This is a genomic window from Mycoplasma sp. 4423 (assembly GCF_054353855.1).
In genome coordinates, this window is record NZ_JBTHHJ010000003.1 from 1 (window position 1) to 57,671 (window position 57,671).

46 protein-coding genes (1 of these 46 running past the window's edge) are annotated in these 57,671 nt (G+C 28.5%); 24 read left to right on the forward strand and 22 right to left on the reverse strand.

Annotated elements, in window-relative coordinates:
* Positions 1–249: 249 nt before the first annotated feature.
* The 6 genes from ACXYRN_RS00760 to ACXYRN_RS00785 all read right to left on the reverse strand — a co-directional run bounded on the left by ACXYRN_RS00760 (position 250) and on the right by ACXYRN_RS00785 (position 16,172).
* Complete coding sequence (locus ACXYRN_RS00760) at positions 250–9,429, reverse strand: beta-N-acetylglucosaminidase domain-containing protein (RefSeq protein WP_458607310.1); 9,180 nt, start codon at positions 9,427–9,429, stop codon at positions 250–252.
* 218 nt (positions 9,430–9,647) lie between these two features.
* Positions 9,648–12,593, reverse strand: a complete 2,946-nt coding sequence (locus ACXYRN_RS00765) for an AAA family ATPase (RefSeq protein ID WP_458607311.1) — start codon at positions 12,591–12,593, stop codon at positions 9,648–9,650.
* A complete protein-coding gene (gene rnc / locus ACXYRN_RS00770; RefSeq protein WP_435129096.1) occupies positions 12,580–13,290 on the reverse strand; it encodes a ribonuclease III in 711 nt (236 codons plus the stop codon). The genes ACXYRN_RS00765 and rnc overlap by 14 nt, the downstream gene beginning before the upstream one ends.
* Complete coding sequence (gene plsX, locus ACXYRN_RS00775) at positions 13,283–14,251, reverse strand: phosphate acyltransferase PlsX (protein ID WP_458607312.1); 969 nt, start codon at positions 14,249–14,251, stop codon at positions 13,283–13,285. The genes rnc and plsX overlap by 8 nt, the downstream gene beginning before the upstream one ends.
* Positions 14,251–15,876, reverse strand: coding sequence for a DAK2 domain-containing protein (locus tag ACXYRN_RS00780; protein WP_458607313.1), 1,626 nt, complete (start codon positions 15,874–15,876; stop codon positions 14,251–14,253). Before ACXYRN_RS00780 ends, plsX begins: the two co-directional genes overlap by 1 nt.
* Positions 15,876–16,172: a hypothetical protein gene (locus ACXYRN_RS00785; protein WP_458597549.1), complete on the reverse strand. Its 297-nt coding sequence runs from the start codon at positions 16,170–16,172 to the stop codon at positions 15,876–15,878. Before ACXYRN_RS00785 ends, ACXYRN_RS00780 begins: the two co-directional genes overlap by 1 nt.
* 96 nt (positions 16,173–16,268) lie before the next feature.
* Between ACXYRN_RS00785 and recO the strand changes: the two genes are divergently transcribed.
* The 9 genes from recO to ACXYRN_RS00830 all read left to right on the forward strand — a co-directional run bounded on the left by recO (position 16,269) and on the right by ACXYRN_RS00830 (position 29,683).
* Complete coding sequence (gene recO, locus ACXYRN_RS00790) at positions 16,269–16,940, forward strand: DNA repair protein RecO (protein ID WP_458607314.1); 672 nt, start codon at positions 16,269–16,271, stop codon at positions 16,938–16,940.
* A gap of 102 nt (positions 16,941–17,042) precedes the next feature.
* The gene (locus ACXYRN_RS00795) at positions 17,043–18,698 is read left to right on the forward strand and encodes a hypothetical protein (RefSeq protein ID WP_458607315.1); all 1,656 of its coding nucleotides are present in this window, start codon (positions 17,043–17,045) and stop codon (positions 18,696–18,698) included.
* 1 nt (position 18,699) lies between these two features.
* Positions 18,700–21,090, forward strand: coding sequence for a S8 family serine peptidase (locus tag ACXYRN_RS00800; protein ID WP_458607316.1), 2,391 nt, complete (start codon positions 18,700–18,702; stop codon positions 21,088–21,090).
* Between the two features lie 18 nt (positions 21,091–21,108).
* A complete protein-coding gene (locus ACXYRN_RS00805; RefSeq protein ID WP_458607317.1) occupies positions 21,109–22,401 on the forward strand; it encodes a hypothetical protein in 1,293 nt (430 codons plus the stop codon).
* Positions 22,402–22,642: 241 nt separating this feature from the next.
* Entirely contained in the window at positions 22,643–23,056 is a 414-nt protein-coding gene (rpsL, locus tag ACXYRN_RS00810) for a 30S ribosomal protein S12 (RefSeq protein ID WP_435129073.1), read from the forward strand.
* 34 nt (positions 23,057–23,090) lie between these two features.
* Positions 23,091–23,561, forward strand: coding sequence for a 30S ribosomal protein S7 (gene rpsG, locus ACXYRN_RS00815; protein WP_458607318.1), 471 nt, complete (start codon positions 23,091–23,093; stop codon positions 23,559–23,561).
* A gap of 18 nt (positions 23,562–23,579) precedes the next feature.
* Entirely contained in the window at positions 23,580–25,670 is a 2,091-nt protein-coding gene (gene fusA, locus ACXYRN_RS00820) for an elongation factor G (protein ID WP_458607319.1), read from the forward strand.
* Between the two features lie 289 nt (positions 25,671–25,959).
* The gene (gene lepA / locus ACXYRN_RS00825) at positions 25,960–27,774 is read left to right on the forward strand and encodes a translation elongation factor 4 (RefSeq protein WP_458597556.1); all 1,815 of its coding nucleotides are present in this window, start codon (positions 25,960–25,962) and stop codon (positions 27,772–27,774) included.
* 7 nt (positions 27,775–27,781) lie between these two features.
* Positions 27,782–29,683 (forward strand): M13 family metallopeptidase, encoded by a 1,902-nt coding sequence (locus ACXYRN_RS00830; RefSeq protein WP_458607320.1) that lies wholly within the window; start codon positions 27,782–27,784, stop codon positions 29,681–29,683.
* Positions 29,684–29,775: 92 nt separating this feature from the next.
* Here the strand turns inward: ACXYRN_RS00830 and rplQ are convergent, their stop codons facing one another.
* The 9 genes from rplQ to secY all read right to left on the reverse strand — a co-directional run bounded on the left by rplQ (position 29,776) and on the right by secY (position 35,188).
* Positions 29,776–30,138: a 50S ribosomal protein L17 gene (rplQ, locus tag ACXYRN_RS00835; RefSeq protein ID WP_435129055.1), complete on the reverse strand. Its 363-nt coding sequence runs from the start codon at positions 30,136–30,138 to the stop codon at positions 29,776–29,778.
* A gap of 1 nt (position 30,139) precedes the next feature.
* Positions 30,140–31,150 carry a DNA-directed RNA polymerase subunit alpha gene (locus tag ACXYRN_RS00840; protein WP_458607321.1) on the reverse strand — a complete coding sequence of 337 codons (1,011 nt, stop codon included), beginning with the start codon at positions 31,148–31,150 and terminating at the stop codon, positions 30,140–30,142.
* Between the two features lie 31 nt (positions 31,151–31,181).
* On the reverse strand, positions 31,182–31,571 hold the full coding sequence (gene rpsK / locus ACXYRN_RS00845) for a 30S ribosomal protein S11 (RefSeq protein ID WP_435129049.1): 390 nt from the start codon (positions 31,569–31,571) through the stop codon (positions 31,182–31,184).
* On the reverse strand, positions 31,571–31,939 hold the full coding sequence (rpsM, locus tag ACXYRN_RS00850) for a 30S ribosomal protein S13 (protein WP_435129046.1): 369 nt from the start codon (positions 31,937–31,939) through the stop codon (positions 31,571–31,573). Before rpsM ends, rpsK begins: the two co-directional genes overlap by 1 nt.
* A 17-nt stretch (positions 31,940–31,956) precedes the next feature.
* Positions 31,957–32,070: a 50S ribosomal protein L36 gene (gene rpmJ, locus ACXYRN_RS00855; RefSeq protein ID WP_435129043.1), complete on the reverse strand. Its 114-nt coding sequence runs from the start codon at positions 32,068–32,070 to the stop codon at positions 31,957–31,959.
* 11 nt (positions 32,071–32,081) lie between these two features.
* A complete protein-coding gene (infA, locus tag ACXYRN_RS00860) occupies positions 32,082–32,300 on the reverse strand; it encodes a translation initiation factor IF-1 (RefSeq protein WP_435129040.1) in 219 nt (72 codons plus the stop codon).
* 1 nt (position 32,301) lies between these two features.
* Complete coding sequence (map, locus tag ACXYRN_RS00865; protein WP_458607322.1) at positions 32,302–33,048, reverse strand: type I methionyl aminopeptidase; 747 nt, start codon at positions 33,046–33,048, stop codon at positions 32,302–32,304.
* A gap of 62 nt (positions 33,049–33,110) precedes the next feature.
* Complete coding sequence (locus tag ACXYRN_RS00870; RefSeq protein ID WP_458597561.1) at positions 33,111–33,770, reverse strand: adenylate kinase family protein; 660 nt, start codon at positions 33,768–33,770, stop codon at positions 33,111–33,113.
* A complete protein-coding gene (secY, locus tag ACXYRN_RS00875; RefSeq protein ID WP_458597562.1) occupies positions 33,764–35,188 on the reverse strand; it encodes a preprotein translocase subunit SecY in 1,425 nt (474 codons plus the stop codon). The genes ACXYRN_RS00870 and secY overlap by 7 nt, the downstream gene beginning before the upstream one ends.
* 268 nt (positions 35,189–35,456) lie before the next feature.
* Here secY and ACXYRN_RS00880 point away from each other — a divergent pair, with 268 nt between their 5' ends.
* Positions 35,457–37,397: a DNA gyrase/topoisomerase IV subunit B gene (locus ACXYRN_RS00880; protein ID WP_458607323.1), complete on the forward strand. Its 1,941-nt coding sequence runs from the start codon at positions 35,457–35,459 to the stop codon at positions 37,395–37,397.
* Positions 37,398–37,824: 427 nt separating this feature from the next.
* Here the strand turns inward: ACXYRN_RS00880 and rsmG are convergent, their stop codons facing one another.
* Entirely contained in the window at positions 37,825–38,517 is a 693-nt protein-coding gene (gene rsmG, locus ACXYRN_RS00885) for a 16S rRNA (guanine(527)-N(7))-methyltransferase RsmG (RefSeq protein WP_458607324.1), read from the reverse strand.
* Between the two features lie 96 nt (positions 38,518–38,613).
* Between rsmG and ACXYRN_RS00890 the strand changes: the two genes are divergently transcribed.
* The 14 genes from ACXYRN_RS00890 to ACXYRN_RS00955 all read left to right on the forward strand — a co-directional run bounded on the left by ACXYRN_RS00890 (position 38,614) and on the right by ACXYRN_RS00955 (position 52,713).
* Positions 38,614–40,329, forward strand: a complete 1,716-nt coding sequence (locus ACXYRN_RS00890; RefSeq protein WP_458597565.1) for a Na/Pi cotransporter family protein — start codon at positions 38,614–38,616, stop codon at positions 40,327–40,329.
* Positions 40,330–40,415: 86 nt separating this feature from the next.
* Positions 40,416–41,291 (forward strand): hypothetical protein, encoded by an 876-nt coding sequence (locus ACXYRN_RS00895; RefSeq protein WP_458597566.1) that lies wholly within the window; start codon positions 40,416–40,418, stop codon positions 41,289–41,291.
* Between the two features lie 91 nt (positions 41,292–41,382).
* The gene (locus tag ACXYRN_RS00900; RefSeq protein ID WP_458597567.1) at positions 41,383–41,841 is read left to right on the forward strand and encodes a hypothetical protein; all 459 of its coding nucleotides are present in this window, start codon (positions 41,383–41,385) and stop codon (positions 41,839–41,841) included.
* Between the two features lie 439 nt (positions 41,842–42,280).
* Complete coding sequence (locus tag ACXYRN_RS00905; RefSeq protein ID WP_458607325.1) at positions 42,281–42,556, forward strand: hypothetical protein; 276 nt, start codon at positions 42,281–42,283, stop codon at positions 42,554–42,556.
* Positions 42,556–43,269: a hypothetical protein gene (locus tag ACXYRN_RS00910; RefSeq protein WP_458607326.1), complete on the forward strand. Its 714-nt coding sequence runs from the start codon at positions 42,556–42,558 to the stop codon at positions 43,267–43,269. The genes ACXYRN_RS00905 and ACXYRN_RS00910 overlap by 1 nt, the downstream gene beginning before the upstream one ends.
* Before the next feature lie 81 nt (positions 43,270–43,350).
* Positions 43,351–44,754 (forward strand): hypothetical protein, encoded by a 1,404-nt coding sequence (locus tag ACXYRN_RS00915; protein ID WP_435128998.1) that lies wholly within the window; start codon positions 43,351–43,353, stop codon positions 44,752–44,754.
* Between the two features lie 290 nt (positions 44,755–45,044).
* A complete protein-coding gene (locus ACXYRN_RS00920) occupies positions 45,045–45,461 on the forward strand; it encodes a hypothetical protein (RefSeq protein WP_458607327.1) in 417 nt (138 codons plus the stop codon).
* A gap of 10 nt (positions 45,462–45,471) precedes the next feature.
* Entirely contained in the window at positions 45,472–46,272 is an 801-nt protein-coding gene (locus ACXYRN_RS00925; RefSeq protein WP_458607328.1) for a hypothetical protein, read from the forward strand.
* Positions 46,273–46,315: 43 nt separating this feature from the next.
* Entirely contained in the window at positions 46,316–47,314 is a 999-nt protein-coding gene (locus ACXYRN_RS00930) for a heat-inducible transcriptional repressor HrcA (RefSeq protein WP_458607329.1), read from the forward strand.
* A 1-nt stretch (position 47,315) separates the two neighbouring features.
* A complete protein-coding gene (gene grpE, locus ACXYRN_RS00935) occupies positions 47,316–48,164 on the forward strand; it encodes a nucleotide exchange factor GrpE (RefSeq protein ID WP_458607330.1) in 849 nt (282 codons plus the stop codon).
* Positions 48,165–48,240: 76 nt separating this feature from the next.
* Positions 48,241–50,034 carry a molecular chaperone DnaK gene (gene dnaK, locus ACXYRN_RS00940; RefSeq protein ID WP_458607331.1) on the forward strand — a complete coding sequence of 598 codons (1,794 nt, stop codon included), beginning with the start codon at positions 48,241–48,243 and terminating at the stop codon, positions 50,032–50,034.
* Between the two features lie 137 nt (positions 50,035–50,171).
* Positions 50,172–50,960, forward strand: a complete 789-nt coding sequence (gene nadE / locus ACXYRN_RS00945; protein ID WP_458607332.1) for an NAD(+) synthase — start codon at positions 50,172–50,174, stop codon at positions 50,958–50,960.
* A gap of 8 nt (positions 50,961–50,968) precedes the next feature.
* Complete coding sequence (locus tag ACXYRN_RS00950) at positions 50,969–51,694, forward strand: YebC/PmpR family DNA-binding transcriptional regulator (RefSeq protein WP_458597574.1); 726 nt, start codon at positions 50,969–50,971, stop codon at positions 51,692–51,694.
* Positions 51,694–52,713: a ZIP family metal transporter gene (locus ACXYRN_RS00955; protein WP_458597575.1), complete on the forward strand. Its 1,020-nt coding sequence runs from the start codon at positions 51,694–51,696 to the stop codon at positions 52,711–52,713. Before ACXYRN_RS00950 ends, ACXYRN_RS00955 begins: the two co-directional genes overlap by 1 nt.
* A 31-nt stretch (positions 52,714–52,744) precedes the next feature.
* Here ACXYRN_RS00955 and hpt read toward each other — a convergent pair whose 3' ends face one another.
* The 6 genes in view from hpt to mnmA are tightly spaced (at most 53 nt apart) and all read right to left on the reverse strand, a layout consistent with a single transcriptional unit that may run on beyond the window.
* Positions 52,745–53,287, reverse strand: coding sequence for a hypoxanthine phosphoribosyltransferase (gene hpt, locus ACXYRN_RS00960; RefSeq protein ID WP_458597576.1), 543 nt, complete (start codon positions 53,285–53,287; stop codon positions 52,745–52,747).
* Positions 53,288–53,340: 53 nt separating this feature from the next.
* Positions 53,341–53,823 (reverse strand): transcription elongation factor GreA, encoded by a 483-nt coding sequence (gene greA, locus ACXYRN_RS00965; RefSeq protein ID WP_458607333.1) that lies wholly within the window; start codon positions 53,821–53,823, stop codon positions 53,341–53,343.
* Entirely contained in the window at positions 53,813–54,517 is a 705-nt protein-coding gene (locus ACXYRN_RS00970; protein ID WP_458607334.1) for a BC85_0335 family putative methyltransferase, read from the reverse strand. The genes greA and ACXYRN_RS00970 overlap by 11 nt, the downstream gene beginning before the upstream one ends.
* Positions 54,493–54,948 carry a Holliday junction resolvase RuvX gene (gene ruvX / locus ACXYRN_RS00975; protein WP_458607335.1) on the reverse strand — a complete coding sequence of 152 codons (456 nt, stop codon included), beginning with the start codon at positions 54,946–54,948 and terminating at the stop codon, positions 54,493–54,495. The genes ACXYRN_RS00970 and ruvX overlap by 25 nt, the downstream gene beginning before the upstream one ends.
* Positions 54,930–57,557, reverse strand: coding sequence for an alanine--tRNA ligase (gene alaS, locus ACXYRN_RS00980; RefSeq protein ID WP_458607336.1), 2,628 nt, complete (start codon positions 57,555–57,557; stop codon positions 54,930–54,932). Before alaS ends, ruvX begins: the two co-directional genes overlap by 19 nt.
* An 8-nt stretch (positions 57,558–57,565) precedes the next feature.
* Positions 57,566–57,671 carry the 3' end of a tRNA 2-thiouridine(34) synthase MnmA gene (mnmA, locus tag ACXYRN_RS00985; protein WP_458607337.1) on the reverse strand. Its footprint extends 1,007 nt past the window's final position, so 106 of the gene's 1,113 nt are visible here — the last part of the coding sequence; the start codon falls outside the window, past its right edge — the gene reads right to left on this strand; the stop codon is at positions 57,566–57,568.

Below are 57,671 nucleotides of genomic sequence, written 5' to 3' on the forward strand. Positions count from 1 at the left end.
TGAGCCAGGATCAAACTCTCGAAAAAATTGACTGTCATGTTTTATATCTAGTTTTCAAAGAACTTTAAAAGCATCTAAATGCTTCGTTATTTATTATATCACAATATTTCATATTTCAAAATATTTTTTTTGATAATGTAATTTAGATAAAATTTGCAATACTTAATTTATCTTATCATAATATTTATTAATTACTAATAATTTTTGATATTTTAATAAAAAAATCGCTTTTATAAGCGATTTTTATGTTTATTTTTTGTTCTTGCGACGTTTAAGATGGAAGATTAATCCTAAAATTGCTGCTAATGATGCTAACACAGCGATAACAACTCCTGCAATTACTCCACCATTGCTCTTAGGTTGAGGTTTTGTTTGCTCTGGTTTTACATTTTGCTGTCTAGAAACTTCAGTTTCAACTTCTTTTTTAAGTGTTTCAAGGTTAGCAATTTTTTCTAAACTATATGAACCTGATTTTAATGTATTAAGTCTGTTTTGGTAGTCTGCTTTTTTGTTATCTGTATCAGGAAGTTTGTTAATTTCTTCTTGTGCTTGACTAACAGCATTATTCAATGCTTCTGTCATTTTTCCTTGAGCAACACTACTATTATCTAATTCATCATTTAAATCTGATTCTAATACATTGTAATCTTTACTTGATACCTTAGCGAGTTGGGCTTGATATTTACTTCTTTGCACATCTGAAATACTTGGATCAGATAATCAGGTTGCTAATGTTTGTTCTTGTTTTTTAATCTTATCAAGTTGTTGTTCTTGTGCCTTTTGCTCTGAAAGCTTAGTTTCGGCTTGAGGATCTACCTTCAATACATCTGCTTTAACATCAGTGTAAACTAATAATTTTGCATCGTTATCAAGATTATCTAATTCGGATTTGGCTGCAATTTTATCATCACCTTTTAATGCATTTACTCATGATGTAAGTTTATTCAAGGTTGCTTGATATTGGTCTTTAGCTTGTTGTTGGTCTACAGAAGCTTTTAAATCAGAGTTTTCGTTTAATAATTTGTCTTTAAGTGTTTGATAATCAGCAAGTTTTGCATCTGATTTAGCATTTAATGCTGCTAATGCATCTAAGTAACTGCTTTGTTTTGCTTTAGGTAAGTTTCTGATTTGTGCATCGAGAGCAATCTTAAATTCAGCAAAACTCTTAGCATCGGCTGCTGCTTTTGCTGCTTGATCACTATCTGAAACTTGTTTTTGTAGTCCTGAAATTTCAGAATATATTTTTGCTTTAAGGCTATCAAATTGTTGTTGGGTAGCATTTGGTCCTAATGCATCCATTTGTGATATATATTCAACTTGCTTAGAAGCATCAATAAATGAAATAATATGCATTAAATCAGCACGATTCGCTTGATAACTTTGATCTTCTAATAACTTTTGCACTGCTGGAATTTCTTTTAATTTATTTTCTAAATTATCTAATGCTACAGTTTGTTTTGCTTTTAGTAATTTACTATCAGTAAGCATTGCTCTAAGATCTGCCTGTTTATCAGCAGGAAGGATGTTGATTAAATCATTGATGTTATTTAAAGCATCGGTGTATGATTGAGCTTTTTGCTCTTGAGCTATTTTTGCTTTAACAAGAGAGTTTTGACTAAGTTCGTTATATAAATTATTTACATAATCAACTTGTGGGTTAGTATTTGAATAAATTTTATTTAATTTATCCAAGTTTTCTTTATTAGTTGGACTGTCATTTTTTTGCAGGTATTTGCTAATTGCATCATAAATTAATTTGCTGTCTTGTGCAACTGCTAAATCCACATTATCAAATAACAACTTGTCTTTAAACGCTTTTAAATCTGCTAATTGACTTGGATCTTTAAATTCATTAAGTTGTTTATAGTAATTAAATTGTAAATCAGGTGCTAAGGTAGCAATCATTTTTACAAGTTGATCCTTAAGAGTATCAAAACTTGCTTTTGCATCTATATCTTTAAGTTCAGGTTTTAAAGTAAAAATTTCTTTTTTGAGAGCATCAAGTTGTTCAGTTGTAGTTGCTGCATTAACCTTATTTATCAAATCTTGTTGATTGCTTTGATCAAGACTCTTAATTAAATCTAATAATCTTGGTTTTTGTGCATCTGCATCGACTGCATCCATATATTGTTGTGCATTTGAACCTAATACTGCTTTTTTAAGGTCTGTTAATTGTTTGAATTTTGGATCAAGTAACTCTTCTTGTTCTTTTGCTGCTAATTTTAATTGGTCATTTAAACCTGAAACCATATCATTAAATTTAGCTCTTGCTTTTCTTACTTGTCTATCATCGAATCCTGTTTTAATATCAGAGAATTTAGTTAAGATTTCATCTTTTAATCCAGCAAGTTTATCAGCATCATTTGCATATAGTTTTGCAAGCTGTTGGTAATTTACAAACACTGGTGAATCTTTTAACGGATTTAAATCAAAGATTGTTACTAAATCATCTGTTAATTTATCTATCTTTTTCTTTGTTTGATTTTGTGTTTGTAGTTTTGTATATGTATCAGTTAGACTTGGACGAATTGTAACCATTTTTTGATAAATTTCATCCAACTTAGCATTTGCTTGATCATCCTTACCATATACATTGATGTCTTTTAATGATGAAATAATATCTGCTTGATTGCTTTGTGGCAATGATTGAGCAAGTTCTAATAAAACATCTCTTCTAGTTTTAAGTTGCTCAATTAACGCATCTAAGTTTGCTTTTTCTTCTGGAACAAATGAATTATAAAGGTTTTCATATGCTTTGACTTTATCAGTAACTGGATTTAATCTTTCTTGATAATCAGCTGCTAGTTTTGGTGGAAGCAATGAAATGTATTTATTCAATTTATCAACTGTTTGGTTATATGCATCTAATTTACTTTGTGCATCAAGTTTTTCTTTTAATTTTGGATTATTTGCTAATAATGAATTTTCAATTGCATCAAGGTTTAATGATACCCCTTTTATTCCATAAGAATTTAAACGAGTTAGAAAATCATTTTGCTCTTGGGTTGGTAAAAATTCAGCTAACTTCTTAAGTTCATCAATTTTTGCTTTTGTTGCAGCATCTGGAGTGGTTTCTACAGGTGCTAAATCTAATATTAATTCATTACTCAATGCATTTAATACACCTAATGAATTTGCATCATTAACTTTTTTAATAAATGCTTCTTTAGTAGTAGCATCAGTAATAACTTGCGCTTGTGATGTTAATTTTTCTTTTGTTTTAGCAATATGTGCATCTAAAGCAATTTGTGCATTTTGTGCATCGGTGATTGCTTGCATTAACCTTTGAGCATCCAAGATGCTTTGCACATCAGATAATTGTTTAGTTAGATCTGCTTTTACACCAGCATCAGTGATATTTGCTAATGCATCTTTTGCTTGTTGTTTAAGAGTATTTAATGATTTTTCATCCTGATCAACAATTGCGCTTCTTAAATCAGATAATAATGATCTTAATTCATCATCTGAAATATTTGCTTTATTTGCTTTTGTTTTCAAATCATTTAAAAGACTTTGATCAACACCTGAAATGCTTGATAAATTATTAAGCATACTTTTTACTTCTGCTTTTGCTACATCAGAATTTGTTAATGCTAAAGCATTTGTTGCATCATCAAGTTCTTTTTGTGCATCTGCAATTTGTTTATCAGCAACATCATTTGTAAAAGCACGTTGTTTATATAAATCAGCTAATGCATTGTATTTTGATGTATATGTGCTATATGAATCGATAGTATACACACCATTTTCATTTGATACTTTTGATTTTTGTAACTGAGCAACTGCTGCATTTTGTTTATCTATATTTGCTTGAACTTGTGCTATAGCTACATCGATTGTAGCTTTAGCAGCATCGATAGTTGCTGAATCTGCATTCGGATTAGAAGCAATATTTCTTTGATCAGAAATTATTTTATTAAGTTGATTATATAATGATGGATAACTTTGATGGTATCCTAATGCTATATCAGTTAATTTGTCTGCTTCTTTAATAAAATCTTGATATTTAGCACCACGTTCTGATAATTGTGATTTAACAGAATCGATTAATGCGCGAAACTCTTTGTTAATTGCTATTAAGTCAGTCACCTTGGTATCAGGCGAATTAACTTTATCTTTATTTGCTTCAACAAAATCTGCTAACTTAGCATATGCTTGTGGATTGTAGTGGGTTAATTGTGCTTTGATATCTTCAAATGTTTCAAGATCTCTTTTTACTAAATCACGAGCAAATACTGATGGTTTTAATGAATCTTGTGCTGTTTTTACATTTGCTAATAATTGATTATATGTTGGTTCAGTTAGACTATTAGGATCTGCAACGGCATTTTGCAATGCTGTCACTGCATCTTGGTATTGTTCATATGATTGATCAGTATATTGATTATCAGCATTACTGATTACATTCGCTGAAGCACTAGCAACTTGATCTGGTGTTAAAGTAACTTTTGCATATTTAATAACATTTTGCATACTAAAGTAAACTGTATCAACTAGTTCTTGGGTAGCAAGGAAGTCTTTGTTTACAATTTGCTTTGCTTGTGCTTTAAGTTCATTGTATCTGTCTTGATCATCTTTGCTTCATTGACTTATGTAATCAGGGTCTTTTGCGATCAAAGCACTTAATTGAGTTTTATCAGTTGCATTAAGTTGTTTATTATGGAATCCAAATAACTCAGTTATTTTAGGAACAGTTTTTCCTCATGTAATTTGAATACCAGTAACATATATATCACGAGGAATAGTAAATGATGTATCACTACGAGATAATTCACCTAGTTTTTTATATTTTAATTTGTTATCTTTTGTATCAAAATATTGTGCAGATACACTAACATCTGGATAACTTGTATCAGTAATAATTCTTAAATCAAGATTATCAAAGTAACCTTTTTCGTTTCGATAAAGAATTTGTGAATTAGGGTTTTTTGGTTGATAGAAAGTTGTTGCATCACGATCAATCATTTTTTCTGGACTATGAGCATCATCGATTCCAACTGCAGATACTGCTTCACTTGAATCTTTTGGTGTTAATCCAGTGGTATCGAAACGATCATCATCATTAACTGTATAAACCACAGGTGTAACTTTTGCTTTTAAATTAGTAAATGATAAATTAACATTACTGCTACCTGTATTTATTACACGAACAAATCTTGCATTTTTAGCAACAGATACATCAGTATTGTCTGCATTAATTGCTACATCAGTTCAGTGGAAACCATCTAGTGAATATTGAACTTTAATATCTTTTAGTGAATCAGTATTCATAGTTTTTGAATTTTCAGTAGTCCCTGAAGCTTGTTCATCTGCTGCTTGTTTTGCTTTTGAAGTAGATGAAGCAGCAGATGCAGGTGATGATGAATTTTGTTCTTTACTTTGAGCACTAACACTAAATGTTCTAGAAAGACTAGTCAATTTATAAACAGAATTAAAGTCTATACCTACTGAATCATTTGGTTTTAAATCAACAGTAACAGGAGTGTTATGTGTTCCTTCTTTATTATATAAATCAAATTCTTTTCCATCGAAACCTGTTGATAAAGAACCATTATGATTTAATAAGTATTTAGAAATATTAACACGTCTTTCGATAATATCTACTGATTTAATGTTTCAGTGTGTTAATGTGTTTGTTGGTGTTGGTTGTGGTTGAGACTGACTTGATGGTTCACTATCAGTTGCTTGTTGTGAAACAGCAACTGCTTGCGGTTGCGCAACTACATGTTCAGCAATAACTTTTAATCCTGTTCATTCTTCTTTGTAATTTGCAGTAGTTTGATCACTAGAACTAGAAGTTGTTATTAGATGATCATTAATTGAAATAGTTACTTCCCCAGTTTGTGCATCCTTAGTGGTAGAATATAAATCAGATGGGATATCAAATACTTCATTATTAACAAGCCCTTGGATTTTAATATCAGATACTTTTGCTTGTGGATCTTGTTTTATCTTTACTTCTGCTACTTTTGCTGGACGGTTGAAATTAATTACAAAATAATCGTTATCTTGGATTGTAGTTTGTTGTGTTGAACCTGTTGTATTATGTTTAAATGATGCAAGGGTGGCATCGTTTGAATCGGTTAAGTTAGATAATTTGTTATTAGTAATTGCTGAATCTAAAACAAGATTTAATTCAGTTGTCGGAAATAACTTTAAATCAGCTTCATTACTTAATGATTCAAGTTGGATATTACCGATAGTTCAACGACTTCCTGTATCGTGTGTTCCTTTAACTACTAATCTAAAGTATTGGAATGTAGCATTTCCATACACTGTTTGAATTGCAGAACCATTTAAGTGCCCGAATCCAAATTGTTTTCACTCACCAGTGTTTGGTTCACCATCTAGATACTCAACTGCAAAATCATTCATTCTATCACCTGCATTTTGATAGGTTTGGAATAAATATAGTTGGGTAATATTCATTTTTTTAGGAAGTTTAAATCCAATGCTTTGATTTGTACTTCAACCACTTGACTGAGTTTGTAAATAAATTCCATTTGCTGTACCATTTGAATTATCAAATAATAAATTAGTATTGTTCGCAAGTTGAAGCACTAACCCATTTGTTGCAGATGTTGAATTTTTATCATTAACATTTGCTGATGCTTGTATAAGGGTAATTTTTGAATTAGAATCAGTTGATGAAATTGATGGATTTAAATCTTGTGCATAATTAACTGTCTCATCTTTATTAACAATAAAACTTACTAGTGAAAGCATATTATCGCTAGTTGAATCATCTTGATTATTAACTATTCTAATTGCTGTTACATTTGCAATCCCGCTTTCACCTAATTCGGTTGTTCCTCATGTTGCGGTTGGATCACTTACAGAACCTGCAACTGACTGTGGATTATTAGAAGAAACTGTTAAATTAGTTATATCTATATTTTTTTCACCTTTATTTTCTTGTAAGTCTTGTCATTGATTTGGTTTATCAGATGTTTGATATTGTAATTTTAATTTAGATAATAAACGTCATTTTTCATATCACATCTTTACATATACATTATGTAAGGTTATTGGACGACTGAATTGGTATCCAAAATAATCACCCTTTTTCATTCTTTTGTATTTTCCATCGGAACTAATATCAAAAGTAAATGTTGAATCACTATTATCTGCTTCTAAATGACTTGGATCTCAGTCGGCTCTACCATCGCGACCTAGGTTGGTAAAGAATGTTTTTTGCACTGCACCTAATGATGAATTATCCGCAGTTGCTAAAACATTATTATGTAAATTAGTTAAAAAATCAGTTAAATTACTTACAAAGTTATTCAAATCTGAATCACTTATTTGAATTGCTTTTAAAGCACCCTTAATCATAGTTTTATATGTTTGTGAGCGATTGTAGACAAGTTTTGCTTCTTGGGTTAATTTACCAAATACTACAAAGTCAAAATTTTTGTAAGCAGTTGTGGCATCTAAAGCAATAATACCCGCATTAGCTAAATCATATAAAGATTGCAATCATGGTTTTGTTTGTAAAACAAGTTGACTTTTACCAGCCGCTAAAAATACATAATTAATATCATCTACTAGTTTTGATAATTTTGCTCTTAATCCATTGATATCACTTCTTGAAACTGAATCGATTCCTCTACGAATTGAATCACCGATTCCTCCTAAATAAAAGTTAGGTGCAGAGTTTATATCAGTTGATTCAACTGGAAATCCTTTGAAGTTATAATTGAAATTTCCATTAGATAATCAGGTTCGGTTAAAGTCTCAATATAATTTATAAAAGTGAGTTGAAATATTATATAAAGCATCTGTTAATTGTGGATCATTATAATCTTGGTCTACTGCAAAGTTTAAAGCATTAAGATGGGTTCTTTGTTCAATTCTTAACGAATCTGAATCAGTTAATTTGTTATTTACTCAACGTTTTCATGCATAATCTGCAAAATCAAATAAAGTTACCTTTGAAGGTCCTTCCATTTGGTTTGGATCAATTGCGATTCCATCAATTTTAGCAAACTTATAATTGCTTTTGTCAGGATTATTATTATCACTTATATCTTGTAAGGTTTTTAATCAGAATTGGTTAATTCCTAACATCAGATAATCTAAACTACTTTCACCTTTATGTCAGTTTTGAATATAAATTATTTTTTTGTTTCCTGCAGTAAAGTTATTAGAACCATCAATATTTGGTCAATCAGTTCCAGAATCTATATATAATTGTACATTTGAATTGAATTGATCATAGTAACTTTTAAGGGATGTACTTCCATTTTTTGGATTTGAACGGTTTCGATAATCAAGATATCCAATCTTTGCATCTAAGTCATCATATCTTTTACTTTGTTCATTTCATCATTTAACTAAATCATCTAAAAATGCTTTTTGTTTATTTCCAATAGTAGTGTAATCTGATTGAGATAAAGTACCAGTAGTTGAAACTGCATCTGCAAATGGTTCATTGCTAAGTGGTGTTGCAATAACTATATCTTTAACACCAACATCTAAAAGTTGTTGTATTTTAGTTTTTAAAAGAGGTAATTTATCATTCATATTTGCAGTTGTGATTTTATCAGAACCTACAAATGGATTAATAAAATATACAAACTTCATACCATTATTTGAAGTTGCTTTAATCAATGTTTTAATATCTTTTAATTCATCTTGGGTATATAAAGATGATCATAATGTAGTGGTTTTTAAATCAGTTTGTGGTTGGTAGTAATATCTGTTGTATTTTAAGTAACCAGCATAGTTAATTAAATCTAATTTGGATGCAAGGGTGCTAATCGATGAAGTATTTCTAAGTGACAGTCCACGTATTTCACGATCAGCTCAGTCTTTAATAGTGAAATTACGAAGTTGGCTTCCATCAATTTGTTTAAATATATGTCATAAAGTAGTAGCACCATAAAATGCTGCATCAGCATCTTTAGCATACAAAGTAATAAAATTATTTGATGATCTTAGATAATATGCATCATTGTGACTAAATAAATCTGCAGCATTATCTGAAGAACTATCTTTTAACTCACTTGAACTAATACCAACTGTATTTAATAAGTTATCAACAGTATTATCTGAATCACCTTTAATACCAATTAAGATATTGGTTTTACCAAATAATAAATTCTTGCTACGGGTAATATTAGAAATATGTTTTGATTTTAAAAGATTTTCAAATCTTTTAATTGTAACTTCTGATACACTATCATCATAAACGATGTTTACTGTATCAGTTAATGAATATGTATTATTTCCTTCATAATTGATTTGTTGCACACCTGGATAGATTTTGTAGTCAGGTAACGCAACTACTGGATTGCTTGTTGGGGTGCTTGCAGGAGTTTCAGTAGCAGATTTTGCTGATGAATCACTTGCACCTGTAGCACTAATAGCAGCAAATAGTCCCAAAGAACCAGCTGCTGCTAGTAATGTCTTTATTTTCTTTTTCATTTTCATATTATAAGTTTATTAAATTTTCCAAAAAAAAAAAAAAAAAACGGATAAAAATAATTTTGTTTATCCTTTTTTGTGGTAAATTGCTTTTATTTCATATTTTGATAAGAAAATATGAAATAATTAAAAATTTTGCAATAAAATATGTTGTTTTTGTTATAATTTTTCCTTCTTTTTCTTAAATAAAATCTAAGAAAAAGAAAGATTTTTACATACTATACACTTGGTGTATTTTCTTCTTGGGTTGCTAGTTTCTTAGCATCTTCTAATTTAACACTGAAAAAGCTAGTAACTCCGCGTTTTTGCATTGTTGCACCAAATAAAGCATCTACTCTTGACATTGTTCCTGGGCGGTGTGTGATAACTAAAAACTGGGTTTGTTTTTTAAGTTCTTGTAAGTATTCAGCATATCTAACCACATTTGCTTCATCTAAAGCCGCTTCTACTTCATCCAAGATACAAAGTGGTAATGGACGAGCTTTTAAAATTGCAAATAATAATGAAATTGCAATTAATGATTTTTCTCCACCTGAAAATAATTTAAGATTTTTAACAGATTTGCCTGGTGGCTGAGCAAAAATACTAATTCCGCTTTCGAGAATGTTTTTCGGATCAATAAATTTAACTTCCGCACTCCCTCCACCAAACATTGATGAAAATACTTTATGCATCTCAATGTTAACATCATCTACTATGTTAGTTAAACGAGCAACAATTTTTTTATTCATTTCTGAAATCGCTTCATCACATAAACGTATTGCTTCGGTTACTTCATCACGGTTTTTGGTATTAAATTCATAACGTGATTCAACTTCTTGTAGTTGTTCAATGGCTTCTAAATTAACATTTCCAAGTTCTTGAATTTCATAACGCAGTTCCTTTACTAATTCTTCGGCAGCAACTGGTGACATATTTAATGGATAATTCTCAATTGCATATTCTAAAGTTAATGCATAATGTGAACTAAGACGTTCTTTATGTTTTTCGAGTAAGTTTTTAGATTTTTCAAATGCAGCAGTTTTTTCACGAAATGATTCATTAAGAGTCTTTTGTAATTTCGAAATTCTTTTGTATTCTTCTTCTCAACTTAGTATTTTTGCATCAAGTGCTTCTTTTATTTGTGTATTTGAACTGATATCAAATTCAAGTAGTTGCAATTGCTGTTGTAGTTGCGCAATAGTTTGTTCAGAAACATCTAATTCGCTGATTTGCTCGTTATTAGCAGATGAAATTTGTGTTTGTAATTTATAATTTTCAATTTTACCGAAAGTATCTTTAACTTGGTATGATAAATTAAGATATTGTGAGTTATAAGAAGCTTGATAAGTTTTTTGTTGTTGTAAACTTTCGTTATCTTCTAAAATAGTTTTTGTTGTTTGTGCGATAACATTTTTAATTCCTGGAATCAAGTCTTTAAGTTCTTTAATTTTTTGATCAAGACCTAAAATATCTTCGCTAGCTTCAACAGTTCCACCAACCATAACTCCACCAACACGCACGATGTCACCATCTGTGGTAACTACCATATATTTTTTTTCAATAATTGTTGATATTTCGTTGGCTGATTTAATATCAGAAACAACTAAAACATTACCTAATAAAAATTCATTTAGCACTTGATATTTGTTATCAATTTCTACCAAATCTTTAGCAACACCCACAAAACCAGGGTGATTTCGAACCACTAATAAATAATCATCACGGATAAACTTACCTTTAATTGAAGCAAGAGGAATAAATGTTGCACGACCTCCGTTATTTTTTTTAAGGAAATTAATTGCTTTAACAGCTGTATCAGAATGATCAACTACTATATGCTGTGCAGCATTTTTCAAAATTGCTTCTAGGGCAGGCAGAAATTCGTTAGGAATCTTTATTAAATCTGCTACTAGTCCTATAAATCCTTTAAGTAATGTTTTATTTTCTAAAACTGTTTTTGTTCCTTTGTATAAGTTAGTAAAATTATTTTTCTTTTCTTCAAGAATTTCAAGTTTTGAAATTAATTTAGTATATTTGTTCTCTAAATCCTTGACTTTTATATTACCATCGTTAATTTTACTTTCTAATGTAGTAATATTTTCAGTTGCATGATTTCGTTTAGTTTCCATTTCAGATAACGATTCACTTAAATAACGATATTTTTCTTGCAAAGTACGTAATTCACTTAAAATCGCTGAAATACGCTCTTTTTCATCGAAATTTCCTTGTCCACTGGCAATCATTTCACGACGAGCCCGGTCTGCAGAAATGGCTTTTTCGATATTATTAATGCGGTCTGATAAACCTTGTTTTTTACCCGAATCACTTGATAACTTACGGTTTATTTCAATAACTTCATCGCGTTTATTTTTAATTTTGATATCTAATTCCTCAAGTTGACTGTTATATTGTTTATCAGTTTCATCAACACCTGAAAGATCTTCTGTTAATGTTTTAACTAATTCACTATGTTTTTTTATTTCGTGTGCTAAATAGCCTATTTCAACACTTTTTAACTCTTCAGCCATCTTTTTGTATTTTAGCGCTTTTTCAGCATGGATGCGCAATGGAGTAAGTTGTTTTTCTAATTCCTTTATTGATACTTCAACCATTCCTAAGGTTTCTTGGGCACGTTCGAGTTTTTTTTCTGCTTCTGCTTTACGGAATTTATATTTAGAAACCCCGGCTGCTTCTTCAAAAATTAATCTGCGATCTTCATCAGATGAGTGTGCTATATCCGAAACGGTTCCTTGCGAAATAATCGCTAACGAACTTTTTCCTATTCCTGTTTCCATAGCAATTGCTTTAATATCTTTGTGACGGCATTTTTGGTTATTGATATAGTATTCATTTATCCCTTTACCACGCTCTAAAACACGAGTAATTGAAATAACATCTGAATCAACCGAACTAAGACGATCCTTGTTATCAAAAGTCAATGTTACTTGTGCTTTTTGCATCGGTTGCACAGTTTTTGAACCAGAAAAAATAACATCTTCCATTGAATCACCACGTAATTCTTTTGAACTTTGTTCCCCTAAAACTCAGCGGATTGCATCGTTAATATTACTTTTACCAGAACCATTGGGTCCTACAATACCTGCAACTCCACCATCAAAGTGTAATACAATTGGATCTGCAAAAGATTTAAATCCTAATGCTTCTATTTTAATTAATTTCATCATTTCCCTTCATTTTCATTTTATTTAAGGCTGCTCTTGCTGCATTTGTCGTAGCTTCTTTTTTAGAAGCACCACTTCCTATTCCGTAAATCATATCTTCGTGAACGGCTTTAGCTATAAAAAGCTTATCTTTTTCTTCAAAAATATAATGAATATTGTTTTTACTAATGCTTTGAAAATATTCTTGAAGTTGTGTTTTAGGATCCTTGTTACTTTGAAATATATGATGTCCATCTACACTTATATTGCTTGCTAGTAGGTGTTTTTGCACAAATCATCAAGCCTTTGACATCCCTTGATCTAAATAAATTGCTCCTAGAAAAGCCTCAAAAATATCAGCTTGTACTTTTGGTGAATCTAAAACATCTGTATGCATTTGTCCATTTCCAGTTTTTAAAAATTTTAAAAGTCCAATGTTTTTAGAAACTGCTCCTAAGGTTTCGGTTTGCACCGCTGATGCTCTCCAGCGCGAAAGTTCACCTTGAGATTTATTGGGAAACTTTTTATATGCATAAATTGCTATCATAAACGACAACAGCGAATCGCCTAGATATTCAAGCCTTTCATAATTTTCTAACTTAGTTTTATCATGTGTGTTATATGATTTATGAGTAGTTGCTAGTTGATAAAATTCTATATGGTTTGGTTGTATTCCGATATTAATCAAAAAATCAATGAGATGTTGTTGTTTAAACATTTAATGCTACCTTTAGTTTATTCAATAAATCCTTAGAAATTGCATTATGCATTTGTTTTAGTGCTATATAAATAGATAATTCATCTGCTGCACCATGGATTTTTAATGCAAGGGCATTGATACCTAAAACTCATGCATTAGAAACATTTCGAAAGTCAAGTTTTTGTGCTATTTTTTTAAAACTAGGTTTTAATAATAATGCCCCTAATTTAGCAAAAAAACTTTGTTTAACTCGCTGCTTAATTGCTTGTTTGAAACTTATAACAGCACCTTCATAACTTTTAATGACTAAATTTCCACCGTATCCATCAATTAATCCTACATTTATGTTTCCTGCAAGCAAGTTTCGTGTTTCAGAAAAACCGATATAGTTAAGTTTTTGATCAGATTCTATTAAACTTTGTGCTTCTCTAACAACTTGCAATCCTTTGTATTCTTCAACCCCGACATTTAGCAGTGAAACAGTTGGATTTTGCTTATTAAACATTGTTGTATGAAATGCTGATGCTAATTTTGCTCACTCATATAAATATTCGGATTTTACTTCAAGGTTAGCTCCTACATCTAATAATAAAAGTTTTTCATCATTCAAACAAGTAATAATCGGCATAAAAGCAGGCCGAGAAACATTATCAATACGTTTTAGTTTAAAAGTCAGTGCTGCAATATAACTTCCTGAATCACCCCCTGAAATCACTCCATCAGCTTTATTTTCATTAATAATATTAATTGCTGCATTCATCGAATTATTTTCTTTTAAACTTGCTCGGATATTTCTTGGATTGCTTGGTTTATTTGGATTATAAATTATTTGGATATTCGGGTGTTTGTTTATAGATTTATCAAAGTTACCAACTAAAATAATTTGTACATCTTGATAATTATTAACAAATTTTGCTGCTGCATTATAAGCAACATTAACACCTAAATCTAATCCATTTGCATCTAAAACTATTTTCATTATTCAACTCCTATTAAGAATTGATAATTAGGTTGATTACCTTCAACTACTTCTATTTGTAAATTATAATTTGCTTCAAGGTAATTACTTAATTCTAAAAGTGTTGCTGTATCAACATCATCTCCGTAATATAATGTTATCATTTGAGATTGTTTTTTTACCATCTTAGTAATTAACTTTTTAAAAGTTATTGTTAAATCACGTTCAGAAGCAATTATTTTTCCATCATGAATACCTAAATAATCACCTTTTCTTATAACAATATTATTTATCTTTGTTTTACGAACTGATTTAGTTATTTCACCAGTTTGCACATCAGATAAACTATCTAACATTAATTCTTCATTTTCCTTTGCACTAAATTCTGAATTAAAATTTAAAACTGCTGTTAAACCTTGAATTTGGGACTTTGTTGGAATGACAATAATATTTTTATCTGTGACAACTTGCGCTGCTTGTTGTGCTACTAAAATAACATTAGAATTGTTAGGTAAAATAAAAACATTTTTTGCATTTACCTTAGCAACAGCATTAATTAAATCTTGAGCAGATGGATTTTGGATTTGTCCAGATTCAACTACAAAATCAGTTCCTAATTCCTGCATTCTTTTGATTATTCCGCTACCTAAATTACATGATACAAGTCCACATTCAGCCATTTCATCAGATGTTTTTGCATAAATTGATTTGGAATTGTTTGCTTGCAAAGTCATATTTTCAGATTTTATTTTAATAAATTCACCGTATTTTTGTGCTAGAGTTAAAAATTCTCCAGGTTTAACTGTATGACCATGCACCTTTAACAATTTATCATCGTTAACTATTACTAGTGAGTTTGCTATTTCTTCTATTTGTTTTGAAAAAATATTTTTATCAAAAGAATGTGGATTATTTAAATCAACTAAAACCTCAGTGCAGTAACCAAATTCACCTGAATATATTTCACTATCTGAAACCAAAACCGATATATCATCTCCGTTTTCACTTTTTTCAACTGGGTTTCCTTTTAAATATTCAAAAAAACCTTTAAAAATGATATATAAACCTTCTCCGCCACTATCAGTAACCCCAACTTCGCGTAAAGTTTTTAATTTATTTGGTGTTTCATCACAACTCTTTCGCGAAAAATCTAAAACCTTAGTTCAAAAATCAAGCAAGCTCACTTCCGTTGCTTTCAAAAATTCTTGATTTAAATTTTCTGATGTTTCTCTGATAACAGTGAGCATTGTCCCTTCAGTGGGATTAAAAACCGATTTATAAGCACGGTTTGTTGCTTCTTGAAAGGCGATTAATAACTGTTTTAAATCTAAGGATGCTAAACCAGCACAAGCAAGCGAAAATCCTTTAAAAACCTGTGATAAAATCACTCCAGAATTACCACGAGCTTCATACATCATATTTAAGGCAAGTTGCTTAGTAACTTCAGAAATAGGTAAATTAAAATAAGATTCATCTAATTTAGCTATTGCTGCAGAAATTGTCGATGACATATTAGTTCCTGTATCTCCATCTGGAACTGGAAAAACATTTAAAGCATCAATGCGATTCTTAGCATTAACTAATGCATTTGAACCCGAAAGCATCCCTTGTAAAAAAGTTTTACTATCCAGCAAAATTTTTGACATTATTTAATCCCTTCAATGAATATTGTTAACTTGTTAAATTTTAATTTATTTTTTTTCATTTCAAACGCTAACCTTTGATGAAATTCTGCGATGATAACTTTTGCAAAAACATCTGCTATTAAAGAAACTGCGATAAAAAAACTATATCCTTTCGGTGTTTGAATAATATTAACACGATCTATTAGTTCTGTTGTATCTGTAACTATATCATCATCAGAAAGTGGATTTATTTCCTTAATTCCAGGTATTGATTCAGCAATCTTTAAAAACATCTCTTTGATTTTTAACAATTCCATTATGCCTACTTTCGATATAATATGCAAATATATCTTAAAAATTATTGATTATATTTTATAATATTATTAATATTTTTTAAGAAATTAAGGAGCAGAATGGCACTTTTAGTTGCAAAGGCAATTGTATTAGAAATTATCGAAAAATCAGAAAATGAATTTTATGTGACCTTTTTTAACCATAAAGGTGTTTTAATTCTTTTTGCACAAGGGTTAAATAAACAGTTATCTAAAAATCGTAGCAACTTACAAATTGGTTCATTGGTTGAAATTGAATATTTTTCCGCAAGATTAAAAGGTAGAATAGGAAGATTAAAAAGAGTAAATTTATTGCATATTTTTAGTATTACTAGTCCTGATACAAACATCTTTCTGCTAAAACTTATCAAACTCTTTAAAAACTTGAAAATACCAAATCATATTTTTAATTTTTACACTTTAAATATGGATAAATTTAAAAAAGACAATTTAAAAAAATATTTATGTGTTTTTTATGCACAAAGTAGTGTATATTTTGGTGTAAAACCTAGTTTTAATAAATGTAGAATATGTCATCAAAGGAAGAACCTTATTGATTTTAGCATCCTTGAAGGCGGTTTTATTTGCTCAAATCATAATCTTAATGATACAAAAAACCAAGAACAATTACTTTTATATTGATACTTATATTATCAACCAGAAAAATATGTCAAATTAGTATCACAAACAGAAAATATATTGTTGCTTAATCAACTCAAACACACAATTTCCGAAGCAGGATACTATTTATAAGAAATAATTTGTTTTATGTAAATAGTTACATATATTTTTATTATTTATTTTCTATTTTAGTAAATAACTAGTCGTTTTGAATAAAATTTATATAATTTAATTATGATAAAATATAGCATTAAAAAAATAAAAAATTTGTTTATTTTACTTTTTTTACCAACTTTGTTAACTTTAATTTCTTGCTCGCATAATCAAAATAATGAAGCAAAACTAAGTCAAAACATACATAATGAAAAATCAAATATTTCATACAATATAAAGAAAGATATTTTAAGGAAACTTTTAATAAATTCTACAAAGAAAGCTATGGAATTAGATAATGATAGCAAATTTTACAACCTTATCGATTTATTATTTTCCAATGAAATTTATAACAATAAATATTCATTTTTACTTATGGATTATATCAATAAAATGAATGAATATCATAAAAATAGTTTTAATCAAAAACAAAATAAATATTATCAATTGAAGCTTTATAAACGTGACCATCTTTATTTTAATTATCTTTCTTTTGTATATTTGTTAATGAAATATGATAATGAAAATAATCAGATGATAGATATAAACAATATGAATTATTTACAAAGTAAAAATATCAAAATTAATATAAAAGGTATCCCAAAACTTGAAATTAACAAAGAAATCTATAATTTTGTTAATAATTCATATCACTTTTTAAATGATGAATCAAATAAAGAATATCAAGATAGCATAAGAAACTTAATAACTAAAAACTTTTTAACCAATTCATTAAATTCTTATCAACTTTATAGTATTGACTATTTAGAAAAACCAATAACAAACTATATTCACAATGATGATTTATACAATAATGGATATCCACCTTTGTTAGAGATTTCAAGGACATATGGTTTAGATAAATATGACTTTGAAGATACGCCCGATATTGACTGAATCTACTATCAGCGATATCTAAAATATGACAAAAGTAATTTTCCGGCTCTAGATGTTTTTATTAAGAAAAATAATTTGGTTTATCCTGCTAAAAATGATACTGGCACTAATCTTTTTTTAACTGACAGTACAGATTTAACAAACATAAATAATAATTATGCTTTTTCAAGAAACATAATAAATAAAATAAAAAATGTTAATGTATATAAAGTTAACTATAATGAAGTAAAAAACATCATTAAATATAAAACAAATCATACTAAAAAAGAAAGACATATTTTATCATTTGATATTAATGATAATTTAGAAAATAGTGAATTGTTTCTTTCTTTCAAATCTTATCCTATTAACAATGACACTAACATAATAGTCATAAATGTAGATAAAATAGATAAAAAATGATTTTTAAATGATTTTGTTGATTTTTTCTTGCAAAATCACACTAAAAAATCTGAAAATATTAGTTACAACTCAGAATCATCATCTTTTGTTATAGATATTACAGATGAAATAGAAAACAAAACTAATAAAAAAAATATATTTTTTGTTAACTCTTATGATTTATACACACAGAATATGAAGAAAAATGAATATAAATTCTTTATAGAAAATAATTTTTGAAGAAATTACACAATAAATAACAATATAGAGAATTTACTTGCTACATCAGATAGTTTTGATATGAGATTATATGATAAAAAGGATAATTTTAATATTTATTATAAATGATATGCCGATTCAAAAACTTTATGAAAAAAAGAAACAAATAATAACCCAAATAATAAACCATGGACAAGTAATAAAAATATAGAAATTAAAGGATATTCAGAAGAGGATTAATATGAAAAAAAATATAAAGAAATTTCTTTGGTTTTTCGGTTTTGTAAGCACAACAACAATAACTGTTTCTGCTAATACATCAGCTCAAAAATATAACGAATCAATTTACATTAATAATAATTCTTATATTAATTTAAATGTAAATGACTATAATAAATTGATTAATATGTATGTACCATATTACAATAAACTCGGTTTACGCTATGAAAGAGGTAATAGCTATTTTACAAATGAATTTGATAAAGTAGGGATTATCGAGTTAGGAAATGTCGATCAAAATTTACTTTTCTCAAAAAATCCTGATTTCAAAATTAAAAAATTTGATATTGATAATTATCAATATTCAAATCATGCATGAAATGTTGTTTCTACTATTGGTACTGATTTTGGAATCAATAAAAATGCAGATATTTATTTTTCAAATAATTTTGATATACCAGATAGGAAATATTTTGATGTGGGAACAAAAGGAGATGAAGTTTGGAAACAAAAGGCATATGATAATATTCTAAAAAGAATGTATGATAGGTATGGTGTTAAAATTTTTAATATAAGCATTGGTCAATTAGATACACCATTAGATGGTTACTTTTTGAATTTTTCAGATAATATAAAAAAATTATTCATAAATGATGTTCAAAGTTTTGAAGATAATTATACAACAGAAGAAGATGATGAACAAAATTTTTATGCTTTATCAAGTGCGATAATTAATTTTTATTTTGATACAAATGAGAAATTTAATCACTCTATTACAAAGAACTGAAATAATTTGTTAAATGCTATTAATGAACAAGCACTAATATTTGACTGAAAAGTTATCTTCTCTGCAGGAAATTCAAGTGATGAAACAGTTGATGCATGAGAAAATCTGGATTCATATTTCGATAAAAACAATTTCTTTATTAATGATAAAGATAATCATTTAATAGACATTAATTGAAATAATGTCTTTAAAAAATTTAAAATTGTAGCAAAAAATATTTATAAAAAACATTATAGTAGTTTTAAGTTATATCCTAATTCAAAAGACATAAAAGGTATTTATTTATTATATGACTTTTTGAAAAATAAAGTCGAAAAGAATAACTATATTTATCATAGCAATACCTATGATGATTTTAATAATTGAGAGTTCGGAAACCAGTTAATAAGTTCTCGCAATATTTTTAGTGGACTCTTAAAATGAGAGAGCATAAAGAACAAAGAAAATATAATTAATGTAGGATCTGTATCATATGATAATAAACCATCCGATTTTACATCGTTTGGTAATTCTAAATCTCCATATTTGCCTTTAATTTCTGCATATGGATCAAGTTTAGCCGAAGATGAAACAAAGATTAATAAAGATAATAAAAATCATTATTCAAGCGAGGAAATTAACTCTATAAACAAAAGATTACCTGAATATTTAAAAGAGAAAATTAATTATGCAATGAATTTTAATGGTACAAGTAAATCAGCACCAATGATTACTGGTTTAATTTCATTATTACAGCATAAATTACAAAGAGAATTATCATTGAATGAAACAAAATTACTTCTGATAAGTTCATCAAATTATGCATCAACAAATACAGCAAAATTAGGTAACTTAGATGTTGCACTTAATTATAGATCTAAAATTTTCCCAAGTGAAATTTGAAGAATAAATAGACAAAAAAACAAAACTGGGTTTGGAATACCAAAATTTTTCAAAATGTTTAAGATATACAATGAAAATAAAATAGAAAAACTAGATTTCAATCTCCTCAAAAAACAAATAGATGAGTATCCATGAAAAGACCCAGAAGCAAAAAGAGATAGCTTGCCTAATTTTCAAAATCTCAATCATACATTTGTCTCTTCATATAAAAGTTTTTTTTCAGATTATATCGAAAAACAATATTCAAATACAATAAAAAAAGAATATGATAATTACAATCTATGAGTTATTTTAAAAACATATATTTTTGAAAATGATAAGAAAAAAACAATAACATGAGATAATAGAAAATTCGATGATATAAACAAGGTTTATGAACTTACAGGTTATCTTAATTCTGTTTTAAAAAATGATAAAAATGAAATAATATATAAAAAACGTTGAATGAAATGATTAAGAACAGACTATTCAAACATCGATAGAATATATTTTGGTAATTATAAATTTCTTTTTAATCCTGAATATACTTTATATATTTACCTTATCGAACTAAAACACTATATGTTAGAATATACTAATGCTTTTTATGATAAAAAACAGAAAAACGATGCTAATTATCAGCAAAATAATAAGAATAATATATACGAACAAGAATTAAATAAAAATCTTATGATTTTAATTGACGGATACTTTGAACACATAAAAGAGAATTTAGAAATTTTGTCTTATTATGAACATAATTAAAGGTTAATTTTATTAATTATGAAAAAAAATAAATATCTTTCTCTTTTTTTGTTATTTTCAGTTTCTTCTATTACATTAACATCTTGTGGAATAAAAAATGAATTAAAATTTGATTTATCAAAAGAACTTATAAATAAGTCAATACATTACTTAAACCAAGATGGACAAAACTTAGTTAGAAAAATTAGTGAACATAAGAATTTAAATAATGAATTTAAAAAACATATAAATTCTTTTTTAAATTCATTATCAAACTATGACAACAATAAAGAATACTATAATCAATATCTAAGTTTTCTTAATCAAATTATAGAAATACAAAATGATACATCGTTAATAAAACTTTCCGATACAGATCACTATATCGGTGATAAAAACATCCAAGCATTTTATAATCGAAGTTATAGTTATAATATACAAAATGAATTAAATCATATAATTTCCGTTGAACACAGCGATAATCCAAATAAGAATAAAATTCCTGATATTTACATCAAAGAACTCTCAAATATTTATTCAACTATCTTTGATTATAACAATCCGTTTCTTCTTTCATATGATACAAAAAATCAAAATAATGTAGATTCTGCATTACAAAAATCTTTTTATGATGACAATTATTTGGATACAAAATGAAATTTTGAAAACAATTTTTCTCCGAGAATACTAAATCCTGAAATTTTTGATCTGAAGACAAATAAATCACAGGAAATAATAAATTATTTGGACCCGATTAATACATATTTTCCTTTTCGTAAAATTTTGCGTTTTCAAATAAATGATGATTTAAAACAAAATGATTACTATATAAAAATTCAAAAAGAGAAATTAACTAGTGGTTCTATTTTTATTAGTTTTAAATTTGTTAAACAAAATAAACCAATCAGTTTTAATAAATATATTCAGCAAAGGTATGCTAAAAAACCTTTATTTGAAGTCAATAAACCACAAAGTACCTTATTTATAGATATTTCTAGATATTTAGAAAAAAACATAAAAAATAAGATGTTATTTTATATTTTCGCTTACGATGCCGATTCAAAAAATACTGAGGAAAAAATTTATGATTCTTTCTTGAAGAATCAAAACATTTGAAAATATCAACAACCTCAAAAAGAATCCATAAGAATTTTCCATCTAGAAAACACAATAATTTCATCTGAAACCTTTGATTTTACATCTGCTTTGGTTTATAATAAAAATGATAAATTGAAACAAGAGTATTATCGATTATTATCATTATTATATAATGGAAAATCTGCGCTTTCTTTGTTTGAAAACTATAAAAAATACAACAAATCAAATCCTTAATTTGATAAATCATTTAAAATTGGGATATATCAACCTTTTATGCATAATGCTTTATATAATAAAATCTGAATTTGAGTAATTTTGTAGTATAAAAATAATAAAATTTATATTTTGTAAATTTTTATCCCTTGTATATAGTAATAAAAAACTGTAAATATGATACACACGGAGCAGTTGTTAGTGTATAATTAAAAAGCAATTTTTATATCATTATTGTTAATATTAATTTAGAAAGGATAAAATGCCAACAACTAATCAGTTAGTTACAAATGGTCGTAGTTCAAAGGTTAAAAAGCAAAATGCGCCTGCTTTAAACCAAAGCTACAACTCATTAATTAAAAAATCAAAAAAAATGGCTTCTCCATTTAAGCGTGGTGTTTGTACTCGTGTTGCAACAATGACACCTAAAAAACCTAATTCAGCATTACGTAAATATGCTCGTGTTAAGTTATCAAATACAATGGAAGTTACAGCGTACATTCCAGGAGAAGGACACAACTTACAAGAGCACTCAGTGGTATTAATACGTGGTGGTCGTGTTAAGGACTTACCTGGAGTAAGATACCATATTGTTCGTGGAACACAAGATGCTGCTGGGGTTTCAAAACGTAATCAAGGTCGTAGTTTATACGGAACTAAAAAAGAAAAGAAATAAGCATAATAATTAATTTTAAACATAAGGAGGACAAATGTCAAGAAAGAAAAGTGCACCTATCCGTGAAGTACTTGCAGATCCAGTTTTTAATTCAGTAGTTGTTACAAAATTAATTAACCAAATTATGCTTGACGGAAAGAAATCTATCGCACAAGATATTTTATATTCAGCTTTTGAATTAATCAAAAGTAAAACTAACAAAGAGCCAATGGAAGTATTTTTAACTGCTGTTGAAAATATTACACCACAACTTGAAATTAGAACAAGAAGAATCGGTGGAACTAACTACCAAGTACCTACCGAAGTTCCTACTCGCAGAAAACAAACATTAGCATTAAGATGACTTGTTCAATATGCTAGATTAAGAAACGAAAAAACTATGGATGTTCGTTTAGCAAACGAAATCATTGATGCATCAAATAAAACTGGTGGAGCAATTAAAAAACGCGAAGACACCCACAAAATGGCAGAAGCTAACAGAGCTTTTGCACACTTTAGATGATAATCAGAGTTATAAAATAATATGGCAAGAGATTATGATTTAAAAGACTACCGTAATATCGGTATTATGGCCCACATTGATGCAGGAAAAACTACAACAACCGAAAGAATTTTATTCCATACAGGTAAAATCCATAAAATCGGGGAAACCCATGATGGTGGTTCTCAAATGGACTGAATGGATCAAGAAAAAGAAAGAGGAATTACCATCACATCTGCTGCTACAACAGCTTTTTGAAAAGGTAAAAGAATCAATATTATTGATACCCCTGGACACGTTGACTTCACCGTTGAAGTTGAACGTTCATTGCGTGTTTTAGATGGTGCAGTCGCTGTCTTAGATGCACAATCTGGTGTTGAACCACAAACTGAAACAGTATGAAGACAAGCAACAAACTACAAAGTTCCTAGAATAGTTTATGTAAACAAAATGGATAAAGCTGGTGCTGATTTTGCTGCTTCAGTTGCTTCTGTTAAACAACGTTTAGGTGGAAACGCTGTTGCTATTCAGTGACCAATTGGTGCTGAATCAGAATTCAAAGGAATTATCGACCTTGTAACTCGTGAAGCATATACATATAATGGCGAACCACAAGAAGAAGAATTTGCAACAGCAATCCCAGATGATCTTAAAGATATCGTTGAAATTAAACGTCAAGAGTTATTAGAAGCAGTTGCTGCTTTTGATGATGAATTAATGATGAGTGTTTTAGAAGGACATGAAGTTGAAATACCTGCTTTCAAAGAAGCAATTCGTAAAGCAACTTTATCTTCCGAATTCTTCCCGGTAGTGTGTGGAACATCATTTAAAAATAAAGGTGTAAAAAAGATGATTGATGCTGTTGTTGATTATCTACCATCACCTGTTGATATTCCAGCAATCAAAGCACATGATAACGAGCATGAAGTTAGTGTTGAAGCAACCGATGATGGTGAATTTGCCGCATTAGCTTTTAAAGTTATGAACGATCCTTTTGTTGGTTCTTTAACTTTCTTCCGTGTATACCGTGGAGTTTTAACAAAAGGGAGTTATGTATATAACTCTACTAAGGGAGAAAAAGAAAGAATCGGACGTGTATTGCAAATGCATGCCAACAGTCGTGTCGAAATTGATGAATGTCGTGCCGGAGATATTGCTGCAGCTGTAGGTTTAAAATATACTACAACTGGGGACACTTTAGTTAATGAAAAAGGTGCGAAAATCATCTTAGAAAAAATGGTGTTCCCCGAACCTGTTATTTCTCAAGCTCTCGAACCTGAATCAAAAGCAGCTACCGAAAAACTTTCAATCGGATTACAAAAATTAGCTGCTGAAGATCCAACCTTTAGAACATATACCGATGATGAAACAGGTCAAACAATTATCGCTGGTATGGGTGAATTGCACCTTGATATTATTGTAGATCGTTTAAAACGTGAATTCGGAGTTCAAGCAAAGGTTGGTGCTCCACAGGTTTCTTACCGTGAAACAATCACAAAAACAGCAGATGTCGAAGGAAAACATATTAAACAATCAGGTGGTAAAGGGCAATATGGTCATGTTTGATTAAAATTTGAACCAAATCCTGATGGTGGTTTTGAATTTGTTGATAAAATTGTTGGTGGAAAAATCCCTAAAGAATACATTAAATCAATTCAAAAAGGACTTGAAGAAAAAATGGCTGCAGGAATTTTAGCAGGATATCAAATGATTGACATTAGAGCAACATTATTTGATGGTTCATACCATGATGTCGATTCATCTGAATTAGCATACAAAATAGCAGCTTCTAAGGCCTTAACAAAAGCAAAAGATATGATTGGGACTGTTTTATTAGAACCTATTATGGATGTTGCGGTTGTTGTTCCATCAGATCATATGGGAGATGTTATCGGTGATTTATCACGTCGTAGAGGACTGGTGAATGATCAAGAACAAAGAAGCGATGGTGCAGTTGTTGTTAAAGCAATGGTTCCGCTTGCTGAAATGTTTGGTTATTCAACCGAACTTAGATCAATGACTAGTGGACGTGGTACATATCAAATGCAATTTGATCACTATGAAAAAGCACCAAAAAACATTGCTGATGAAATTATTAAACGTAGAAATATTCAATCTAAAGACGAAGATTAATATTAACAATTTCATAAAATAATAACAAAACACAAGAAATTTTCTTGTGTTTTGTTATCTTAGATATGGATTTTATGTTTACTTACAACTTATTTCAATATCATTATATCTACTTTATTTTTAGTAGAAGACTTATAAATACATACTAATAACAAATAAATAAAAATTACTTTTTTGCATTATATTTTAAATATAAAAAAGTAACAAAACAAATTTATAATGCAACGCAAATGATACATTATACAAAATTTAATACGCATAAAGAAAGAATTTAATATAATTTAATAATATGAAAATAGACAAATCAAAAATTAAAAATTTTTCAATCATCGCACATATTGATCATGGTAAAAGTACCCTCGCTGATCGCATTCTTGAAATAACTAACACTGTTGCAACAAGAGAATTAAAAGAGCAATTTCTTGATTCAATGGATTTAGAAAAAGAGCGTGGAATTACTATAAAACTTAATGCAGTGCAAATTAAATATAAAGATTATATTTTTCATCTTATTGATACCCCTGGTCATGTTGATTTTACTTATGAAGTTTCACGTTCCTTGGCAGCTTCTGAAGGTGCTTTGTTACTAGTTGATGCAACACAAGGCATTGAGGCACAAACTCTTGCAAATGTATATCTTGCTCTAGAAAACAACCTTGAAATAATTCCGGTAATTAATAAAATTGATTTGTCATCTGCAGATGTGGAAGGTGTTAAAAAAGAAATTGAAGATGTTATCGGGATACCAACCGAGAATGCTGTATTAGTATCAGCAAAAACAGGATTAGGGGTAGATAAGTTACTTGAAGCAATTATAAAATATATCCCGTCTGCAAAAGATGCTGATGATGATAAACCATTAAAAGCTTTAATTTTCGATAGTTATTTTGATCCATACCGTGGTGTTGTAATGTTAGTTCGGATTTTTGAAGGGATTTTAAAAGTAGGTGATAAATTTAAATTTATGTCTCGAAACGATGAGAACAATCGCTATCATGTAATCGAATTAGGGGTCAGAAATCCTTATGAAACTAAAAAAGAGGTGTTACAAGCAGGTGAAGTAGGTTGAGTTTCTGCAGCCATCAGAGATGCTAAGGAAGTTAATGTCGGTGATACCATTACACATTTAGAAGAACCAACTCAAAATGCTTTACCTGGTTATAAGAAAATGAAACCTGTTGTTTTTACCGGATTTTATCCAGTTGATACACGAGATTATTCACTACTTAAAGAGAGCTTAGAAAAAATTTCTTTAAGTGATTCATCAATAAGTTGAGAACAAGAAACATCCAAAGCATTAGGATTTGGATTTCGTGTTGGTTTTTTAGGACTTTTACATATGGAAATCCTACAAGAACGATTAGATCGTGAATATAAAGTTGGTATCATTGCAACTTCTCCAAGTGTAGAATATAAAGTTACCACCACCAAAGGTGAAATAGAAATGATCGCCAATCCTACCTTACTCCCTGATCGAACATTTATTGAAAAAATCGAAGAACCTTATGTGCAAGCACAAATTTTTATCCCTAACGACTATATCGGTAATGTAATGGAATTATGTCAAAACAAGCGTGGGATATATAAGTCGCTTGAAATAATAGATTCTAAGCGTTCTAATGTAATTTATGAACTACCATTGGCTGAAACTATTTTTGATTTCTTTGACCGTCTTAAATCAACTACCAAGGGCTATGCTTCATTTGAATATGAATGATTAGGATATCGTGAAAGTGATTTAGTAAAAGTAGATATTTTACTTAACGGGGATAAAGTTGATGCTTTTTCAATTATATGTCATCGTGATCGAGCTTATGAACAAGCTCGACAATTATGTGTTAAACTAAAGGATGCTATTCCTAGACAAAACTTTGAAGTCCCTGTGCAAGCAACAATCGGTGGAAAAATTATCGCTCGCGAAACTATTAAGGCTTATCGAAAAGATGTTACTGCTAAGTTATATGGTGGAGATGTAACTCGAAGACAAAAGTTACTTAAAAAGCAAAAGGAAGGTAAAAAACGTATGAAAAAACTTGGTAGCATCGAAGTTCCACAAGAAGCCTTCTTATCAATTTTAAAAACTAATATAGAAACAAAAAAATAGGAGAAATATGAATAAAAAAGATGATTTTTATGAATATGTTAATGCAGAATGATTAAAAACTGCTAAAATACCAGAAGATCGTTCATCAATCGGATCTTTTGTTGAGTTAGAGTTAAATTTAGAAAAATTACTTAAGAACTTAATTTCACAATGATCATTAGGTAAACAAGAATTGCCAAAAGATCATCCGATGATGTCTGATTTAGTAAAATTTTATCAACTCATTATTAATTCAAAAAAAAGAAATGAATTAGGCTGACAACCTGTTCGTAATTTTTTAGATAGAATATATCAATTTAACTCTTTTAATGATATTTTCAATGCAAATCGTGATGTGTGATTAAATTACAATTTCTTACCATTAGAATTACAAATTTATGAAGATTTTGCAGATAATGATAAAAGAATTTTGTGACTTGATTCAGTTTCAGTAATCTTGCCATCTAAGGAAACTTATGAGCAACCAAAAGAAAAAGAAAAATTACTTAATGCATGAAAAAATATGGTAAATGATTTACTTTTAGATTACGGTTTTGCTCAGCAAAAAGTAAATATAATGATTGAAAATGCGATTGCTTTTGATGATATTTATAAAGACCACATTCTTTCATCAGTCGAACAAGCAGATTATGTTTCCTTATATAATCTGAAAACCAGAGAAGAACTAAGTTCATTTTCTAAAAAATATGACTTTTTGAGACTATTAGACTTAATTATTGGACAAAAAGTATCAGAAGCATCAATTCCAAACCTAAGACTTTTTGCTAAGTTTGATGAAATTTTTAATGAAGTAAACTTTGAAAAATTCCGTGATTCAATGTTTATTAAAAATATGCTAGCAACTACAACTTATTTATCAGAAGAAATAAGAATTAAAGCAACCGAGTATGCTAATGCAGTAAATTCAGTGGCAAAAGTAAGAGAATTAAATGATTTTGCATATGATTTAACCAGCAAGTTCTTTGGAATGCCACTCGGAATGTTCTATGCTGATAAATATTTTGGATCAAAAGCTAAAGCAGATGTGGAAAATATGATTGCATCTATGATTGATGTATACAAAGATAGTTTATTACATAACAGTTGACTATCAAAAGAAACAATTCAAAAAGCAATCTTAAAACTTGAAAAATTTGAACCAATGGTAGGTTATCCAGAAAAAATTCGTCCATATTATGCTAAATTTAAGGTAAAAACATATCAAGATGGTTCTAATATTTTTGAAAACATTAAGGAATTTAACAAACATATCAGTGAATATCAATTATCCTTATATCATAAATCAGAAGATAAAAAACTTTGGGGTATGACACCCGCTACAATTAATGCTTACTATAATCCGATGCGAAATCAAATTGTTTTTCCTGCTGCGATATTAGCATCTCCTTTTTATGATATAAATCAGTCTAAGTCAGCTAATTTCGGTGGAATCGGGGTTGTTATCGCACATGAAATTTCACATGGTTTTGATAACAATGGGGCACAATTTGACGAAAACGGTAAGTTAAACAACTGATGAACTGCAAATGACTTAAATGAATTTAAAAAACGCACACAAGCTGTTATTGATCTTTATGACGGAACAGAGACAGAATATGGTAAAGTGAATGGAAAATTAACAGTTTCTGAAAATATCGCAGATTTAGGTGGATTTGATTGTGCTTTAAAAGCAGCTCAAAAATATCCTGATTTTGATGCACATGCATTCTTTGAAAACTGAGCTACTGTTTGACGATCAATTTATAAAGAAGGTAGAGCAAAAAGACTACTTGATTCAGATGTACATGCTCCAACCAAAGTACGTGCAAATAAAGTTTTATCTAATAACGAATTATTTTTAAAAACCTATGATATAAAAGATGGTGATCAAATGTATTTATCACCTGAAAAGCGCATTAAAATTTGATAAAAATATCCACTTATGTGGATATTTTTATACAAAAAACAACCCTAGGTGGTTGTTTGCAATAAATTTTTAAAGCTCTAAAATAAGTAAGGAAATTAAACTAATTCAATTAAGGCCATTCGAGTATTATCACCCAATCGTTTTGGTAATTTAATAATTCTTGTGTATCCACCGTTTCTTTGTGCATATTTAGGTGCTACTGTGTCAAATAAATGTTTAAGAACATTTTTGTTACCTTCAACTTTAATATCGCGAACATATGAAGCTACTGCACGTCTGTTTGCTAAGGTAGGGGTTTTTGCTTTTTGAATCATACGTTCAGCATGTCTGCGAACTTCTTTTGCACGGGTTAAGGTTGTTGTTAGATGTCCATGAGCTATCAACTCACTAACTAATGAACGCATTACACCAGTTCTTCATTTTGTATCACGTGAATAGATTTGTTTTGGATTTGCCATATTATTCAACTCCTTCTTTTAAAATAATACCTTGCTCAGCGAGTTTTTTGACGATTTCTTCAATAGATTTTTTACCTAAGTTTTTAATGTTTTCAAGGTCTTCAAGTTTCATTGCAGCAAATTCACTAAGTTTGCGTTTATTAGCTTTTTTAAGTGCATTATATGAACGAACACTTAAACCAAGTTGTGAAATATCAATATCATCATCAGGTTTTTCTTCTTCAACTTGTTTTGGTTCTTCAAAGATTTTTACATCTTCCATACTATCAACATTACCGATAACAGCGAATAAACCGATTAAAATTTCTGATGCAGATTTAATCGCTTGTTTTGCTGAAACCGTTCCGTTTGTCTTAATATTTAATTCAAGTTCTTCTTCAATCTTGGGTGATGATGAGTTTAGTTCTCTTTGTGTATATCATACTTTTTCAATTGGAGAAAAATCAGAATCAACTGCGATATATTCAGCCTTTTTAATATCTGTATCTAACGAAACTTTGATTTGCGGATTTAGTAAAAGAACTTTATTCTCCTCAAATGAAACAAATCCACGTCCTGCACGTAAAAACATTTCTAATTTTAATGCATTTGGATTCACTACTTCTGCAATGTGTACTGATGGATCAATAACACGAACACCAGGGTTTGAAATCTGCATTTTTCCTGCTGTTAATACACCTGATTCATCTGCTACCAATTTAACCTTAACAATTTCATTATCTGAAACAATATTAGGATCATAAGTGAATTTAACCTTACGCAAATTCATAATCAAACTTGGAACATCTTCTACAACTTCTTTAATTGTAGAAAATTCATGCTCTACCCCTTCGATGCGAACACAAAACGGTGCAAGCGAAGTAGTAGATGAAAGCAATACACGTCTTAATGCAACTCCTAATGTGTTTGCATAACCTCTTTCGAGTCCTTGTAAGGTGAATGTGGTTTCATTATCGTCTGTTTCTCTAAATACTGGTTTTTTTCTATAAGATAATTGTTTCATCTTTTCCATATCGAGACTCCTTTAAATACTATGGTATTAATTATTTTTTTGCACGTTCACGTTTTAAAATACGTTTTGGAGGTCTAGTACCATTATGCGGAACAGGTGTAACATCTTTGATTTCAGTAACTGTAATTCCAGCAACTTCGATTTGTTTTCTAGCAGCATCTTTACCTGCTCCTAGTCCTTTTAATTCAACCTTGACTGTCTTCATTCCGTGTTCTTTTGCAGCTTCCGCGGCTGCTTGTGCTGCTAAACCTGCAGCATATGGAGTTTTTTTCTTGGTTCCTTTATAACCAATTGCTCCTGCTGATGATCAAGCAATTACATCACCTTTTTCATCTGTGAAAGTAACAATAGTGTTTTGATTTGTTGAGTGAATATGTGCTATTCCACTAACAATATTTTTCTTTTTTGATTTACGAGCCATTATTTACCTTTCTTTCCTGCTACAGTTTTTCTTGGACCTTTACGGGTACGAGCATTCTTTTGGGTTGATTGACCACGAACTGGTAATCCTTTACGGTGTCTGATCCCACGGTAGCATTTAATTTCCATTAAACGTTTAATGTTTAAAGTTACTTCTCTGCGTAAATCACCTTCGGTGGTATATACTTTTGCAGCTTCACGAATTCTTGATAATTCTTCTTCACTTAGATTTTTAACACGAGCATCTTCACTTACTTTTGCAGTTTTACAAATTTCTTTTGCTAAGGTTCTTCCAATTCCATAAATATAAGTTAATGAAACAACTACACGCTTATCATTTGGAATTTCAACATTTAAAATTCTAGCCATTTAACTTTCCTTTCTTATTAACCTTGTCTTTGTTTGTGTTTTGGATGAATACAAATCACACGGTTTACACCTTTACGTTTAATGATCTTACAATCTTTGCAAATACTCTTTACACTTGCTCTAACTTTCATAGTTTCTCCTTTTATTTATGACGATAGACAATGCGTCCTTGTGTCAAATCATAAGGACTCATTTCTACATCAACTGTATCACCAGGTAAAATACGAATATGATTTACACGCATTTTACCTGAAATATGAGCTTTAATTAGGGCACCGTTATCGCTTAATTCAACTGTATATAAGTCTGTTGTATGAGCTTCTTTAACGACTGCTTTAAATTTAATTGCGTCTTTTGCCAAATTATATTCCTTTCGTTAGAACGACACCATGAAAATCCTTTATTAAAACGGTATGTTCATAATGGGCTGTATTTGTTTTATTAGCGCTAATAACAGTTCAACCATCTGATAAAATTTTAATATGTGGAGTTTGAATTATCATTGGTTCAATACAAAGAACCATACCGTTTTTTAATAATGGACCACTTCCTTTATGTCCTGTATTATTAACATTTGGATCTTGATGGAGATGACTTCCAATACCATGACCACAAAACTCAACAGGTGTATATAATCCGTTTTTTTTGATATACCTACCTATTGCAGCACTGATGTCACCAACTCGAGCGCCTCTTTTAATTGCTTTTAATCCTGCTTCAAAGGCTCCTTTTGCAACATCAATAAGTTTTTGGTCAGATGCAGATACATTACCAATAGCTTTGGTAAATGCACTATCACTATTAAACCCCTGTCAGATGCAACCGATATCAACACTAACTAAGTCACCATCTTTTATAATGTAATTATTAGGGATTCCGTGGATCAATTGTTCATTTACAGAGATGCATGTGGTTGCAGGAAAACCATATAAACCTAAAAAAGCTGGTTTAGCACCCCTTTTAGTAATTTCTTTAAAAGCTAATTGATCAATTTCTTTTAAAGAAACCCCTGGTCTTATGAAATCTCACAAAATTTGTTTTACTTCTGCCAAGATTTTACAACTTTTGGTAATTTTTTTGACTTGTTCTTCGTTTAAAATTTGAATCAATACTACCTCCAGATGTACTTTTGAAAACAAAAAAATGATACTTTTTCAAAAGTATCATAATTTTATCATCTTATTTTAAAATGAGAAGCAATTTCATTAGCAACTTCTTCAGGATCGCCTTCACAAGCAAAAGTTAGTAATTCACCTGTTTTTTTATAATATTCTAATAATGGTTTAGTTTGTTCATCGTATATTTTAAGACGGTTTTTAATTTTTTCAGGCTTGTCATCATCGCGTGAATAAAGCCTTCCACCATCAATATCGCAATAATCGGGAACGAAACTTCTTTTGAATTTTATATGATAACCTGTCCCACAAATTTCGCAAGCAAGTCTACCAGATAAACGTTCCATTATTATTTTTTCAGAAGCAGTTAATAATATAACTTTGAATTTTAAATTAGGAATTTGTTTTAGAAATTCTGCTTGTGCAATAGTACGTGGATAACCGTCTAAAATAAAAAACTTATTTTCTGCTCGTAGTTTCAAAATTGCATTTTTAACTATTTCATTTGTGATTTCATCAGGAACATATCCACCTGAGTTTACATAATATTCTACTTTCTGACCAAGTTGTGTTTTATTATGGATTTCTTGACGAAAAATATTTCCGGTAGATAAATGTATTCATTCGGTTTTCTTAGCAAAAACTCCTGCTACAGTTCCCTTACCTGCTCCAGGTTGTCCCATTAAAATTATATTTGTATCTATTTTTCCTATCATAATAATCCTGTTCCCATCTTCTTATCATCGTCTGATTTATCAGAATTTAAATTTTCAAAATTTTCGAGAGTAAGTCGTTTTGCCTTAGATAATTTGTTGCTCATACGACGTGCTTTAAGTTGTCCGAGTGTTTCAAGTGAAGTTGATACCAAAATCATTAAACCTGTTCCACCAAAAGCAATTGCTTGAGGAAGTATATGAGCCATAATTGCAATAAATTGCATACTTCCTAGAATTACTAAGTAAAGTGATGAAAATACACTTAAACGAAAAACTATAGCAACTAAATAATCTTGCGTTTCTTCACCAGGACGCACCCCAGGAATAAATGTAGAGTTTTTAGTAAAATCTTCTGCTATTTTATCAACTTTTGATTGCTGAATTCCCATTAACACTGAAAACACTAACACTATTACAATTAACAAAGTAAATCCAATCGGTTGAGTGAATTGTAAATTTGTGTTTATTCAAAATTTGGCAGCACTATGTTGTGGTAAAACATTAGCGATCATTGTAGGAAATGATAAAACTAACATTGCAAAAATTATAGGCATTATCCCGCCCGGATTCGCTTTAATTGGTAATTTACCCATTTCCTTACGACTCTTTGAGCGTCCTGCTCCGACTTGTTGAATCGGCACATGTCTTTCCGAAACATATACAATTGCAATTATTACAATTGTTAAAATATAAACTAATAAATAACTAATAAAGCTTATTATGCCTTTCATTATTCCACTTTCAGCTAAATCACCTATATAATATAAAATTGCTGTATGAAACTGACGAGGTAACCTTGCTGCAATACCAGTAAAAATTAATAAACTAGTCCCGTTACCCACTCCTTTGTTGGTAATTTGTTCTGAAATAAAAAGTGCTAATAACGAAGCAGAAACTAAAATCATCGGAATTATAAAATATACTAATGCATTTTCACTAAAATACTGGGTTCCTGTAATTGAAATAAATACAGATGATGGACTCCCTGATGAAAGAGCTCTTGTTAAAAACACTGCCTGCGGATAAGCAATTGCTAATGTTACAAAACGGGTAATAACATTAATTTTCTTTCTTCCTTGTGGCCCACTTTGTGAAAGTTTGTAAATTGGTGGAACAAACTTTGATTGCAAAATCATCATTATCAAGGATGCATTAATAAAAGGACTAATCCCTAAGGCAAAAATCGAAAACTGACGCAAACCCCCACCACCAATTAAATTAAGAGTGTTTAAAAAAGCATTATTCGAAAGTTGACTTGGATCAGCAATCCGAATAAATGGTGCTGTAATAGTGGTTCCAAAAACAAAAACAGTAAGCATTATAATCGTAAAAATAATTTTTTTACTTAAATTTTTATTCTCTCAAAACTTTCTTCAGCCTTTAGATAGTTTATATCAAAGATTACTAAAAGTCAACAAATTTACTCCTTTATAAAAAACATTTTAATTATACCTTTTTTTATTAAATATGTGTGCTTAAAATAGTAAAGATATTTTACATTTTTGTCTATGTATCATACTTTTAAATATTATATTGTTTTAATTAATATAATTTCAAAAAACTAAATTGCTTTTAAATTTCTTATTATTTTAACGAAATTTGAAAGCAATTTTAAAAATTTATAAAACAAACATTATTTTGCTTTTCAATTTTAAATGTAGCGAAAATAATTATATAATTAAAATTATGAATGAGCAATATAATGCAAGTAGTATCCAACAATTAAAAGGTTTACAAGCGGTTCGTAAGCGTCCTGGAATGTATATTGGTGGAACTGATGTAAATGGTTTACACCATCTTGTCTGAGAAATTGTAGATAATGCAATTGATGAAGCTTTGGCTGGTTATGCAAACAAAATAGCAGTATTTTTAAGAACAGATGGTTCGGTAAAAGTTACAGATAATGGTCGAGGAATCCCAGTAGATAAGATAAAAGATGACGATCGCAGTGCTGTAGAAGTTGTTTTTACTGAATTACATGCTGGTGGAAAATTCGATTCAAGTGCTTATAAAACATCAGGCGGTTTACACGGTGTTGGTTCAAGTGTTACCAATGCTTTGTCAACTCAATTAATAGCAACTGTAGCAAGAAATGGTAAATTATATCGCACTGTTTTCGAAGGTGATAATATTAAAGAGCGAACCCATGAAGTAGGAAAGAGCAAGGAGACAGGGACATCGGTTGAATTTTGACCCGATTATCATTTCTTTAAACGTGCTAAATTAAATATAGATACAATTTCTGAACGTTTAAAGGAAAGTGCTTTTTTAATCTCTAATTTAGAAATTAGAGTTGTTGATGAAAACATCGGTTTTGATGAAACTTATCAGTATAATAATGGTATTCAAGCATTTATTGATTTTCTAAATGATTCCAAAACACCTTTAACTAAGGCGATTTCATTTAAAGACACCAAAAAAGACATTGAAGTTGAATTTGGTTTTCAATGAACTGATTCGTATTCGAATTTGTTATTAAGTTTCGTTAATAATGTTAAAACTCGCGATGGTGGTAGTCACGAAATTGGATTACGTAATGCTTTTAACAAAATAGTTAATGAATACGCCTTGAAAGAAGGTTTTTTAAAAGGCAAAAACATCTTTGATTCTGAAGAAATCAAGGAGGGCCTTACTTGTGTTATTTCGCTCAAAATTCCTGAACATCTTTTAGAATTTGTTGGACAAACAAAAGACAAATTAGGAACACCTGAAGCAAAGAATATTAGTGAAGAAATTGTTTCAAAATACTTGCAAAAATGAATTGAAGATAATAAAAATCAATTTAAGAAAGTTTTGGAAAAAATTAAACGTGCATATGAAATCCGACTTGAAGAACGTAAGCGTCGCGATGAAGCAAGACAATCTAAGAAGTCACTAAAAGAAAAAAGTATTATAAGTGACAAATTAACTCCAGCGACATCAAAAAAGGCTTCTGAAAGAGAGTTATTTATTGTCGAAGGCGATTCAGCAGGGGGATCTGCTAAAAGTGGTCGTGATCGTCATTATCAAGCGATTTTACCTCTGCGCGGAAAGGTTATAAATTCTGAAAAGAAAAGTATTATTGATTTACTTAAAAATAATGAAATAGCAACTATTATCAATGCAATTGGTGCTGGTTTTGCCAAGGATTTTGATTTAAATAAATGCAATTACAATAAAATAGTTATTATGACGGATGCTGACACCGATGGGGCACATATTCAAATTTTATTACTTACTTTTTTTTACCGTTTTATGAAACCTTTAATTGAAGCAGGTAAAGTTTATATCGCAATTCCTCCGTTATATAAAATTACTAATAAAAGCAAAAAAAACATTTTATATGCTTGAGATGAAAATGATTTAAGGGATATATTAACAAAACAAAAAGGTGCTATCGAACTACAAAGATATAAAGGGCTCGGTGAGATGAATGCTGATCAATTATGAGAAACTACAATGAATCCACAAACACGTACATTAATTAAAATTAGTATCGAAGATGCTTCACTTGCTGAAAGAAGGGTTTCAATTTTAATGGGTGAAGATTCATCAAAACGCAAGCAGTGAATTGATAGTAACATTGATTTTTCAGAAGAAGATTTGGATTTTATAGAAAAAATGAAAAAAATAACAAAAAAACACTAAAAATTTACTTATTTTGTTATTTATTATGATATATTAATATTTTTTGTTGTATAATAAAATTCCTAAGTGTATTGTCAAATGTGCTTAGGATTCATTATTGATATCAAAATACTTAATACTTAGTAAAATCAAAATATTCATTTAAATATCAAATCTATGTTCTATTATTTTATTCGTAAATTTTCATTTAAATTTTTACTCAATAATTCATAAAATTATTTAGTTTATTTATGTTCTCTCTTTTCATTCAGTTTTCGTTAACAAAATTTCTCTTTCATTATTCTTTGTTATCTCGTTATAATTTTTCACATAATTTAATTTCTTTCTTATATTTTGTTTAAACTCTATATAATATAAATTGAAAACTGTAAATTAAAAATTTTAAAAGTAGTCAAATTTTTGACTACTTTTTTATACATATAAATAACTACCTTCTAAGTTTTATAACATCTTTTCAAACATACGGAATAGAATTTGGTGTACTTCTAAGTTTTGTAATATATACAATATGATTATCTTTGTTTATTTGTGTCATAGAAAACTTTTCAATATCCAACTTGTATTTAACTTGTTTAAAAGCAAATTCTGCATCTTCTACCTCTTTTAAAACTTTTTTTCCCTTTATCAATATCATTTTTCCACCAACTCTGATAAGGTGAAAGGCAACTAAAATTAATGTTTGGATATCTGCAACAGCACGGGCTGTTACAATATCGTATATATTTTTTTGTTTTTGTTCCTCAACTCGTTTTTTATAAACTTTAATATTAGTAATATTTAATTCTTTAATAACAAGATTTAAAAAATCACAACGTTTTGTTAGTGGTTCATAGATATCAAGTTGAAAATTAGAATTTAAGTTAGCAATAAAATAAGGAACTGATGGAAAACCTACACCTGCACCGATATCTAATACATTGCATTTATTAAACACTTTCATTATTTTGTCCATAAATGCTAGGGATTCCAGGATCCCTTCACTTCATAAACGATCATCGGAAAAACCCGTTAAGTTCATTACTTTATTTTTTTCTTCTATTAAATTGACATATTTATCAAGTTTTTCAAAGTCTCAACCTTTTTGATAACACAACTTTTGCACATATTCTTTTGAATCCATAATAATATTTTAACTTATTCAAAGTTTCTTTGTATTAAATTTTCAAATTATAAAATTTTATTATAATATCAAAAAAAGATATTTGAAAGGACAGTTATGAAATTTGATACAATTTCGCTTGCAATCGTCTTTGCTTTAGCATCCTTGGCTTTATTTATTTATGCAACTAAAAAGTTATCTACATCATTAAAAAGTATCGGTGATTCAAAATTTCGTAAGGTGATAAAATTTATAACTAAAAATAACTATATTGCTTTGCTGGTAGGGATTCTATTCACAACTTTTATCCAATCTTCGGATGGTGCAATCGCATTAATAATGGGACTTTTAGCAGCACGATTTATAAGTTTAAGAGCAGCTATTGCCTTTTTACTCGGTGCAAATATAGGAACTGCAACAACATCCTTGATCGTTTCATTTCAATCAAGTTTTAAATTTACTGAATACTTTATTTTATTTATGGTTATCGGAGTGTTTGGTTCATTACTCACCAAAAAAGATAGATGACAAAACATTTTTTTGCTAGCAATAGCAATAGGAATGGTATTTTTATCACTAAAAATAATGTCATCTGCAGCAAAAGAAATTGTAAAACAAGATTTCTTTAAGAAAACCTTGTCTGTTGCTGGAGCAAATCCATGATCAGCATTCTTGTTTTCTTTTGTTCTTACTGGGATTTTACAATCTTCTAGTGCAACTGTTACTTTATATCAAATTGTCTTTAAAGAGCAAGATACATTACAAATTTATTCAGCTATCGCCTTAGTTCTTGGTGCTAATTTAGGAACAACCATAACCGGTTTAATAGTTTCTTTCACATCTAAAAATAATAATTCTAAGAAAATTGCTATCTTATGAGGATTTACTAATTTATCAATTGCCTTACTTATCTTACCTTTCTTATATCCTTTGACTTATTATGCAGACTTTATATTATTAATGGCACCCACACAAAAGGCCTTGCAATTATCCTTGGCTCACTTGTTCTTTAACTTTATCCTAGTTGGTATTTTCTTTTGGTTAATTAAATATCTTGAATTATTTGTAAATAAGATTATAAAAGATAAAAATATAAACAAAGAATTTGAAATTATTCTGCCTGCTCAACTGATTAATGAAAACCCATCATTGGCACTAAAGGCTGCTAAAAATGCCTTGTATACCCAAGGTAAAATTTCTCAAAAAGGAATGAAATTGCTTTGAGAATATATAAAAAGTGGAGATCAAAAAATTTTGAAGGAATACCATCACTTGGAAGAAGTTATTGATAATACACGGACATTAATATATAACTATTTAGTTCAGCTTAACAGTCGCAATTTGAATAACGACGATGCTAAGTTACATTTATCATTAATTCTTTCAAGTCGTTCAGTTGACAAAATAATGGGATTAGGAAACGATGTTATCTTAGAGTTAAATAAAACTTATATATCAAAATCAACACAAAAATTCGACTTAGATAGCGAAATAATAACTGAAATAAGTCAATTAGTAGAATCTTTGCAGACTTTGTTAAAAAATTCAATCAGACAATTAGAAAACCAAACTGATGAAAGAAGTAATTTTATTGATAAACTATACACAAATATTAATAGTTTATCGGATGAATTCACTAAAGTAAATGTTGAACGTTTGAAAACACAAAATGGACAAAAGCAACTTGATAAAGATTTTGATTATGGTATTTTATTGAGAACCATTGAAAGAATTGCACATCACTGTCAAAGAATAAATCATTATATTAAAAACACTAGACTTAATATTTATGATATTTCACTTGATGAACAAAAAAACTTTGTTGATGTTTAGGGAATTTGCATATTTTATATGCTTTTGTATTTTTCGTTTTATCAGAATAATTGTGTAAAATTATATCAAGTCAAAAAGGAGATGAAATGAGTAGAACATTGATAAAATTAGGTGATCCTATAACAGGTTTATCAGGTGTTATAGGTATTCCGGTTCAAAGTTATAATATCCCTCCTAATTATCACAAAATAATAGATGCAAGGTTAGAAAGCACGGGATATGATAATGAATTAAAAAAAGAAAAAAATAATCATATTCTTGAAATGACTGGTGAATTATATTTATTTGAAAAATCACTTCCTGACTTTCTTAATTCAAGCATGTCATTAAATGAACTAATGAGTAAGGTAAGTAAAAAAAATTTCAGCAAACTATTAAACAAATATGTAAGAAGATTAGTAGATGATAAAGTTATTTCAAGTAGTGATGCAAATTTAATTACAAACCAAAGTCCAAAAAAATTTAATGAAATGTATGATAAATTTCTTGGTGAATTAAGACTTTCTGTCGATAAATTGAAGCTACAGATACAAGAAAATATTAAGAAAGAAAAAAGAATAAGAAAAATTAATAGGGTATCTCTAGATGATGAAAAAGGATATAAAATAAATATTGAAGATGATATAGAAAATTCAAAAAAAATAACTATTAGGTTCTTTGAGGTTGAGAAAAAAATAGAGCAAATAAAACCTATTTTGAAACTCTTGAATGAGGGGGTTAAAAGTACTAATGATATATTATTAAAATTAAATTCTGCTTATCTTTCTCTTGCTGTTACTTCTACATTATCAGGAATTGTAGCATTTTTTATTCCAGTTGTTGGTGCTGTTTTAGGTGCTGGTTCTGCTTTTTCATTAATTGTTCTAACAGGGGTTATAATTTATTTTAAGACAAGAAAACAGAATTTTTTAGATAAAAATGCAGCATTAAAAAAAAATAATTTCACTTGATGATGGATCTAATGTTGAAGAATCAAAAATATCTTATTTCTATGATGCATACGACTTTGCATCTAATGGATGAAAAATAACAGACAATATTTTTAAATTAGTAATGTATTTTAAAAGTAAAATTTCAAATGCTATTAAGGATATGCTAGAATTTTCATTACCTTCTTTGGAATCATTAGGGATTGATGGCTTATCAATAATACTTGCATTAGGTGATAGAACACAAATACAAAGAGAAAATGATATTATAAATAATTATACAAGTGATTTAAAGAAGACATTAGATTCGCTATATAATGAATTAAATAACATAAAAAAAGTAGAATGAGTTGTAATAAAAGAGACACCTAAAAACGATTCATATAATCATGGCGGAAAAGGTGGAAGAAATTTAGTCTTCAAAAACCTTGAAACTGGTCAAATCCTTACAATTAATGAAATGTTACAACAAACAGACTTGCAACTATATAAATGGGGACTAAAAAAAGTATATAACCCTGCTCGAAAAGTAACATATATAAGAAAATTACCAAATAAAACAAAGTTAGATAATTTAGGTTAATATGTTTTTATTATTTCTTTCTCTCCTAATACTTCCTGCAATATTACCACTTAGTATGGTATTAATTCTTATTATTTATAAATATTGTTTTCAAATTTTCTTTTATATCCTTAATGATACATACAAAAGACATCAAATGTTACACACAAATAAATACCATATTCATTTTGTGCATGGTTGATATTTAATGAATAAGAAAATAAATAAGTTAGTGATACTTCATATCATTTTGTTTATATTTACATTTTTACTTCACTTAGGAGCAATCATTGCAACTTTTTTGTTAGTTCCTTATTTGCAAGAAGATTTCATAAATTTATTTTATTCACTTATTCCACCAACACTTTTAATAACTATTGCAACTGTTTCAATTTTTTATATTATATTTGTTAGAAATATGTATATATCTATAAAATCAAAGTCATATTTTAATACAATAATGAAATCAACAAATATAACTTATGACAATATGTTAAATGATGAATTTAAAAATAACGGATTATTACCCCTTAATTACATTGTTATATATGATATTATAGCAACGTGAAATATAATTAATATTAAAAAGCTTAAAAAGATTTTTAAAGAAGATACATATTACATTCTAGCTTTTTATATTTATGATATGGATAAATCAGTAAAAAGTGAGTACATAGATAACTATCAAGGTTTTTTCTACAACTATGTAAATTATTTTAATAAGGATGATGTCTAATGTTTGTATGAGCAATTATTAATATTTTTCTTGCATTAGCCACCATTTATATTTCATTATATACTTATTTTGTTCTTAGATTCTTTACTATAAACTTTAAATTTATAATCAAGAAAACTAACATTTTAATAAAGATTAAGCATACAAAAACACATTACACATTCAAATATGGTGCATTAGCTTTTTTGAAATGACAAAGAATCACACATCTTTTCTTTGTTTTTTTAAGTTTTTTCTTAATTATTTTGATTACTATAAATGCGCTTCTTGTAATTAAATTTAACAGTAGTAAGCTATCAGTAAGTGCAGAAGTACTTTTATATATTAATATAACCTATATACCTCACTTTTTACTTTGTTTTATTTGTAGCATTCTATTTATTAAACTTAGAATCAATCGCACAAATATTATTTATAAACTTATTGATAAATTTGAATTCACCTTTGATGATTATTTTCTTCCTAAAAAAACACCAAAGTTAAACAAAAGAAACGAAACTTTTTTTGATTTTTATCATTTAAAAGGTAGAATGGTTGTTTTAAACATATATCCATTAAGAATATTTATAAAATCAAAATTAGATGTTATAAATATTCATTATTTTATGATTTGAGGTTATCATTTTGATGAAGTCAATAAAGGAAACTATATTTGAGAAGGGTTATATGCACAATTTTGAAATTATAAGAAGACATCTATTATTTGACAATAATTCTTTCAGAAACTTTTAAATATATACATAGATTGATAGGTTGTCTTAAATATTTTCATAAAATTTATATAAGGAGTTAAAATGAAGAAAATATTATTAAATTTAGGTGATCCGATTGCTAGTTTAAGCAGTATTACAAATATGCCAGTATACGAATATAAAATAAATCATAATCCTGAAAATATGAATCAATCAAATACAGGAATTAATACATTTATTGATTATGAATATTTAATGAAAACAATTGATGAAAAGTTGTTTACAAACAAATTAAATGGTGACAATTTCTTTCGTTTCTTAAATTCTGAAAAAAAGAACAAAAGTTTAAAAAATTTAATTTCTTTTCAAGATTTTAAGAAAATGTTTGACTATTATATTGTAAATCTGAAAAAGAGTGGAAAAATTGCTCCATACCAAGAAAAAGAAATCATAGATTATAATATTCATCAAATATATTCAAAATTTATAGAAGAATTCGAAATTTCTGTTAATTCTATTGTTAATGATATTACAAAGAAAATAAAAAAAGTTAAAGTAAAATCTAACATAAAAAGAGTTCTAATAAATAATGATTTGAGATATACAATAAATATAGACCAAAATGAAGTTAATTCAAAAAAACTAAACATTAAATTTCATGAATTAGAAGCCGAAGCAGAAAATATTAAGGAAGTTTATTCTATAATAGAAAATAACATTAATTCAATACAATCTAAAATAAAAAATGCAACAATAGCATCAATAGCAACGACAGCTGCTTCTGTGTTATCATCAGTATTATCTTTTTTCTTTCCGTTTATTTTTGCTTTTGTTAGTGTAGGCACTTCTGTGGTATCTCTAGGAATAACATTTTATATAGACTCACTTAAAAATCAAAAAGAAGCTTTATTATCAAAAAAAGAATTTATAAATAAATTGCTTAACATAAAATCTAACACAACCTCACTTGATGACTGATACACAGCTTTTAATTATATATGGGGTGTCACTAACGGTATAACTGGTAATGTATTTAGAATTGCAATGAATTATAAAAAATTAAAATCTGTTGGTAGTTTTGCATCAAAACTTGTTAAAGCAATACCATCCATTACTTTTACAGGAATTGATCTTGCTTCATTAGGTGTTAGTATAGATGAATTAAACAAACTTAATAAAGAAACAGAAGAAATTCAAAAGTTTTTGTTAAATCTTACAAGTAAATTAAATGAAATCAACAAATACTTAGATGATATTAGAAAAATTGAATGAGTTGTAATGAAAGAAACTGTTCAAACAGATTCTTATGAAAATGGTGGAACAGGGGGTAGAAATCTATTATTTAAGAATTTAAAAACAGGTGAATTTAAAACTATTGATCAGATGCTTAGTGTTTCAGAATGACAACTGTATGAATGAGGACTTCAAAAAGTATATAATCCTGCTAAAAACATATGGTATATAAGAAAATTACCAAATAAGACTAAACTAGATAATCTAGGATAAATATGTGATTTTTAGCAATTTTACTTATTTCTGTTTTTATGTATTTCCTTATAAATCCAATTATTTTTTCTGTTGTATATTACTTTAGATTAAATATTTTTTATTATATTTTAATAGATACATATAAAAGAGACATTGAATCCAATAAAAATTATCATATTCACTTTATAAACGGGTGAAATATTATAAAAATTCAAACAAAGCAATACAACTTTATTTCTTTTATTGTATTATTTGTAATAATCTTCTTATTCATATCTGAAATTTCTTTTTTATTATCAATGAATTATATGACTTTTTTATCAGGTTATGATAATCAAATAGTTTATTATATTCTTCCTGCTGTTATAATGAGTTTTATAGCATATACACCATATTTTCTAACTGTATATAAACATATTAAATTTTCAATGAAAGCAATAAAACATTTTGATTCAAAATTGAAGAATATAACAATAAACTATGAAAAATGATTACCAAATGAGTTTAAAAACAACGGATTATTACCGATAAATTATATGCATATTTATTCATTTTTAATGATATATAACAAAATAGATATCAAAACAATAAGAAAGGTTTTTAAGGAAAATACATATTATATTCTTGCTTTTTTTATCTACAATATGCATCTGTCAAAACAAACAGAACATCAAAGTTATTATATAGGTATGTATTATAACTATATTAATTATTTCAATAAATAAGGTATAAAATATGATTTTTGTATTTTTTGCAATTAACTCTGTTGTAGATATACTGTTAGTAATTTTTAATATTTATATCATTTTTTATTTTATCTTTTTAAAAAGATTATCTACTTTTTCAATTTATAAGATGCATAAATTAATTAAAATTAATCAAACCATAACTAATGTCATCTTTAAAAAAGGTGCTAATTCTTTTATTAAGTTAATGAAAAAGTTTTATTTTATTTTATTGTTGAATATAATCTTTTGTCTACTTGCTATTATTTTAAATTTTATTTTTTATAATATTATTTATGATAAAAACAGAATAATTTCTAATGCAGTTAATTTTAGTGAAAATTATTCAAATTATAAATTCTCTATTAATTATCTTAGATATGCTTACATTCCAGGGGCAGTTGATATTATAATTCCTTTATTATTACTTATTTTTTACACTTTATTATTTAAAAAACAAACAAACCAAATAAAAAATTTGATAAATAGCTTTACTTTTTCCTATTGTAATTATTTTATACCAAAGCCTTTTTTTGAGAATTTAATACAAGTAAAGAAATTTTATTTCGATTATCATAGTATAAATAAAAAAGTTAATTTAGATATACATAATCATAAAGAACAAATACATAATGAAAAAGAAAGATTATATATTTTTTATTTTATCATCTGAGGATATCATTTTGATCAAATAAATAAAGGAAATATTATTTATGATGACTTATATTCTAATTTCATAACAACCTATCAAAAGGTATTTAATGAAGATATAATTTACCAAACATCAGAAAATAAAAATTTAGCAATTTAATTATTTATTTGCTAAATTTTTATTTTTGTGCTAGAATATTATTATGATTAAAGAGGAAATAAACAAAGGTCATGAGTTAATTCTAAAGTACACTGTGCTTTTATATATTGAATCAGGTGAGGCAGTAAGTAGTGCAAAACTTATTAAAAGATTTAATGAAATAACTTTTTCACCTGCTAAAATTCGGTATTTAATGAATGATCTAGAAAACAAAGAATTTTTGATAAAACCGCATTTATCTAGTGGTCGCATCCCAACATCAAAAGGACTGAGCTATTATGCAAACTTTTTATCAGAAACATATGAAGAAAAGTTGTTAAGAAAACTTGAAAAGATTTTAGACAAAAAAAGAAATGATATAGACACAACTATTGAGCAAGCAGCAAAAATTATTTCAGAAATTACTAATTTAACATTAGTTACAACTGATTTATCACAAAAGCATCTGCTCAAAAGCATCGAAATGGTTCCTTTAGATCAACATCGAGCCACGATTGTAATGGTAATTTCAAATGGAGAAGTTTTTTCAAAAATAATTACTTTTGATAAAGATGTAAGCATTAATGACTTACGAATTGCGATAAAGATATTTAAAGATCGCCTTATTGATATCCCATTAGATAAGTTAGCAGACCATGTTTTATCACTTGCTGAACCACTTGCATCACAAATTAAGAATTATCAAAAGGTAATCGATTCATTTATTACTCAGGTTTTTACAGAAAAAATTAATCACATTACTCAAAATAAAGTTTTTGGTAAATCGAATATTATCTTAAGAGATGATATAAATAGAGAGACATTAAATAAGATGTTAGAATTAATCGAAAACTATTCTGTTTGAGATCGCATCGAAGAAAGTGTTGAAAATGATCAAAAACTTAAAATATCAATTAACGATGAACGAACATATATGTCTAAGCGAATCGAAAACAATAGCAATGTCACTGAGGTTTCAGTAATTGGTGCTCAAGCATCTGATTACGATGCAATGCGAACAGCATTAAATGTTTTAGAAATTTTACTAAAGAAAAGAGGTTAATATGTTTAATAAAAAATATAAACATGGAGATAAAATAACAGGTGATTTTCGTCTTTATTTAGATGGTCACCATCAAAAAGAATATGATAAAAATACTACAATTACCTTAGGAAATAATGAATATTTACCAGATTTAGATAAATATATCATTGGTCGTAAATATAAGAAAGTTTTAGAGGTTGAATTTACTTATTCTAAAAAGTTCGATGATCCAAAATTTGCCGGAAAAACAGTTAGGTTAGTAATAACACATATAAATTCAAACCATATTGTTTCAGATGATAGCATAGTTGAAGAAGGTGGGGTCAAAGAAGAACTTGCAAAACTAAGAGCAGAAGTTTTCCTTTTAAGACAACAAATTGCTCAAAAAGATTTAGATATACTTAAATTACAAACAGAGTTTAAAGAAAAAGCATCGCAGTTATCAAAAAAGGCAGATCAGATGTTACAACAAGAAATTGAAAACCAAAAGCAAAAACTCGAAAACGAGCGAAATGATATTAAAAATTATGCTTTGCAATCTTTCTTTGAAGATTTTGTTATTCCTTATAACAACCTTGTAATGGCAGTTAACTTTGGAAGTAATTCAACATCTGAAGAAACTCGTAATTACACAATAGGATTTAATATTGTTTTAAAACAATTTGAAGATGTTTTTTCAAGTAATGGTGTTGAAATAATTAATCCACAACTTGAAACTGAATTTGATCCAAGTTCACAAGCAGTAGTTGATTTTATCGACTCCGATATTGATAATATAGTAAAAAAAGTTACAGCATATGGTTTAAAATTAAACTCACGTTTAATTAAACCTGCATCAGTTATACTGACAAAAAAAATTAGCAATTAAATTCTTTGTTTGCTAAATTATGTTATAATTAATCTATATAACAAACAAAAACAAAAAAACTATTAAGGAGAAAATCATGGCAAAAGAAATTATTTTAGGAATAGATTTAGGAACTACAAATTCAGTAGTTACAATTATGGATGGAAAAAAATCAGTAGTTTTAGAAAACCCTAACGGCAAAAGAACTACTCCATCTGTAGTATCGTTTAAAAACGGAGAGCAAATTGTAGGGGATAATGCTAAACGTCAAGTTGAAACTAACCCAAATACAGTTATCTCTATTAAAAGACTTATGGGAACTGATAAAACAGTTCATGTAAATGGAAGAGACTATAAACCAGAAGAAATTTCAGCAATGATTCTTTCATATATGAAAGAATATGCTGAAGCAAAATTAGGAACAAAAGTTAAAAAAGCAGTTATTACTGTTCCTGCATACTTTGACAATGCACAACGTGAAGCAACTAAAATTGCTGGTAAAATAGCAGGATTAGATGTATTAAGAATTATTAATGAACCTACAGCGGCTGCATTAGCATTCGGTCTTGATAAAGATCATAAAGGAATGAAAGTATTAGTATATGATCTTGGTGGAGGAACATTTGATGTTTCAGTTCTCGAAGTAGAAGATGGAACATTTGATGTATTATCTACCTCAGGTGATAACCACCTAGGTGGAGATGATTGAGATCATGAAATTGTAAACTGATTAACTAAGAAAATTAAAGATGTTTATAAATTTGAAGTTGGAACTGATAAAACTCGTTTAAATCGTCTTAAGGAAGCTGCTGAAAAAGCAAAAATTGATCTTTCTGAGCAAGGACAAGTTACTATTGCAATTCCTTTCTTTGGAATGACAGAAAATGGACCTGTTAATGTTGAATTAAACCTAAAGCGTAGCGAATTCGAAGAAATGACATCACATTTATTAGATCGCACTAGAAAACCAATTGAAGATGCTTTAAAAGAAGCTGGAATTACTGCTAAGGATTTGCATGAAGTATTATTAGTTGGTGGATCAACTCGTATGCCTGCAGTGCAAGATATGGTAAAACGTACCTTAAATAAAGAACCTAACCGTTCAATTAACCCTGATGAAGTCGTTTCAATTGGTGCCGCTATTCAAGGGGCTGTATTAGCAGGTGATATTGATGATATCTTATTATTAGATGTTACACCATTAACCTTAGGAATTGAAACTATGGGAGGTATTGCAACTCCATTAATCAACAGAAATACCACAATTCCTGTAACTAAATCACAAGTATTCTCAACAGCAGCTGATAATCAAACCGAAGTAACAATCCGTGTTGTGCAAGGTGAAAGACAAATGGCATCAGATAATAAGACTTTAGGTCAATTCAATCTTAGTGGAATCGAACCTGCACCTCGTGGAGTACCACAAATTGAAGTAAGTTTTACAATTGATGTTAATGGTATTACAACTGTTACTGCTAAAGATTTAAAAACAAATAAAGATGCAAAAATTACAATCACAAATTCAACAAAACTTTCTGAAGAAGAAATTCAAAGAATGGTTAAAGAAGCAGAAGCAAACAAAGAAGCAGATGCAAAGCGCAAAGAAGAAGTTGAAACCATTGTTCGTGCTGAATCATTAATCGACCAAATTAAAAAGGCAACTGCCGAACAAGGTGATAAAATGGATGAAAAAGCAAAAGCAGAGAGTGAAAAACTTATTAACGAATTACAAGAATTAATTGATAAAAAAGATATTCCTGCATTAAAAACAAAATTAGAATCAGTAGAAAATGTAATGCGTGATTTTGCAAACTATGCAGCACAACAAAATGCTACAAAATCTGAAACAAAAAATTCCGACGAAGACACAGCAACAGTTGTAGAAGACTAAAAATAACCCTATTATGGGTTTTTTTTACTTTTAAGTCTAGATAATAGACTTAAAAGTAATTTTATATTACTATATAGTAATTTTTATATAGAAAAACAAATTTTATTATATAATATAACTTATGTAGAAAGGTAAGTATGAGTAAAATTACCAATTATAATGGTTTTGAACATTCTTTTAATGAGCAAAAAGCTTATGAATATATAGATGTTCTAAAAACTTTTTTAAATGATATGTTACAAAAAGCAAATGCAAAAGGATTTGTTGTCGGAATTAGCGGAGGAATTGACTCATCGTTAACTTATGCTTTAGCAAAATCTGTGACAGATAATACGATTGGGGTTGTAATACCGGTGCAATCAATGCTACAAGCCGATTTAGCAGATATACAAGCACTTGAACAAAGGTTTAACACAAAGTTTAAAACTATTAAATTAGGTGCTGCATTTAAGGCAATAAGCAAGGAATTAAACCTAGCAAACCCACTTTCAATCGCTAATATTAAGCCACGTTTAAGAATGACAACTTTATATGCAATAGCACAAGAAAATAATTATTTAGTTTTAGGAACTGATAATGCTGATGAAGTATATATAGGTTACTTTACTAAATACGGTGATGGTGGAGCAGATTTATTACCTATTTGTCAACTAACAAAGGGTGAAGTTGCTTATCTAGCTCTACTTTTAGGTGTACCGGATAGTATTATAAATAAAAAGCCATCAGCTGGTTTATGAGATGGACAAACAGATGAAGGTGAACTCGGTTTTTCATATCGTCAATTAGATTTTTATATAAATCACCTTGATAAACCACAAATTATTAAACAACACTTAACAAAAGATATAATCAACAAAATAGAATATAGACATAAAAATACAGAACATAAAAGACAACCTGTTTTTAAACCAAAACCAGTAGAATAGGAGACATTATGGCAGGACATTCACACTCAGCTAATATTGCGCACCGCAAGGGTGCCCAAGATGCAGCAAGGGGAAAAATTTTCCAAAAACTTTCAAAAGAAATTTTTGTTGCAGCTCAATTAGGACCAGATCCAGATAAAAATCCTACTTTAAAACTTGCTATTTCAAAAGCAAAAGCAAAAAATATGCCAAAAGACAATATCGAAAGAGCAATCGCTAAGGCAGCAGGGAACAAAGATGGTTCATCATATACAGAATTAATTTTTAATGCTACTATTAGTGGTGGTGCTACCTTTATTGTTGTAACTTTATCTGATAATATAAATCGTGTTAAATCGAATATCCAAGCATATTTTAATAAGCAAAATGCAACCTTAGGAAAAACTGGACAGATACCTTTTTCATTTGATAAAAAAGGTATTATCGAATTTAGCAAACAGAATATTTCAGAAGATGATTTAATGCTTATCGCATTAGAAAATGGTGCAGATGATGTACAAAGTAATAATGAAACATTTGTCATCTTAGTGCAACCTGAAAACTTTAGTGAGCTTAAATCTGCACTTGAAACAGAGTTTAAAATCGATAACTTTATCCAATGTGAAGTTACATATATTCCAAATATGTATGTAAATTATGATGCAGAAAAACAAGCAAAATTATTGGATTTTGTTGAAAAATTAAAAGATGACGATGATGTACAAGATGTATTTCATAATGTAGAAATTAACTAATGCAGTGATTAAATAATCTTTATTTAGGTATTAACAACGGGATAAATAACCCTTATTTATCGAAATTTTTATTAAGTTTAATCTTTTTAATTGTTCTTTTAATGGTTCCTATTATCTTATCATTTGTGCTACCGATATTTAAAAAACAAATTCAAAAAACTAAAGTATACTTATATGCTTTTTCAACTGGTTTTTTTATAATACTTGCTTCCTTTGGTTTCTTGCGTGAATCATTAGAAGTTGCTTCGCATCATTCTGAAATATTTGGCGAAGGTACATCAGTATATTATTTATCTAATATTGGTATGGTAGGTGGAGGAATTTTAGTCGGATTAACATTTGCTTTTGTTTTAAAATTTGTTATTTCTTCAAAATTAAACAAACAACTGATGAAGTCAAAAAAACTTAGTGTTTTTGTCCACGAACATAAACATAGCAACAGCGAACATGACCACACCCACAGTCATGAAGAATTTTTAAGCAACCGAGAAGATAAATTACAACTTGTAGAAAATACTCTACTAGCAAAAACTGAAGGAAAGTTAAAACTTATCGCTCTGCTATTATTACTTACACATCGCATCCCGGAAGGATTATTAATTGGTTATAACCTTTCACAAGTAGCAGCCGATGCATCAAAAGCAAGCGATATTACTGTAGCATACTTTATTTCCTTAATCTTACATCTTATACCCGAAGAAACCATCTTCTACCTTAGATTACGGGATGCAGGATTTTCTCCTTGAAAAGCATTATTCACATCCTTTGCTGGTTTAGGTTTATTTTTACCCTTTATCCTAATTGGTATTTATGGTGGTGATTTTGTAAGTGATCCTCTTAAAAGTCTAATTTATTCGGGTATAGGTGGTATCTTTATTTTTACATCATTAGTTGAATTCTTTCCTGAATTCTATCATGAAATATTTAATAAGAAGAAATGATTTATTACATTATTAATGTTATTTTTAGGAGTTGTTTTTTCAGTTATTATTCTTTCAATCCATTCACACGGACATTAAAAATACGGAAATTTTCCGTTTTTTTTAATGTCTATAAATATTTTTTATCAAATATCCCTATATATGGTAGATTTCTTAGTTTTTCTTTATAATCTAAACCAAAACCAACCAAGAATTCATCCGGAACTTTTATTGCTGAAAAATCTGCTTGCAAATCATTCTTTCGATGAAATGGTTTATCTAACAAAGTCAAAATTCTTAGTGATTTTGGTTTACGTGATAATAAAAGGTTTTGAATTTTTTCTAAAGTAATTCCACTGTCAATGATATCTTCAACAATTAAAACATCTTTATCAAAAATATCTTCTGCTAAGTCCATAATTATTTTTACACTACCTTTGGATTGGCTGCCTCCTGCATAACTACTTGCTGTAATAAAATCAAGCGAATGGTCAACTTCAACATCTTTAATCAATTGTGCTAAAAACGGTATAGAACCCTTTAATAAGCCAACAATAACTAAGTTATCACTTGTTTGGTAAGTTTGATTAATTCATTCTGCACACTTTTTAATTTCTGCTTCCAAAAATTCTTGTGTATATAATATTTCTTTAATGTGTGGGTGTTTGTTCATTTTGTTCTCCTTGTGTTGTATTAAAAAAAGCCGTAGTAAAATACAGCTTAATTTTATAAATGTTCTACATTTATGATTTTTATTGAATATTTATTTGGAGCTTCAATTTCAATAATATCTCCTGGTTTTCTACCAATCATAGCAACTGCTAAAGGACTTGACATTGATACCTTATCTTCAAACGGGTTGGTATCGTGTGATCCGGTAATAGTAACTGATTTTTCCACATTCTTTTCCAGCACCAAAAAGGTTACCAACGAGTTTATTCCAACTGTGTTATCAGATTTATCATGTTTTGATTCGATAATTTGTGCATTATCAAGAATATTTTCAAGTTCGCTTATACGTCCTTCAACAATTCCTTGACGTTCTCTTGCTGCATCATATTCAGCATTTTCAGATAAATCACCTTGAGCACGTGCTTCTTTAAGTGCTTCCTGCACTGCCTTACGTTCAATATTGACTAAATTTTCATATTCTGCTTTATACTCGTCATATTTTTCTTGTGAAAGGTAAATAATGTTTTTATTGTCCATTTGATACTCCTAAATTATCTGTTATTATATCGTTTTTTACAATAAACAAGAATCGATTTGTAATATATGATACTTCATGTTTAATATTTTTATCTTTAAGCTTTTTATCTAACTCTAAAATTTCTGAATTTTTATATTTCTTTAGGTTTATTGCAAGCATACCTTTTGCATTGAGATTTGGATAATGATTTTCATACAAAGTATTAAGGTTCTTATCACTGTTAAAAACTGCCACAAAATCAATATTTTCATTATTATAAGGTAATACTGGTTGCATAAATTGATCCGGAAGTTTTCTACGAACTTCATTATATTTTATAAAATCAAATTCATCTAAGTCGTAATAACCTGCTAATTTGACTTTTTCAACCATGCAAGCAAAAGGGAATAAATCATTTTTCGATATTACTAACAATGAAGTATATTTATTTATATAAAATGTATTAATTAACCCTTCGATATCTAAATCATCTGCTTTAGATTTAAATTCATCTTTGAGAATATACGGTAGCGTACCTATATCATTCCGTAAGGTTTGTATCTGAATTTGTGTTTGTTTTTGTGATTTTTGTACATATTTTTTTCTAATATATCTTGCATAAATTTGTAATCCGATATATATACCGATACCAACCACAAAAACTACAACAGCAGATACTCATAAGCCAGTTATTGTTGCTTGTGATAATTCCATTTAATTTCCTTTCTATGCTTATAATAATCTAAATACTCTTGCAAAATTAAAACTGCTGCTATTTTATCTTTATATAATTTTCTTTTTGCTCTTGTATATCCTGCTGAAATTAAAGTTTCATGAGCTTTTTTAGTTGTGTATTGCTCGTTTACAAATAAATAAGGAATATTAAAATTTTCATCTAATAATTTTGCAAATTGTTCTACCATTAAGGTTCTTTCGCTTTTTTGGCCACTAATTTTAAGTGGGTAACCTAAAATCAAGCCATCAATTTGGTATTGATTTATATACATTTTTATTTTATTTATAACTGCTTGAAAATCATTTTCATCCATTTCAAAATTTTCTAAACCAATTGCTATAATTTCATTTTCATCAGTTATTGCAAAACCACAGGATTTTGTTCCTAAATCTAAACTGAGTTTTCTCATTTAATACTATATAGCAGTTGCAAAATGTTTTTGTTATCAGAAATTTTTCCCATAGCTAAGATGTTGTTTCCACCACCTCTACCATTTAATTGCTGCATAAGTCGCTGTGCAATAAGGTTTGAATTATATTTTTTTGACGCAACAACTAACATTGGATCTATATCAGGAGAAGTTAAAACAACTAAAGCATCTGGATATTTTTCTCTCAATGTTGAGGCAACTATTTTTATTTGTGATTTATCAACTGATGTATTCAAATAAACTTTATGATTGTTAATTTCAACAAACTCCGCTGCATCATAGTCAAAAACAAATGATTCAGTCTGTTTTTTACTTTCTTTTATATAATCATTACGAACTTGCTGTATCTGATTATTTAAATATTCAATTGCTTGTTGTAAATTATTTGGTATATCAATATCTTTTTTATAATTTGGATTGATTTTTTCAACTTTTTCAATACTTTTATTTAATTCTATAATTAACATATCTTTTTGTTCATTTAAATATTCATTTACTGTTTCAAATGATGAAATAGCGCGAATCCGGTATACACCAGCCGCTTTCTTTTCAACATTAGTAATTTTAAAATCTTCTAAATTAGCAGTATGTGATAAGTGAGTTCCACCACATAAATCGGCTGTAATACCTTCAAATTTTACTATACGGACTGCTTTAGGGTCCATATATTCAGCTTCTTCTAAAGTCATTATTGCACCGATTTCTTTGGCTTGTTCAGTTGACATTATTAAATAATCACGTTTTGCATCTTGTTTAATATATAAATGAATTAAGTCTTCGATTTCTTTAATTTGAGCTTCTGTAGGTTTTTTATCTGCTGGTAAATCAAATGTTAAGCGCTCTTCATTGTTATCGCTACCAAGTTGTTTAATTTGTGGCCCTAAAACTTTTCTTAGAGCACAAAATAACAAGTGAGTTCCGGAGTGGTTTCTCTCTAAACCACGACGAATTTTTTCATCAACATAGCATTCTATTTCATCGAAACGATTAATTTTACCTTCAACCTTATGAATATGGTTTCCGAACTTATCTTTAAAGACATCTATGATAATTATTTTATTATCATTTTGCAGCATATATCCTCGATCGTGTTTTTGCCCACCACCTGTAGCATAAAATGGAGTTTGCTTTAAAATAACATAACTTATTTTATCAGATGTATCAATTTCTTTTTCTGTATCTAGCAGATGTAAAATAGTGGTTTTAGATTTTGTATCAGTATATCCTATAAATTCATCTTCTTTATTTTTAATTAAGGTTAATGAGTTAATAACTTTATCCATTCCTGAAAGTTTTTTACCACGGCTTATTTGACTATGTTTTTCTTTTGCTTGATGATACGAATCCATTTCAATACTTATTCCATCTTGTGCAAGTATTTCAGTTGTTAATTCGATTGGAAATCCATATGTTTCAAATAACTTAAATGCTATTTCACCTGAAAAAATTTTTTGATTTGGCTTTATCTCAGATTTTAATAATAATCTTCCGTTCTCGACTGTTTTTAAGAAATTCTCTTCTTCTTCATAGATAATTTGTGCTACTTTTTTGGCATCATATTCATATGGTAAAGTGCTTTTTATAACATCAACTAATTTATATAAAAAAGGTTTATAAATACCTAATTGCATTGCTATATATGCGCTACGACGCACTAAACGACGTAAAATATAACCACGACCTACATTTGATATCTTAGCACCATCGGCAACAGCATTAACAACTGCACGCATATGATCAGCAATTATTTTAAAATAACTATTTATTTTATTTTGCTCAGGTTCTTTGATAAAATAGTTATTTATATCATATCTAAAGTTAGTATATTTTTCTATTTCATAAATTATTGGCAAAAACAAGTCAGTATCATAGTTTGTAGGGGCATCTTGTAAAATTGAAACAATTCTTTCAAAACCTGCACCTGTATCGATATTTTTTTGCTTAAGTTCTGTATAGTTTCCTTCACCATCTGAATTATAAGTAGAAAACACAATATTTCATATTTCTATATAGCGGTCATTTTCAATATCTTGTTTTAAAAGTTCGATGCCACGACTATCATATTTTTGTCCACGATCATAAAATATTTCAGTATTAGGTCCACAAGGTCCAGATCCTACTTCTCAGAAATTTGTATCTTTTGTCCCTGCTATCAAGTGTTTTTCCGAAATTCCATGACTTAATCACAGATTCTTGGTTTCTAAATCTTCATAATAATATGTAAAATATAACTTTTCTTTTGGTAGTTTTAAATCATTTAATAAAAACTCTATCGCAAATTCAATAGCTTCTTTTTTAAAATAATCCCCTATCGAAAAATTTCCAAGCATTTCAAAAAAAGTATGGTGTCGAGCTGTTACCCCGACATTTTCTATGTCATTAGTTCGAATCGATTTTTGTGAGTTAGTTAAACGTCGAGATTGTGGAATTTTTTTACCTGAAAAATAATCTTTTAAGGTTGCTACACCCGAATTAATTCAAAGTAATGATGGATCATTTTGTGGAATCAAACTTTTTGATTCAACAATATAGTGGTTTTTAGATGCAAAAAAATCTAACCATCTTTGTCTTATTTCTTTTGATTTCATTATGCTCCTTATAAATAATCTAACCTTTTATCTTTATAAAATATTTCATCAATTGTTGCACCCCCGATGCACTTGTCTCCATCATAAATTACAACATATTGCCCCGGAGTAACT